Annotated in this window: 51 protein-coding genes and 1 tRNA gene (2 of these 52 only partly in view); 25 read left to right on the top strand and 27 right to left on the bottom strand. The window is 39.8% G+C overall.

Features of this window, described 5'->3' with window-relative positions; genetic code table 11:
- On the bottom strand, nt 1-454 hold the 5' portion of the coding sequence (locus tag IAG46_RS14460; RefSeq protein WP_190811101.1) for a copper homeostasis protein CutC. The gene continues 269 nt to the left of window position 1, outside the view; only the first 454 of its 723 coding nucleotides appear in the window; its start codon is at nt 452-454; the stop codon falls past the left edge of the window.
- Nucleotides 455-494: 40 nt separating this feature from the next.
- On the opposite strand from IAG46_RS14460, the gene IAG46_RS14455 reads away from it, so the two are divergent.
- The 4 genes from IAG46_RS14455 to IAG46_RS14440 all read left to right on the top strand — a co-directional run bounded on the left by IAG46_RS14455 (nt 495) and on the right by IAG46_RS14440 (nt 6,648).
- Complete coding sequence (locus IAG46_RS14455; protein ID WP_190811100.1) at nt 495-1,487, top strand: isoaspartyl peptidase/L-asparaginase family protein; 993 nt, start codon at nt 495-497, stop codon at nt 1,485-1,487.
- A 190-nt stretch (nt 1,488-1,677) separates the two neighbouring features.
- On the top strand, nt 1,678-4,512 hold the full coding sequence (gene polA / locus IAG46_RS14450; protein WP_190811099.1) for a DNA polymerase I: 2,835 nt from the start codon (nt 1,678-1,680) through the stop codon (nt 4,510-4,512).
- 47 nt (nt 4,513-4,559) lie between these two features.
- The gene (locus IAG46_RS14445; protein ID WP_190811098.1) at nt 4,560-5,681 is read left to right on the top strand and encodes an NAD-dependent epimerase/dehydratase family protein; all 1,122 of its coding nucleotides are present in this window, start codon (nt 4,560-4,562) and stop codon (nt 5,679-5,681) included.
- Nucleotides 5,682-5,766: 85 nt separating this feature from the next.
- A complete protein-coding gene (locus tag IAG46_RS14440) occupies nt 5,767-6,648 on the top strand; it encodes a DUF5694 domain-containing protein (RefSeq protein ID WP_190811097.1) in 882 nt (293 codons plus the stop codon).
- Here the strand turns inward: IAG46_RS14440 and IAG46_RS14435 are convergent.
- Nucleotides 6,645-7,088: a MarR family winged helix-turn-helix transcriptional regulator gene (locus IAG46_RS14435; protein WP_190811096.1), complete on the bottom strand. Its 444-nt coding sequence runs from the start codon at nt 7,086-7,088 to the stop codon at nt 6,645-6,647. The genes IAG46_RS14440 and IAG46_RS14435 overlap by 4 nt on opposite strands.
- 204 nt (nt 7,089-7,292) lie before the next feature.
- On the opposite strand from IAG46_RS14435, the gene hppD reads away from it, so the two are divergent.
- The 5 genes from hppD to IAG46_RS14410 all read left to right on the top strand — a co-directional run bounded on the left by hppD (nt 7,293) and on the right by IAG46_RS14410 (nt 13,091).
- The gene (gene hppD, locus IAG46_RS14430; protein ID WP_190811095.1) at nt 7,293-8,426 is read left to right on the top strand and encodes a 4-hydroxyphenylpyruvate dioxygenase; all 1,134 of its coding nucleotides are present in this window, start codon (nt 7,293-7,295) and stop codon (nt 8,424-8,426) included.
- Nucleotides 8,427-8,516: 90 nt separating this feature from the next.
- Nucleotides 8,517-9,674 carry a homogentisate 1,2-dioxygenase gene (locus IAG46_RS14425; RefSeq protein WP_190811094.1) on the top strand — a complete coding sequence of 386 codons (1,158 nt, stop codon included), beginning with the start codon at nt 8,517-8,519 and terminating at the stop codon, nt 9,672-9,674.
- A gap of 95 nt (nt 9,675-9,769) precedes the next feature.
- A complete protein-coding gene (gene fahA / locus IAG46_RS14420; RefSeq protein ID WP_190811093.1) occupies nt 9,770-10,990 on the top strand; it encodes a fumarylacetoacetase in 1,221 nt (406 codons plus the stop codon).
- Between the two features lie 98 nt (nt 10,991-11,088).
- Nucleotides 11,089-11,994 (top strand): flavin reductase family protein, encoded by a 906-nt coding sequence (locus IAG46_RS14415; RefSeq protein WP_190811092.1) that lies wholly within the window; start codon nt 11,089-11,091, stop codon nt 11,992-11,994.
- Nucleotides 11,994-13,091, top strand: coding sequence for a histidinol-phosphate transaminase (locus IAG46_RS14410; protein WP_190811091.1), 1,098 nt, complete (start codon nt 11,994-11,996; stop codon nt 13,089-13,091). The genes IAG46_RS14415 and IAG46_RS14410 overlap by 1 nt, the downstream gene beginning before the upstream one ends.
- 14 nt (nt 13,092-13,105) lie before the next feature.
- On the opposite strand, the gene IAG46_RS14405 is transcribed toward IAG46_RS14410, so the two are convergent.
- On the bottom strand, nt 13,106-15,760 hold the full coding sequence (locus tag IAG46_RS14405) for a carbohydrate binding family 9 domain-containing protein (protein WP_190811090.1): 2,655 nt from the start codon (nt 15,758-15,760) through the stop codon (nt 13,106-13,108).
- Nucleotides 15,761-16,008: 248 nt separating this feature from the next.
- On the opposite strand from IAG46_RS14405, the gene rplM reads away from it, so the two are divergent.
- From rplM to IAG46_RS14355, 10 genes are all read left to right on the top strand, one after another.
- Nucleotides 16,009-16,464 carry a 50S ribosomal protein L13 gene (gene rplM, locus IAG46_RS14400; RefSeq protein WP_190811089.1) on the top strand — a complete coding sequence of 152 codons (456 nt, stop codon included), beginning with the start codon at nt 16,009-16,011 and terminating at the stop codon, nt 16,462-16,464.
- Nucleotides 16,464-16,850 carry a 30S ribosomal protein S9 gene (gene rpsI, locus IAG46_RS14395; protein WP_190811088.1) on the top strand — a complete coding sequence of 129 codons (387 nt, stop codon included), beginning with the start codon at nt 16,464-16,466 and terminating at the stop codon, nt 16,848-16,850. Before rplM ends, rpsI begins: the two co-directional genes overlap by 1 nt.
- 240 nt (nt 16,851-17,090) lie before the next feature.
- Nucleotides 17,091-18,251 carry a 30S ribosomal protein S2 gene (gene rpsB, locus IAG46_RS14390; RefSeq protein WP_190811087.1) on the top strand — a complete coding sequence of 387 codons (1,161 nt, stop codon included), beginning with the start codon at nt 17,091-17,093 and terminating at the stop codon, nt 18,249-18,251.
- A gap of 70 nt (nt 18,252-18,321) precedes the next feature.
- On the top strand, nt 18,322-19,146 hold the full coding sequence (tsf, locus tag IAG46_RS14385) for a translation elongation factor Ts (RefSeq protein WP_190811086.1): 825 nt from the start codon (nt 18,322-18,324) through the stop codon (nt 19,144-19,146).
- Between the two features lie 141 nt (nt 19,147-19,287).
- Entirely contained in the window at nt 19,288-19,995 is a 708-nt protein-coding gene (gene pyrH / locus IAG46_RS14380) for a UMP kinase (RefSeq protein WP_190811085.1), read from the top strand.
- Between the two features lie 42 nt (nt 19,996-20,037).
- On the top strand, nt 20,038-20,592 hold the full coding sequence (frr, locus tag IAG46_RS14375) for a ribosome recycling factor (RefSeq protein ID WP_190811084.1): 555 nt from the start codon (nt 20,038-20,040) through the stop codon (nt 20,590-20,592).
- A gap of 75 nt (nt 20,593-20,667) precedes the next feature.
- Entirely contained in the window at nt 20,668-23,064 is a 2,397-nt protein-coding gene (locus IAG46_RS14370) for an RND family transporter (protein WP_190811083.1), read from the top strand.
- Nucleotides 23,065-23,154: 90 nt separating this feature from the next.
- A complete protein-coding gene (gene asnS / locus IAG46_RS14365; RefSeq protein ID WP_190811082.1) occupies nt 23,155-24,588 on the top strand; it encodes an asparagine--tRNA ligase in 1,434 nt (477 codons plus the stop codon).
- Nucleotides 24,589-24,634: 46 nt separating this feature from the next.
- Nucleotides 24,635-26,092 (top strand): RNA polymerase factor sigma-54, encoded by a 1,458-nt coding sequence (gene rpoN, locus IAG46_RS14360; RefSeq protein WP_190811081.1) that lies wholly within the window; start codon nt 24,635-24,637, stop codon nt 26,090-26,092.
- A complete protein-coding gene (locus tag IAG46_RS14355; RefSeq protein WP_190811080.1) occupies nt 26,092-26,697 on the top strand; it encodes a hypothetical protein in 606 nt (201 codons plus the stop codon). The genes rpoN and IAG46_RS14355 overlap by 1 nt, the downstream gene beginning before the upstream one ends.
- Here IAG46_RS14355 and IAG46_RS14350 read toward each other — a convergent pair.
- The 10 genes from IAG46_RS14350 to IAG46_RS14305 all read right to left on the bottom strand — a co-directional run bounded on the left by IAG46_RS14350 (nt 26,692) and on the right by IAG46_RS14305 (nt 33,063).
- Entirely contained in the window at nt 26,692-27,378 is a 687-nt protein-coding gene (locus IAG46_RS14350; protein WP_190811079.1) for a porin family protein, read from the bottom strand. The genes IAG46_RS14355 and IAG46_RS14350 overlap by 6 nt on opposite strands.
- Nucleotides 27,379-27,449: 71 nt before the next feature.
- The gene (locus IAG46_RS14345) at nt 27,450-27,929 is read right to left on the bottom strand and encodes a biopolymer transporter ExbD (RefSeq protein ID WP_190811078.1); all 480 of its coding nucleotides are present in this window, start codon (nt 27,927-27,929) and stop codon (nt 27,450-27,452) included.
- An 11-nt stretch (nt 27,930-27,940) separates the two neighbouring features.
- A complete protein-coding gene (locus tag IAG46_RS14340; RefSeq protein ID WP_190811077.1) occupies nt 27,941-28,561 on the bottom strand; it encodes a biopolymer transporter ExbD in 621 nt (206 codons plus the stop codon).
- A 155-nt stretch (nt 28,562-28,716) separates the two neighbouring features.
- A complete protein-coding gene (locus tag IAG46_RS14335) occupies nt 28,717-29,199 on the bottom strand; it encodes a biopolymer transporter ExbD (protein WP_190811076.1) in 483 nt (160 codons plus the stop codon).
- A gap of 12 nt (nt 29,200-29,211) precedes the next feature.
- Nucleotides 29,212-29,817 (bottom strand): biopolymer transporter ExbD, encoded by a 606-nt coding sequence (locus tag IAG46_RS14330; protein WP_190811075.1) that lies wholly within the window; start codon nt 29,815-29,817, stop codon nt 29,212-29,214.
- Between the two features lie 12 nt (nt 29,818-29,829).
- Nucleotides 29,830-30,267, bottom strand: a complete 438-nt coding sequence (locus IAG46_RS14325) for a hypothetical protein (RefSeq protein WP_190811074.1) — start codon at nt 30,265-30,267, stop codon at nt 29,830-29,832.
- A gap of 26 nt (nt 30,268-30,293) precedes the next feature.
- Complete coding sequence (locus IAG46_RS14320; RefSeq protein WP_190811073.1) at nt 30,294-31,028, bottom strand: MotA/TolQ/ExbB proton channel family protein; 735 nt, start codon at nt 31,026-31,028, stop codon at nt 30,294-30,296.
- Between the two features lie 78 nt (nt 31,029-31,106).
- Nucleotides 31,107-31,194, bottom strand: a tRNA-Ser gene (locus tag IAG46_RS14315).
- A 66-nt stretch (nt 31,195-31,260) separates the two neighbouring features.
- On the bottom strand, nt 31,261-32,292 hold the full coding sequence (locus IAG46_RS14310; protein ID WP_190811072.1) for an asparaginase: 1,032 nt from the start codon (nt 32,290-32,292) through the stop codon (nt 31,261-31,263).
- 3 nt (nt 32,293-32,295) lie between these two features.
- Nucleotides 32,296-33,063, bottom strand: coding sequence for a TatD family hydrolase (locus IAG46_RS14305; protein ID WP_190811071.1), 768 nt, complete (start codon nt 33,061-33,063; stop codon nt 32,296-32,298).
- A gap of 89 nt (nt 33,064-33,152) precedes the next feature.
- Here IAG46_RS14305 and IAG46_RS14300 point away from each other — a divergent pair, with 89 nt between their 5' ends.
- The gene (locus IAG46_RS14300; RefSeq protein ID WP_190811070.1) at nt 33,153-33,593 is read left to right on the top strand and encodes a retropepsin-like aspartic protease; all 441 of its coding nucleotides are present in this window, start codon (nt 33,153-33,155) and stop codon (nt 33,591-33,593) included.
- A gap of 29 nt (nt 33,594-33,622) precedes the next feature.
- Here the strand turns inward: IAG46_RS14300 and odhB are convergent, their stop codons facing one another.
- The 6 genes from odhB to IAG46_RS14270 form a co-directional block, all read right to left on the bottom strand.
- Entirely contained in the window at nt 33,623-34,837 is a 1,215-nt protein-coding gene (gene odhB, locus IAG46_RS14295; RefSeq protein WP_190811069.1) for a 2-oxoglutarate dehydrogenase complex dihydrolipoyllysine-residue succinyltransferase, read from the bottom strand.
- A gap of 27 nt (nt 34,838-34,864) precedes the next feature.
- The gene (locus tag IAG46_RS14290; RefSeq protein WP_190811068.1) at nt 34,865-37,660 is read right to left on the bottom strand and encodes a 2-oxoglutarate dehydrogenase E1 component; all 2,796 of its coding nucleotides are present in this window, start codon (nt 37,658-37,660) and stop codon (nt 34,865-34,867) included.
- Nucleotides 37,661-37,758: 98 nt separating this feature from the next.
- Nucleotides 37,759-38,115 (bottom strand): hypothetical protein, encoded by a 357-nt coding sequence (locus tag IAG46_RS14285; RefSeq protein ID WP_190811067.1) that lies wholly within the window; start codon nt 38,113-38,115, stop codon nt 37,759-37,761.
- Nucleotides 38,116-38,147: 32 nt separating this feature from the next.
- Nucleotides 38,148-39,425 (bottom strand): amidohydrolase family protein, encoded by a 1,278-nt coding sequence (locus tag IAG46_RS14280; RefSeq protein ID WP_190811066.1) that lies wholly within the window; start codon nt 39,423-39,425, stop codon nt 38,148-38,150.
- 123 nt (nt 39,426-39,548) lie between these two features.
- Nucleotides 39,549-40,565 carry a UDP-glucose 4-epimerase GalE gene (gene galE / locus IAG46_RS14275; protein ID WP_190811065.1) on the bottom strand — a complete coding sequence of 339 codons (1,017 nt, stop codon included), beginning with the start codon at nt 40,563-40,565 and terminating at the stop codon, nt 39,549-39,551.
- 2 nt (nt 40,566-40,567) lie between these two features.
- Nucleotides 40,568-41,704, bottom strand: coding sequence for a DegT/DnrJ/EryC1/StrS aminotransferase family protein (locus tag IAG46_RS14270; protein WP_190811064.1), 1,137 nt, complete (start codon nt 41,702-41,704; stop codon nt 40,568-40,570).
- A 79-nt stretch (nt 41,705-41,783) separates the two neighbouring features.
- Between IAG46_RS14270 and IAG46_RS14265 the strand changes: the two genes are divergently transcribed.
- Nucleotides 41,784-43,028, top strand: a complete 1,245-nt coding sequence (locus IAG46_RS14265) for a 3-deoxy-D-manno-octulosonic acid transferase (protein ID WP_223826719.1) — start codon at nt 41,784-41,786, stop codon at nt 43,026-43,028.
- Nucleotides 43,029-43,059: 31 nt separating this feature from the next.
- Nucleotides 43,060-44,406 carry a sugar porter family MFS transporter gene (locus IAG46_RS14260; RefSeq protein ID WP_190811062.1) on the top strand — a complete coding sequence of 449 codons (1,347 nt, stop codon included), beginning with the start codon at nt 43,060-43,062 and terminating at the stop codon, nt 44,404-44,406.
- A 265-nt stretch (nt 44,407-44,671) separates the two neighbouring features.
- Here IAG46_RS14260 and IAG46_RS14255 read toward each other — a convergent pair whose 3' ends face one another.
- The 6 genes from IAG46_RS14255 to IAG46_RS14230 form a co-directional block, all read right to left on the bottom strand.
- Nucleotides 44,672-45,298, bottom strand: a complete 627-nt coding sequence (locus IAG46_RS14255) for a hypothetical protein (RefSeq protein WP_190811061.1) — start codon at nt 45,296-45,298, stop codon at nt 44,672-44,674.
- A 48-nt stretch (nt 45,299-45,346) separates the two neighbouring features.
- Nucleotides 45,347-45,646, bottom strand: a complete 300-nt coding sequence (locus IAG46_RS14250; RefSeq protein WP_190811060.1) for an HPF/RaiA family ribosome-associated protein — start codon at nt 45,644-45,646, stop codon at nt 45,347-45,349.
- An 86-nt stretch (nt 45,647-45,732) separates the two neighbouring features.
- Entirely contained in the window at nt 45,733-47,049 is a 1,317-nt protein-coding gene (locus IAG46_RS14245) for an ATP-dependent 6-phosphofructokinase (RefSeq protein WP_190811059.1), read from the bottom strand.
- A gap of 11 nt (nt 47,050-47,060) precedes the next feature.
- Nucleotides 47,061-48,689 carry a phosphoenolpyruvate carboxykinase (ATP) gene (gene pckA / locus IAG46_RS14240; protein ID WP_190811058.1) on the bottom strand — a complete coding sequence of 543 codons (1,629 nt, stop codon included), beginning with the start codon at nt 48,687-48,689 and terminating at the stop codon, nt 47,061-47,063.
- Between the two features lie 18 nt (nt 48,690-48,707).
- The gene (locus tag IAG46_RS14235; protein WP_190811057.1) at nt 48,708-50,543 is read right to left on the bottom strand and encodes an SLC13 family permease; all 1,836 of its coding nucleotides are present in this window, start codon (nt 50,541-50,543) and stop codon (nt 48,708-48,710) included.
- 20 nt (nt 50,544-50,563) lie between these two features.
- On the bottom strand, nt 50,564-51,355 hold the full coding sequence (locus IAG46_RS14230; RefSeq protein ID WP_190811056.1) for a universal stress protein: 792 nt from the start codon (nt 51,353-51,355) through the stop codon (nt 50,564-50,566).
- A gap of 253 nt (nt 51,356-51,608) precedes the next feature.
- Here IAG46_RS14230 and IAG46_RS14225 point away from each other — a divergent pair, with 253 nt between their 5' ends.
- Nucleotides 51,609-52,334: an energy transducer TonB gene (locus IAG46_RS14225; RefSeq protein WP_190811055.1), complete on the top strand. Its 726-nt coding sequence runs from the start codon at nt 51,609-51,611 to the stop codon at nt 52,332-52,334.
- Between the two features lie 28 nt (nt 52,335-52,362).
- Here IAG46_RS14225 and IAG46_RS14220 read toward each other — a convergent pair whose 3' ends face one another.
- The gene (locus tag IAG46_RS14220) at nt 52,363-53,580 is read right to left on the bottom strand and encodes a succinylglutamate desuccinylase/aspartoacylase family protein (protein ID WP_190811054.1); all 1,218 of its coding nucleotides are present in this window, start codon (nt 53,578-53,580) and stop codon (nt 52,363-52,365) included.
- 1 nt (nt 53,581) lies between these two features.
- Complete coding sequence (locus tag IAG46_RS14215; protein ID WP_190811053.1) at nt 53,582-55,426, bottom strand: CBS domain-containing protein; 1,845 nt, start codon at nt 55,424-55,426, stop codon at nt 53,582-53,584.
- 155 nt (nt 55,427-55,581) lie between these two features.
- Between IAG46_RS14215 and hemN the strand changes: the two genes are divergently transcribed.
- Together hemN and IAG46_RS14205 are read left to right on the top strand one after the other, a co-directional pair.
- Entirely contained in the window at nt 55,582-56,940 is a 1,359-nt protein-coding gene (gene hemN / locus IAG46_RS14210; protein ID WP_190811052.1) for an oxygen-independent coproporphyrinogen III oxidase, read from the top strand.
- 17 nt (nt 56,941-56,957) lie between these two features.
- Nucleotides 56,958-57,671, top strand: the 5' portion of a protein-coding gene (locus IAG46_RS14205; protein ID WP_190811051.1) for a universal stress protein. Its footprint extends 108 nt past the window's final position; 714 of the gene's 822 nt are visible here — the first part of the coding sequence; its start codon is at nt 56,958-56,960; the stop codon falls past the right edge of the window.

Below are 57,671 nucleotides of genomic sequence, written 5' to 3'. Positions count from 1 at the left end.
ACGTTTCCTGACCAGAAGTCAAAATATAATCCACATCCAAAATTTCCAGTTGTTGCAATGTTTTCTTTGGGTCTGTAACCCAATCAAATGCCCTATGGAAAGTAAACTTAAGCGGCCTAGTGGCTTCAATCAACAACTTGGTCCGTTCCATATCCAGGTTGCAATCGTCTTGAAGGATTCCAGAGACGATTCCATCCACACCTACTTGCTTACAAAAAGCAACATTCCTGAGCATTACTTCAAACTCTAAATCGGAATAGGTAAAATGACCACTTCGCGGTCTTATCAAAACATGGATTGGAATTTTGAGTCGATTTCTCACCATCTCAATCAGTCCATGAGAAGGGGTTATTCCACCAACTCCCAACTCGCTGCAAAGTTCAATACGGTCAGCTCCAGCCTCTTGGGCAATTAGGGCAGATTCCAACGAGTTGGCACAAACTTCTACAAGCATATTGCTATCTTTAGCAGGACTAAAATTAAACATCCAAATCATGCAAAGACGCAAATTTCTAAAAAAATCGGGGCTTACTACAGCTGGACTTATGTCAGCACCTGTTTTGGCCTCGTGCAAGACGGAAAACAAGCCTGAAAATACTCCAGCAACTATTTCGGTTACAAAACCGATTGCCATTTGTACCTGGAATTTTGTGAATGCCACCGCCAAAGCATGGGAAGTCCTCGAAAATGATGGAAATGCGCTCGACGCGGTTGAACAAGGAGTTATGGTAGAAGAGGCGGATGTCAACAACGAAACTGTAGGCAAAGGTGGACGACCCGACCGAGATGGCAATGTTACTTTAGATGCCTGTATTATGGACAAAGACGGTAACTGCGGTTCTGTGGTGTACATACAGAACATTGAACATCCTGTTTCCGTGGCAAGAAAAGTGATGGAAGAAACGCCGCATATCATTCTTGCAGGTAAGGGAGCCGAGCAGTTTGCTTATGAACAGGGGTTCAAAAAAGAAGATTTGTTGACGGAAAGTACCCGAAAACAATATGAAGAATGGAAGAAAACTTCCAAATATGAGACCACCATCAACATAGAAAATCATGACACTATTGGGATGCTGGCCATAGACAAAAATGGTGATATAGCAGGTGCATGTACCACTAGCGGAATGGCCTATAAAGTTGCAGGACGCGTAGGCGATTCTCCGATTATTGGAGCTGGCCTTTATGTGGACAACGAAGTTGGTGGCGCAACCGCAACAGGTGTGGGTGAAGAAGTCATTCGCACTGTGGGCAGTTTTTTAATTGTGGAATTGATGCGACAAGGAAAAAGTCCGCAAGAAGCTTGTGAAGAAGGTGTAAAACGAATCATGAAAAAGAATGAAGGTCGTAAGGATTTCCAAATTGGTTTTTTGGCCGTCAACAAAAAAGGCGAAACTGGAGGATACTGTGTGCATCCTGGATTTACGTATCGGGAATATTCGGAAAATGGACATGAGAATAGACAAGTGCAAAGTTTTTATACGGGTTAGACATTAGTATTGAGACGTGAGTATTGAGACTGTACTTTTGATCAAATTGCACTTCTAGAAGCGAGGCGTTCTAGTTTCTCCATACCAACATCTCACATCTCAATACCAATTTCTTATCTCTTTTTTCTACTTTTAAAGACTGTACAACAAAAAGTCCGTACTTCTAACTTTACATTACTAATTTTTGACCATGTCTGACCAAAAACGACTTTTTCTTCTTGATGCCTACGCTCTAATATTTAGAGGATATTATGCCTTAATCAAAAACCCGAGAATTAATTCCAAAGGAATGGACACCTCGGCCATTATGGGGTTTGTAAATTCTCTTTTTGATGTGATCAAACGCGAAAAACCAGACCACTTGGCCGTGTGTTTTGATAAAGGGGGCAGTGTGGAGCGTACCGAACTTTTTGAAGATTACAAGGCCAATAGAGACGAAACCCCAGATGCCATCAAAATAGCCGTACCCTACATTCAAAATATTCTAAAGGCCATGCAAATTCCTGTAGTGGAATTGGCCGGATATGAAGCTGATGACATTATAGGCACCTTGGCCAAACAGGCCGAAAAAGAAGATTATAAGGTATTCATGGTCACTCCTGATAAGGATTTTGGCCAATTGGTATCTGAAAATATTTTCATGTATCGTCCAGCACGAATGGGAAATGGTATCGAAATTTGGGGAATCCCCGAAATACAAAAACGCTTTGGTGTAGAACGTCCGGAGCAGGTCATCGATTACCTTGGGATGATGGGAGATGCGAGTGACAACATACCAGGTCTTCCAGGGGTTGGCGACAAGACCGCCAAAAAATTCTTGGCCGATTTCGGCGATATGGAAGGACTTTTGGCCAACACGGAACAGCTGAAAGGGAAAATGAAGGAGAAAGTGGAACAAAATGCTGAATTGGGTCGACTTTCACGAAAATTGGCAGAAATCAAAATCGATTGTGACGTTACTTTCAATGCGGACGATTATGAAATGTCGGAGCCAGATGGCACAAAAGTGCAGCAGATTTTTGAAGAGCTTGAATTTAGACGGCTAAAAGACCAGTTTATCAAAATCTTCTCTGAGGAAACTCCTGAACCAGAAACCACTTCGGCAACCCCAAAACCGACGGAAAAACCGCAGGCCGCAGGCAGCGGACAGTTTAGCCTGTTTGGCGGGAGTCCAGCAGATGCCCCGGCCACCATTAAAGATTCAAGCAGTAGAAATACAGTTTCGGATGTCCAGCATGTATACCAGAGCATCCAACCTGGCCTTGGACTAAAGCTTTTCATCAAAAAACTGATGCAACAGCCCTCGGTTTGTTTTGATACAGAAACCACTTCCATAAATCCATTGGAAGCTGAGCTTGTTGGTATTGCTTTTAGCTGGGAAGCCAAAAAGGGATTTTATGTACCTATTCCAGAAGAAAAGGAAGCTGTCATGGAAATTTTGGAACAGCTTCGTCCTTTCTTTGAATCCACAGCCATTGAAAAAGTAGGTCAAAACTTGAAGTACGACATCAAAGTGATGAAAAATTACGGAGTCGAGGTAAAAGGAAAGCTTTTCGACACCATGTTGGCACATTACCTCATCAATCCAGATATGCGTCATAATATGGACGTATTGGCCGAAACTTATTTGAATTACACCCCTGTCTCCATTACCGAGCTTATTGGTAAAAAAGGCAAAAATCAATTGAGCATGCGCCAGGTTCCTTTAGAAAAGCAAACCGAATATGCTTCCGAAGATGCAGATATTACCCTACAATTGGCCCAACATTTTAGACCGGAGCTTGCAGCAGCCAAAACCGATGAGCTCTTTCAAAATATTGAGGTTCCCCTACTCCGAGTGCTTGCCGATATGGAAACCGAAGGCATAAATCTTAATCAGGATTTCCTAAACTCCCTTTCCGAAGATTTGAACAATGACATCAAAAATCTGGAACAAAAAATATATGAGGCTGCCGGTCAAGAATTCAATATTGCTTCACCAAAACAGTTGGGCGAAATTTTATTTGATAAATTAAAGTTGGTAGACAAGCCCAAAAAGACAAAAACGGGACAATATTCCACCGCAGAGGATGTGCTTTCTTATTTGGCCAAAGACCATGAGATTATTCAAAATGTATTGGATTTTCGAGGGCTCAGCAAACTAAAAAGCACCTACGTGGACGCTTTACCCAATGAAGTACAGCAACATAGTGGTAGGGTTCATACGGATTATATGCAAACTGTTGCGGCCACTGGTCGATTGAGTAGTAACAATCCGAATCTGCAAAATATTCCCATAAGAACCGAACGCGGGCGTCAAGTGCGAAAGGCTTTCATACCTAGAGATGAAAACTATGTTTTGCTAGCTGCGGATTATTCCCAAATTGAGCTTCGCATCATAGCCGCATTAAGCGAGGAGGACACCATGATAGAGGCTTTTAAAAATGGAGAGGACATTCACGCCTCTACTGCCTCCAAGGTTTTTAATGTACCCCTTGAAGAAGTAACCCGTGAACAACGTGGAAATGCCAAGACCGTGAATTTTGGAATCATTTATGGGGTTTCGGCCTTTGGATTGAGCAACCAGACTGATTTGAGTCGTTCCGAAGCCAAAGAACTCATTGAAACTTATTACAAAACCTATCCCAAATTGCGAAATTATATGGGGGAGCAGGTCGACTTTGCTCGCGATAATGGGTATGTACAAACGGTTTTGGGTCGAAGAAGATATCTAAAGGATATCAATGCTGGTAATCAAGTCGTACGTGGAGCAGCAGAACGTAATGCCGTAAACGCACCTATTCAAGGTAGTGCGGCAGATATCATTAAAATTGCCATGATCAATATCCATAAAAAACTTTCCGAAGGTGGATATAAGACCAAAATGTTGTTACAAGTTCATGATGAATTGGTGTTCGACGCCTACAAACCTGAATTGGAAAAAGTAAAAGAGCTCATCAAATCCGAAATGGAAAATGCTTATAAACTAACCGTGCCTTTAGACGTGGAAGTGGGTATTGGCGATAATTGGTTGGAGGCGCATTAAAAAATTAATAACACTATATGTTTTAATTCATTTTAGGTATCAAAAGAATGGAAAGACGAGAATTTTTGCATGTTACTAGTGTTGCATCGATGGCATTGGGCCTTGCATCGTTATCATCCTGTCTAAATCCCGATAAAAACCAGAGAATCTTAATCCTTGGAGGCACAAACTATCTAGGGCCTGCAATAGTAGATCGCGCCCTTGCCATGGGGCATGAGATTACTTTGTTCAACAGGGGAATCACTAATCCTGACCTATATCCAAATCTAGAAAAATTAAGAGGCAATAGAACCATTGAAGAGGAAAATTTAAGTGCCCTTGAAGGTGATCGCATTTGGGATATTGTAATAGATACTTGGACGGCAGACCCTAGAATGATCAGTAGATCAGCCGAGCTGCTAAAGAACCGTGTAAAAAAATATATTTTTGTTTCTTCTATTGCTGTTTATAAAGATAAAACAGTTGTTGGCATTACCGAAACATCACCTCTTCACGAGGTAACGGAATTCATACCAGGAATGTCCTATTATCAATCTAAGGTGCTTTGTGAGGCCGCAGTCGAAGCCGCTTTCCCTAAAAATCATGTAATTGTCCGTCCACCGGGAATATTTGGAAAACGAGATGAAAGTTGGTCGCTAGTCTATTGGCTATGGCGGATTAGAGCCGGAGGCCCAGTTCTTGCCCCAGGAGATGGAACCGATTTTGTCCAATGGATTGATGTAAGGGATGTTGCCCATTTTATTTTACATGCTCTGGAAACCAACCAAAATGGGATCTACAACACAATAGGGCCAATGAAAGAGCCTATGGTTTTCAAGGAATTCCTAGAACGTATTAATGCCCATTTTGGGAATCGAGCAAATTTGGTTTGGGTAGACAATGAGTTCATAGCTGAACACAAGCTTAGGCCTATCGTCGATATTCCTATTTGGGAGCCAAAGTCTAGGAGGGCGGGAAGACATACAATGAGTTCAGAAAAAGCCATACAAGCTGGAATGTCATTCACACCTGTTGAACAAACCTTTGATAGCGCGCTCAAATGGTACGATAATGTAAAATCCTCTTCAACTGATCCGGGCATTGATAAAAGTAGGCCCTTTAATGGAATAACAAGGGCCAGGGAACTGGAGCTTCTGGAAGCTTGGAAAGCCAAAAACCGAGATATTTAGACATTAATTTACAAGTTTCAAATTCCAAGGTGCAACAACCTGCTTTTTTTTGCATCTTTTAGCCATAGCTAATCAATTGACTCCTATGAACTCAAATTACAATTCACCTGCAATGGTAATTCTGTTGCTTTCCACACTTTTTTCATGGTCATGTGTTTCGGCCCAATTCAAACAACATCAATCACTTCAAAGGATTGAAAATAAACTAATGGATTATGATTCATTGACTACATCCAAAGTAATGGTTGTAGGTACTTTTCATTTTGACAAATCGGTCTTAACCGACCAAAACCAGAAATCCATTGAACAATTTATTAAAATCCTAAAAAACTATAAGCCTACTAAAATAGTTTTGGAGTGGGAACCTTCGGCCTCAGAACTGGCCAATAAAAACTATATGAGCTTCGTAGAAGATTCAGAATATATTACCAATAAAGAAAACGAAGTATATCAAATAGGATTTCGCTTGGCCAAAGCAATGCAACATCATAGGTTGTACTTTTTTGACAATCAAACCGAATTTATTGGGTCTCTTGAAAATTTCTCCTTTTCTAGTTTTGGGGAATATGCCAAAAATAATGATGCAGGCTTTTTTGATGCCCATGAAAAGAAAATTATCGTGACCCATAATCACAATCAAAAGCTTTTAAAAGAAATGTCTCTTTTAGATGAAATTGTCTTGCGTAATTCTCCACGGGCACAATACATAAATGCTCAAAGAATGCACAATTATGAAGTTAGGGTTGGCATTCAGAAAAACTGGATTGGTCCCGACTGGTTAGGTAGATGGTACAGAAGAAATGTTAGAATGCTTGCCAACGTAATCAAAATGAACGAACCTAACGATCGTATGCTGATAATTGTTGGGGATAATCATAAATGGACATTAGACATGTTGTTTGACAACACTCCTGAATTTGAGTTGGTCTCCAGCTGGGATTTTTTCAATACGACACTTAAAAATTAGGTGTGATAATTTTCCCAAATCTGGTCCAATACCTTTAAAAAGGTTTCAAATTCTTCATTATCCAAACCTTTGATGGCCTGTTTGCGCAATAGATTGGCATGAGGTTCAATGGCAGCAATCACTGCTTTTCCTTTGGAGGTCAACTGCAATTTAAAACGTTTCAGATCGCCGTCAAATCGTGTTTTAGAAATCCAACCTTTGCGTTCCAAACCTCCAATGACTCTTGATGTGGTAGCGCGGTTTCTAAAGTTGGATTTCACAATATCGGATTGGGAAACATTCTCACCCAACTGATAAATACGGTACAGAATCACCCACTGCTCAATGGTAAGGTCAATTTCCAATTCTTTGAACTTTTGTAAGTAAGCATCTTGCACCTTCCGAAGCACTAGGTCTAAATGCAAACCAATTCCCGATATTTCATCAATACGATTGAGCATATATTTATCCTTTTTGTCATGCTGAGCCTGTCGAAACATAAATGTCCGAATATCACACTTCGACAAACTCAGTGTGAAAAATACAAGCTTCACATAACAATTTTAACAACAATTTGTTCTTCTCCGCCCTAAAATCATTTCAAATTTACTATTTTTGTTGCATCAACAACAATAAATTATTTTACACTTAAAAATATAGAACCCATGGAAACATCCACACTTCCCAAATTACACGATGCAGCCAAAGATTTTATGCCCATAAATGGAACCGATTATTTGGAGCTCTATGTGAGCAATTCTAAACAGGCTGCTCATTTTTATAAAACAGCTTTTGGATTTCAATCCATGGCCTACGCTGGTTTGGAAACCGGTTTAAAAGATAGGGAAAGTTATGTGGTAGTTCAAGATAAGATTCGTCTGGTTTTGACTTCCCCTCTAAAGAGTGGAACCGATATCGGTCGTCATATTGATCAACATGGTGATGGAGTAAAAGTCGTAGCCCTTTGGGTCGATGACGCAACTTATGCCTACAACGCTGCCATGGAAAGAGGAGCCAAATCGTATATGGAACCTCAGACCGAAGAAGATAGTACTGGAAAAGTGGTCCGATCAGGCATTTACACCTATGGAGAGACGGTTCATATTTTTGTGGAACGAAAAGACTATAAAGGTGTTTTTATGCCCGGATTCAAAAAATGGGAAACTCCTGATTACAATCCTTCTTCCGTTGGATTGAAATTTGTAGATCATATGGTCGGCAATGTAGGTTGGAACCGCATGAATGAATGGGTGCATTTTTACGAAAACGTGATGGGTTTTGTGAACATCCTTTCTTTTGATGATGATGATATTTCAACCGAGTACACTGCTTTAATGAGTAAAGTGATGAGCAATGGCAATGGACGCATTAAATTCCCTATTAACGAACCTGCCGAAGGCAAGAAAAAATCTCAAGTAGAAGAGTACCTTGACTTTTACGAAGGCGAAGGAGTTCAACATATTGCCGTAGCAACAGATGATATTATATCTACTGTAAGACAATTAAAAAGTCGAGGAGTTGAATTCTTGAGAGTTCCTGATACCTATTATGATGCTGTTGCCGATCGTGTTGGAAAAATAGACGAAGACATTGCTCCTTTAAGAGAATTGGGCATATTGGTAGACCGTGATGATGAAGGCTATTTGCTTCAGATTTTCACCCGTCCAGTTGAGCCAAGACCGACTATGTTCTTTGAAATTATCCAAAGAAAGGGCGCACAATCATTTGGAAAAGGTAACTTTAAGGCACTGTTCGAAGCTATTGAGCGAGAGCAAGAGGTTCGAGGCACATTACACTAACAAGTTAAAAGTGTTGAGCTATGAGCGTTTAATCTTAAGATTGGGATTCTCAACTCATAACTCTAAACCCTTAACTCTAAACTAACAGATATGCCTATCTATCACAAACTCGGAAAAATTCCGCAGAAAAGACATACCCAGTTCTCAAAACCGGATGGAGGTCTCTACTACGAGCAGTTGTTCGGCACCATTGGCTTTGACGGGATGTCCTCATTACTTTATCAAAACCACAGGCCCACACAGGTCAAGGAAATTGGTGAGGCGATTGACATGAGACCCAAAATTGCAGTGGAAAAAAACATCACCTCAAGAAAGCTTATTGGGTTTGATGTGACTCCAAAAGATGATTTCCTGGAAGCTCGGGAACCACTTTTGGTGAACAGTGATGTTCATATTGGATTGGCCGCTCCTAAAAAATCATTGACATCTTATTTTTACAAAAATGCTGATGCCGATGAAATGCTCTTTGTTCATAAAGGGTCAGGAACGTTAAGAACCTTTGTGGGAAATATTCCATTTGAATATGGCGATTACCTGATCATTCCTCGCGGTATGATCTATCAAATTGAATTTGATACAGACGATAATCGAATTTTGTATTCGGAATCTTTTCGTCCAATTTATACGCCCAAACGATACAGAAATTGGTTTGGACAGCTGTTGGAACACTCACCCTTCTGTGAGCGCGACTACAAACTGCCTCAAGATTTGGAAACTTATGATGAGAAAGGTGACTTCTTAATCAAAGTAAAAAAGCAGGGGATGCTGCACAACATGGTTTACGCAACGCACCCATTTGATGTTGTGGGCTGGGATGGATACAATTATCCCTATGGATTTTCCATTCACAATTTTGAGCCGATAACCGGTCGAGTGCACCAACCGCCACCAGTGCACCAGACTTTTGAGACAGATGCTTATGTGATATGCTCTTTCTGTCCAAGGTTATACGATTATCATCCAAAGGCTATTCCGGCACCATACAATCATTCCAATATAGATTCAGACGAGGTGCTATACTATGTGGATGGAGATTTTATGAGCAGGACCAATATTGGGCCTGGGCATATTTCTTTGCATCCGGCGGGAATTCCTCATGGACCTCATCCCGGCACTTATGAAGCAAGCATCGGTAAAAAGGAAACTTTGGAGCTAGCTGTAATGATCGACACTTTTAAACCATTACAGGTAACCGAAAATGCCCTAAAAATTGATGATGGTAGTTACTATAAGTCATGGGTAGAGTAATTTTCCTCTATTTGTCATTCCTGCGAAGGCAGGAATCCATAATAAATGATTAACAGATAGATTCCCGCTTTCACGGGAATGACATAAAATTTAATATGATCATAAACATACCTGAAAAATCGGATTTTTCAATTCACAATATTCCCTTTGGAATTTTTTCAACATCAGACAGAAGTCCAAGAGCTGGAGTCGCTATTGGTGACCACATTCTGGATTTGGTCGCCGTGGCCGAATTGGATGTATTTGATTTCAATACAGCCGTCCTAGAGAAAGAAGTTCTTAATGATTTCATTTCTCTAGGCAAAGAGATTACGAATAAGGTTAGAAAAGATATTCAGCATTGGTTGCAAGATGAGGATTCTGTTTTGGCAGGAAAGCCAGGGCTTTTTGTCCTTCAATCAGCAGCTCAGATGCACATGCCAGTCTATATTGGGGACTACACCGATTTCTACTCCAGTATAGAGCACGCTACCAATGTGGGCACAATGTTTCGTGATCCTGCAAAAGCATTGATGCCTAACTGGAAGCACATCCCGGTTGGATATCATGGTAGAGCAAGTTCAATCGTGGTGAGCGGAGAAGATATTCTAAGACCAAAAGGACAAACACTCCCTAAGGATTCCGATACACCAATTTTTGGACCTTCACAACGATTGGATTTTGAACTTGAAATGGGTTTCATCACCGGAAAGAATACCAATCTTGGCGAATCCATTTCCACTGGCGATGCTGAAGACTATATTTTTGGCATGGTATTGCTTAACGATTGGTCAGCTCGTGATATCCAAAAATGGGAATATGTTCCATTAGGTCCGTTTTTAGCCAAAAACTTTGCATCACACATCTCTCCATGGATTATAACCTTGGAAGCTTTGGATCAATTCAGGGTTTCTGGTCCAGAACAAAATCCACAAGTGCTCCCCTATTTGGAGTTTAATGGTGAAAAAAATTATGACATCAATCTTGAGGTTGGCATAGCACCAGAAGGCACAGAAGAGCAGGTGGTTTGCCATTCCAATTTTAAATTTATGTATTGGAACATGACCCAACAGTTGGCGCACCATACCGTGAATGGATGCAACATCAATATTGGTGACCTATATGGTTCTGGCACCATCTCCGGAAAGGATGAAAATTCATACGGTTCTATGTTGGAATTGGCATGGATGGGAACCAAACCACTCAAAATGAAAGACGGGTCAGAACGCAAGTTTATTCAAGATGGGGATACTGTAATTATGAGGGGTTATGCTGAAAAAGATGGCAAGCGAGTTGGTTTTGGAGAGGTTTCCGCCAAAGTGCTTCCAGCAAAATAAGTTAAGTTTGTTCAAGCTGTCACATTGAGCGCAGACAATGGCATCTTGAACTTTTCTTTTATCTCGACGGCGCTCGATATGACAGAAAAAGCATATTCATGATCAAAACCATAGATCCAACGGCCATACCACAACCCGAATTGCACGGATATCTACTTTCCGCAGTAGCTCCGCGACCTATTTGCTTTGCAAGTACCATTGATGCTGAAGGCAATGTCAATTTGAGCCCTTTCAGTTTTTTTAACGTGTTCAGTTCAAACCCACCTGTCATGATTTTCTCTCCATCACGGAGCGGAAGGGATAATTCACTGAAACATTCACATCAAAACGTGAAAGAGGTTCCGGAGGTGGTCATCAACATCGTAGACTTTCCTTTGGTAGAGCAAATGTCACTTTCTAGCACTGCCTATGAAAAAGGGGTAAATGAATTTGTAAAATCCGGATTAACAGCGATTCCAAGTGAAAAAGTTCGACCTCCCCGCGTAGCGGAAGCTCCTGTTTCTTTTGAGTGTTCGGTAACCGAAGTAATCGAACTGGCAGATACTCCCGGAGCTGGTAATTTAATTTTGGCTAAAGTAGAGCTTATCCATATCAATTCAGATTTTTTGGATGGGGAAGGAAAACTGGACCCTCTAAAATTGGATTTGGTAGGCAGAATGGGTGGAAGTTGGTATACACGAGCAAGTGGAAATTCACTGTTCGAAATTCCGAAACCTATAAGAACCAAGGGTATTGGTGTAGATCAATTACCAGAGGGAATTAGAAATAGCAATGTACTTACCGGAAACAATCTTGGCCGATTGGGAAATATGGAACAGCTTCCAACCAATGGTGAAGTTGAAGAAATTGCCCAAGATGATGAAATCAGGATGCTCTCCAAAAAATTAAAGGATAGTCCCGAAAAACTTAAAAACGAACTCCATTGGGTAGCCCAACAAGTTTTGAATGAAAACGATACCAGAAAAGCGTTGGCCATCTTAATTTTTGCTGAACAATTAAGATAATGAGCAAGGAAATAGAATCCATTTTTAAGTCGCATTTACAACCCAAGAAAGCTTATGAAGGAGGCAAGGGCATCCCTTCCAATGGTGGGCAGAAAATCTACAAACTTTCTTCCAACGAAAATCCGTTGGGTCAATCTCCATTGGCTACCGAAGCATTGATAGCAGCTGCCAAAAATGTGCATATTTATCCTGATCAAACCGATATTCGATTACGAAATGCATTGGTAAAAGATTTCGATGGACAACTCACCGAAGATCAATTCATTTGCGGAAATAGTGGTTCGGAAATCATTGACATGATTTTGCGTGCTTTTATCAACGAAGGTGATGAGGTCATTTTTTCCAATCCATGTTTTCTGCCCTATTCCGTTTTCTCTAGATGGTACGGCGCAAAACAAGTAGATATTCCCTTAAGGGAACCTGATTATTCGTTGGATGTGGAAGGGATCTTGGCTTCCATAACTGACCGAACAAAAATTATTTTTCTCACCAGTCCCAATAATCCAACGGGGACATACATCCCAAGACCAGTTCTTGATGACTTTTTATCCCGAATCCCTAAAAATATAGTGGTGGTACTGGATGAGGTCTATCGTCATTTTGCAGATGCTGAGGATTATGTTTCGGGCTTGCCATATGTACAAGAAGGTCATAGCCTAATTGCCATCAACAGTTTTTCAAAAACTTATGGTTTGGCTGGTCAACGTATAGGGTATTGCTACACCACCTTAAAAATTGCGCAATACATTAGACAAATCCATAAACCCTTTTTGCTGCCACACACCTCAACAGAGGCTGCCATTGGCGCCTTAAATGATGTTGAATTTATCCAAAAAACGGTAAGAACAGTGCTGGAAGGCCGTGAGTTTCTTGCCGAAACTTTTGACAGACTTGGTATAAAGTACTGGCCCACACAAGCAAACTTCTTTTTGGTCGACCCTCCACTACCAGAATTGGAATTTGCCGATTTCTTAATGAAACATGGGGTTATGGTGAGGCCTGTCTCTCAATTTGGCGCCCCTGGAAAAGTACGAATCACTATCGGAGATCAAGAAGCCAATAAAGCTTTGGTCGCTGCACTGGAAAAACTTACTTGATTTCTTTTCAGCTTTTATAAAACAAATCGATAGGTTGCCTTTAGCAAGAAAATGTTTTGAGGTTTTTGACCAAATATATTATCTCCCAAACTGGACAACAATCCATCTGATGGGTCTCCATCTTGTGAAACATCCTGCGACCAAACCAGAAAAATCTCAGATCCCGGTATATACTCCCAACGTATGACCAAATTGGAACGGAACTGGACAAAGGAAAAATCTGGGTTATCAAAACTGAAATCTTCAGTTCCGTTTAAGTCTTCATCAATGGAATACGAATCATCTGCAAAGGTTACTTGGTCACCTGCATACGATTGGAGTCTATCGTCAAATCGTTTTGCCGTCGGATTTGCTATATGCTTAAAGTTGGAATATCGTCCTCTTGAAATAAAGGGTTGGCCCCAATATTGAATGGTTAAGTTGGGATTAATGGTATAATTCAACCGGAAAGACATGCTTAAGGTTCGCTGTTCAATCTGTCCATTAAGATATCGAGGCGACCCATTTACATCATCAAAATTATCAATGAACTGTAATTTATCATTGTTGGTACTTAAAGAGGGAAAAGCAGAAACACGTAATGCATTTATGGGTTGATAGGTCACTCCGGCCTCAATATAATAGAACCGGTACGAATTGTCAAAAGCCTTGTTCCCCCGCTGAAACATACTAAACCGCAACTTTTTTCTTCGGTCTGTACTAACACTATTCCACATATTGATTCCGGAAGACTGCCTCAGCCTTGGACCTCCTCTCAATGCAAAATTGGAATATTGTATCGGGGAATAGGTTGCCCCCAAGTTGGAAAACCAGTTGTTTTTCCAGTTTTGCCAGCTGTTGGTGTTAAACCGCAACACATTATGATTGCCGTTAAAATCCCATGCGCTCCAATGATTGTAATTGATTCCAACCCTTCTAAATGTACTATCTGGTTTCAAAGTTTGATAGCCAATCCATGTATAATGACGAATGTCGTCGGCCTGTCTTTGAAAACCAATATCGTTTAACTCCAGTTCCGGAGAACGCCAGGTAGCACCAGATTCAAACTTCCAATGCCCATTACCAACCTTTCCAATTTGAAAATTACCTCCACTCCCCGCCAAAGAAGTTCTGGTAGAATCCAGCTCTACGTGGTCGGCACCAACACGCTGAAAGAGATGTGTTATAGATTCTTGGGTATTTTTAATAGCCTCCTCGCTCCCACTCACACGGCTAAAAGTTATATTGCCACCCACGTACCAATCACGTTCGTTCCATTGATGTTTGAAATCTAATCCTCCCGTGAAGGCTGATTTGTGAAGAAATTCCAATTCTTGGGTCAAATTATCGCGATTTGTGGCCGTAAAGATTCCTCCGATATATGAATTTCGATTATTGAAATCTTTTTGAAGCCTTCCTACAAAGTAATTTGTCAAAGGTTCCACTACTTCCCTTCGCTCTTCTCCTGCTTCATTTCGTATGAGGGCATATTTTTTTGCTGTAACACTTTCCAATACACCTATCGCCCAACCATCTTTGGTTTTGCCACTAAACTTTGCCGCACCAATAATGGGTGTATTGTCTGGTTGGTCTACAAATTCATTGTCACCTGTGTCAGGTGACCCTTGCGGACTCCTTCCAATTCTTCTTGAGTAGAATATATTGTCAAAACCAAATGTATCCCCAGCTTCAGATCGAGAAACCCTGAAATCAAAAATGTTCTTGTTTTCAACAAAAAAGGGCCGCTGTTCTCTAAAGAATATCTGAAATCCATCCAAAGCAATCGCAGATGGGTCCGCTTCAACTTGCCCAAAATCGGGATTCACTGTTAGATCTAGAGTCAAATCATTAGTGATACCAATTTTGGCATCGAGTCCAACAGTGATATCATTTTCATTCCCATCCCTAAAAGGATTTCCATCTTCAGCTTCATAAGTTTCAGCACTCGTTACGGTATAAGGTTGAATTTCCAACTGGTTTTGTGGCTCTATATGTTTTAGACCATGTAGTTCTCCAAATTCACTGACCCAGCCCGGAGTATCTATGGGTTTTCGCTGCCAAAGCGAACGTTCTTCGGCCCTAAAAAATCTTCGTGTAGACTGCAGCCCCCAGACTTGTTCATCTTCTTTTCCAAATTTCAGTTGACTCAGTGGGATTCGCAATTCTGCGGTCCAGCCCTCCTCATCAACATTGGTTTTGGTATACCATATTGGATTCCAACTTTCATCCCAATTGTTTCCGTTATTGGAAACAAACTCGTCACCTTTTACGCCGGCTGCCGTAACACTAAATGAGAACGAAGTTCTCTTATCGTGATAGCTGTCTATATTAAACTCAATCCAATCGCCTTCAAAACCGTCTCTTCTTGATAATCGTTTTACAATTTTATCTGGTTCGGCATCGAAACACCTAACTCCTATATATAGATTCTTACTATCGTAAACAATTTTAAATTTGGTTTGATGGCTTGGGGGCGTATTTTCGTCAGGTTGAAATTCGATATAATCCCCCGCCCACTCCACAAGATTCCATGCCTTATCATTCAAAAGTCCATCAACCACTGGCGGCAAGGTCTGCTCAATTGATTTGGTCACATAAATCTTTTTACGAATGACCTCAGTAGAATCCTGCGCACCTGTAGTATTGTTTATAAATAAAATAAGCGTGAAGAAAATGATTAGGTTTTTCACTATATCCGTTTTTTGATTTGATTAGCCACATTAAAGACCAGCAAAAATGTGAACCGTTACACCTCCTTATAAATTTCAGCCATTTTTTAACATTAAGTGTTCAAAAAGCCGTTGCACTATTTTGGCTTAAAGGGACGAATAGAAAAAGTAAAAAAATTCCAAATCAACCATTTGTAATTCAATCTAATAATTGTACATTTGCAGCCCGTTTATCGGGATAGGTTATTTAAATCAATAATATTCTAGAAGTGGACACATTAAGTTATAAGACTATTTCTGCCAATAAATCTACCGTTGACAAACAATGGTTGTTGGTTGACGCTGAGGGACAAACGCTAGGGAGATTGGCATCGAAAGTAGCTAAGTTGCTTAGAGGAAAACATAAACCCAATTTTACTCCCCATGTTGATTGTGGCGATAATATTATCGTTATCAATGCGGAGAAAATCAATCTATCTGGCAACAAATGGGAGGATAAGGAGTATTTGAGATACACTGGGTATCCGGGTGGACAACGTTCTACTTCGGCCAAGGAATTGTTGAGCAGGCAACCTGAGCGCATTATTGAAAAATCCGTTAAGGGAATGCTTCCAAAAAACAGATTGGGAGCTGATTTGTTCAGAAACCTAAAAGTATATGCAGGTTCTGAACACGGTCAAGAAGCACAAAAACCAAAAGCAATAAACTTAAACGACTACAAATAATGGAAGTGGTTCATAAGATTGGTAGAAGAAAAACTGCTGTGGCAAGGGTATATGTTTCCGAAGGAAAAGGAAACATTACCATCAACAAAAAAGATTTAAAAGAGTACTTTACTACGGCTACATTGCAATATAAGGTTAAGCAACCTTTTGCTTTGACAGATTCTGAGGATATTTACGATGTTAAAGTAAATGTATTTGGTGGTGGAATCACTGGTCAGGCAGAAGCGGTTCGTTTAGCTTTGTCAAGGGCAATGTGTGAAATAAATGAAGAGAACAGAACTGTTCTTAAGCCTGAAGGTTTGTTAACAAGAGACCCAAGAATGGTGGAAAGAAAGAAATTCGGACAGAAGAAAGCCCGTAAGAAATTCCAGTTCTCTAAACGTTAATATCATACCGGATCTATTTTCGGTATCTATTATAAAATATCCTGAACTCGTTTTAGGATTAAGTTCATTGAAAACCCTGAAAAATTTCAGGGTTAAATTTTTAACCAAGTTGTCGTTGTTCCAAAGAGCAAAAAATCGACTTTTTGGAATTTAGTTTAGCATCTAAATGGGTAGGGCGCGCAAAGTTTGCAACCACCAATCCATTGCTAATACAACGGAACGTAAACTAATTACAAGAAAATGGCAAGTAAAATTGAAGTCAAAGACTTACTAGAAGCAGGTGTACATTTTGGACACCTAACAAGAAAGTGGAACCCGAACATGTCTCCTTACATCTACATGGAGCGTAACGGAATACACGTAATCAATCTCTACAAAACTGTAGCAAAAATTGAAGAGGCCAACGAGGCTCTCAAAAAAATTGCTGCATCTGGAAGAAAAATTCTTTTTGTAGCTACAAAAAAACAAGCAAAGGATATTGTTGCAGAAAAAGTATCCAATGTAAACATGCCCTACATCACTGAAAGATGGCCAGGTGGTATGTTGACCAACTTTGTTACCATTCGTAAAGCTGTTAAGAAAATGGCTGCTATCGATCGTATGAAAAAGGATGGTACATTCAACACCCTTTCCAAAAAAGAAAGATTGCAAGTTGATCGTTTGCGTGCCAAGTTGGAGAAAAACTTAGGTTCCATTGCAGACATGACCCGTTTGCCAGGTGCCATCTTTATCGTGGATACCATGCGCGAGCATATTGCGGTAAAAGAGGCCCAAAAATTGAAAATTCCAATTTTTGCAATGGTGGATACCAACTCTGACCCTAGACCAATTGACTATGTGATTCCTGCAAATGACGATGCTGGTAAATCCATTGAAGCCATCATGACGGAAGTTACCCAAGCTGTAGCTGAAGGCCTAGCCGAACGTAAGAGCGAAAAACAAGAAGAAAAAGCCGCTGAAACCAAAGAAGCTCCTGCAAAAGAAGCACCCGCTAAAGCAGAAGCAGCGCCGGTAGCCGAAAAGCCTACTGCTGAGGAAAAGCCAAAAACAGCTGCTAAGGAACCTGCCGCCAAGAAAGAAGCCGTTGCAGAGGTCAAGGATGAACCAAAAAAGGAAACACCTAAGCCCGCTAAAGCAAAAGCTGCCAAAGCCGATGATTTGACCAAAATTGAAGGTGCTGGACCAAAAGCTGCTGAAGCATTGGTGAACAGTGGGATAGATACTTTTGCAAAATTGGCAAAAGCTGACCCAGAAAAAATTAAAGAAACCTTGACCGAGGCGAGTTCAAGAATGGCTCATTTGGATCCTACCTCTTGGCCAAAGCAAGCTCAAATGGCTGCTGATGGAAATTGGGATGAACTAAAAGAATGGCAAGAAAACGCCAAAGGTGGAGTTGAGTAAACCAACCCTGATTTAAAACAAAACACTCTTTGGGTGTTTTACTTTATACAAATATTTAAATAGAGAAAAAATGGCAAAGATTACCGCCGCAGAAGTAAATAAATTAAGAAAGAGTACCGGAGCTGGCATGATGGATTGCAAAAATGCTTTGGTTGAGGCTGATGGTGATTTTGATAAGGCAATTGAAATCCTTAGGAAAAAGGGTCAGAAAGTAGCTGCTAAAAGAGCGGATAGAGATTCCTCTGAAGGTGCTGCTATCGCAAAAGTAAATGCTGACAATTCTACTGGAGTTATCATCTCATTGAATTGTGAAACAGATTTTGTAGCCAAAAATGAGAGCTTTATAACACTTGCGAACGATTTGGCCGAACTTGCTCTAGGCTTTGACAACAAAGATGCTTTTCTAGCCGCTTCGTTCAATGGGCTGACAGTTGCAGAAAAACTTACCGAGCAAACCGGAGTAATTGGTGAAAAAATTGAAATCGGAGGTTTTGAAAAATTGAACGCTCCTTTTGTAGGATCATATATTCACGCCGGAAACAAAATTGCCACTTTAGTTGGTTTATCAGCTGCCGTTGATGGTGCTGCCACTGTCGCTAAGGATGTTGCAATGCAAGCTGCCGCCATGAATCCGGTTGCCTTGAATGAAGAAGGTGTTGATCAATCGGTTATTGACAAAGAAATTGAGATTGCCAAAGACCAATTACGTCAAGAAGGTAAGCCAGAAGCAATGCTGGATAATATTGCCAAAGGAAAGCTAAAGCGTTTCTTTAAGGACAATACTTTGGTTAATCAAGCTTTTATCAAAGACAGCAAGCAAAATGTTACCCAATATGTGAAATCTGTGGATTCTAATCTGGAAGTTACAGGATTCTCAAGAGTTGCTTTGGGATAACAACAAGCAAATCAAAACAATAAAAAACCATCCTTTAAGGGATGGTTTTTTTTGTTCATATATTCTTCAAAATCATCTTGAATACAGGCATTCAGTCGTAAATAATTTTGATTATTTTTGTCCGGACTTCAACATATCTCAATGCAATACAAAAGAATTTTATTAAAGTTAAGTGGAGAAGCCTTAATGGGCGAACAACAATACGGAATTGACGCCCATAGACTTTCGGAATATGCCGAAGATATCAAGGCCGTAATTGAAAAAGGCATTGAGGTCGCGATTGTAATCGGAGGGGGTAATATTTTTAGAGGACTTTCCGGTGCCAGTCAAGGTATGGATCGTGTACAAGGAGATCATATGGGCATGCTGGCCACAGTAATCAATGGTCTGGCATTACAAAGTGCCTTGGAGCTACAAGGAGTTGAAACAAGATTACAATCAGCCATTAAAATCAATGAAGTTGCAGAGCCCTTTATTCGTCGAAGAGCCATTCGTCATTTGGAAAAAGGTAGAGTTGTAATTTTTGGTGGTGGTACCGGAAACCCATATTTCACAACAGATTCCGCCGCCGTACTACGAGCGATTGAAGTAAAGGCAGATGTTATCCTAAAAGGAACCCGGGTCGACGGCATATACACCTCTGACCCTGAAAAAGATAAAACAGCCACCAAATTTGACAGTATTTCCTTTAACGATGTGCTTTCAAAAGGACTTAAGGTAATGGATACCACAGCGTTTACGCTAAGTCAAGAAAACGAACTTCCCATTGTTGTTTTTGACATGAACACAAGAGGAAATCTTATGAAAATAGTTTCAGGCGAAAATATAGGAACCGTTGTCAATGTTTAAGTTGGCATATAGTTTGATTGCAGCAAATAAAGTTTTAAAATTATGGAAGAAGAAGTAAGCTTTATACTAGATAGTACCAAAGAAAGTATGGAAGGTAGTATTTCCCATCTCGAAAAGGCTTTGGTGAAAATTCGAGCAGGAAAAGCAAGTCCTGTTATGTTGTCAACCGTTATGATAGAATATTACGGTTCAGTGACTCCACTGTCTCAGGTTTCCAACATCAACACGCCAGATGCCAGAACCATTTCGGTGCAACCTTGGGAGAAAAATATCCTTCCAGATATCGAAACGGCCATCATGAATTCCAATTTAGGATTCAATCCGATGAATAATGGGGAAATGATCATCATTAATGTTCCCCCATTAACAGAAGAGCGAAGAATTCAATTGGTAAAACAAGCAAAATCGGAAGCAGAAGACGCCAAAGTAAGTATTCGAAGTGCCCGACAAGAAGCCAATAAGGATCTCAAAGCACTTGAAATATCCGAAGATCGTCAGAAGAATGCAGAAGTTGACATCCAAGAACTTACTGACACTTACAGCAATAAAGTCGATTCAATCTTAGAGGTTAAGGAAACAGAAATAATGAAGGTTTAACCTTTCAATAGATCAATTTGCTTTCCCTAGGAACACAACCGATCATTTTCTACCTTTGCGCCCAATAAAACCGGTATGGTAGCTAAGCTTACTAAAGGATTTTGGCCAAAGGTCGCTCGCATAATTTTAAGAAATAGAATTCTTATCCTACTTTGCGTTGCCGCATGTACGGTTTTTTTAGGTCTTCAATGGAAACATATGCGGTTTTCCAATACCGAGGCCAACATACTTCCTGATGATCATCCCGCCACAATTCAATACAATACATTTAAGAACATTTTTGGCGAAGAAGGCAATGCCATAGTACTTGGTGTCCGCGATTCCTCTTTGTTCACTCCCAGCAAGTTCAATCGTTGGAATAAATTGAGCAAACAGTTAGAAGCTTTTCCTGAAATAGATTTTGTGGTATCTACGGAAAACCTAAAAGTATTGGTTAAAGACGATGAGCAACAAGCTTTTGTTATGGTACCCTTTATTGATAAAGCTCCAAAGACCAAAAACGAAGTGGATCAGCTCAAGAACCACCTTTTTAATGAACTTCCGTTCTATGATAATCTTATCTATAATGCAGAAAGTGGAACCCTCCAGACCATTGCTTATATAGATAAGGATATTATGAACACCACCGTTCGAAATGAGTTTATTTTGAACGATCTTGCCGATTTGGTCAAGAACTTCGAAGAAGAGACCAATCTCGATGTCCATGTTTCCGGCATGCCCTATATTCGAACTTGGAATGCCAAGTCCATTGTAGATGAGATTGGGCTATTTGTTGGTGCGGCCCTACTGGTAACATCAATTATTTTCTTTTTCTTTTTCCGGAGCTTCAGAGCCACTCTGATTTCCATGTGCGTAGTCATAATTGGAGTGATGTGGGCCTTAGGCATTTTGGGATTGTTTCAATTTGAAATTACCATTCTAACAGCTTTGATTCCACCTTTGATTATTGTAATTGGAATTCCCAACTGTGTTTTCTTGATCAACAAATATCAACAAGAGGTCAAAAAACATGGAAACCAAGCCCTTTCATTGCAGCGAGTCATTTCTAAAATTGGAAATGCCACATTAATGACCAATATTACTACGGCCTCAGGATTCGCAACATTTATAATTTTGGATAGCGACCTCCTACGAGAGTTTGGTATTGTAGCCTCGGTCAACATCTTGTGCATTTTTATTCTATCATTATTGATAATTCCTATTCTCTACAGTTTTATGCCGCTTCCAAAAACGAAGCATCTAAAACATTTGAACAAAAAATGGATCGACCTTTTTGTGAATTGGATGGAACGTATGGTAAGACACCATAGAATCGGAGTTTATATTACTTCTGTAGTAATTCTGATTTTAAGTATTATAGGCATCTATCAAATCGAAATTACAGGAAGTCGGATTGAAGACCTGCCCAAAAACACCCATTATTTTAAGGATATCCGCTTTTTTGAGGAGGAATTCGATGGTATAATGCCCATGGAAATTGTGGTTGACACCAAACGTAAAAATGGTGCTTCAAAACCTGCCACCTTGAAAAAAATGGATCGTTTGGGCGCAATAATCGAGGAGACACCAGAGCTCTCAAAACCCGTATCATTGGTCAATCTGGTCAAATATTCCAAACAAGCCTTTTACAACGGGATTCCTAAATATTATCAACTGCCCACTTCCCAAGAGAACACCTTTATTATGGATGTTGTTCGAAAATCGGAAAATGATGGTGATCTTTTGGAAAGTTTTGTTGACAGCACTGGCCAAACTGCCCGGGTAACTACTTTTATGCGCGATGTAAAGATTGACCGTATGGAAGAAATTGAACAGGACATGCAACAGGCCATTGCAAAAATTTTCCCTTCCGAAAGATTTAATGTATTTATGACCGGCAAGGCCCTGCTTTTCCTAAAAGGAACCAAGTATTTAGTAAAAAATCTGATGCTCTCACTCGCACTGGCCATTGGTTTGATTTCCTTATTTATGGCCTATCTGTTCCGTTCGTTCCGAATGATCATCATTTCACTTGTGCCCAACCTTTTACCCTTGGTAATCACTGCCGGGTTAATGGGATATTTGGGAGTTCCCATAAAACCTTCCACTATCCTGGTATTTAGTATCGCCTTTGGCATCTCTGTGGATGACACCATACACTTTTTAGCGAAATACAGGCAAGAACTGGCCACACATAAATGGCATATTAAAAGATCGGTTTATGCCGCACTCCGTGAAACAGGGGTGAGCATGTTCTATACTTCCATTGTGCTTTTCTTTGGATTCTCGGTTTTTATCATTTCAAGTTTTGGTGGCACCAAAGCTTTGGGAGGATTGGTCTCTGCAACATTACTTTTTGCAATGTTGGCAAATTTAATTTTGTTGCCTTCCCTGCTCCTTTCATTGGAACGCAATATTGCCAACAAACAAGTCCTCAAAAAACCACAAATCGATATTTTACCCAAAGAAGAGGACAATATCAAAGACAAATAGTACTTTGATCAGGTATAAATATACCCTTGGTATTGCCTTCATATTTCATCAAAAAGCTATCTTTACCGCTTAATTTCAGGACAAATTAAAATGAGCTCTTATTCCATAAAAGAATTGCTTAAAAAGCAACCAGTAGGAGAAAATGTAGAAGTGAACGGATGGGTGAAAACCTTCCGAAGCAATAGATTTATTGCGTTGAATGACGGTTCTACCATTCACAATTTGCAATGCGTTGTCGATTTTGAAAATTTTGATGAAGATTTGCTAAAGCAAGTATCAACCGGAGCAGCTTTGAAAGTTACCGGCACACTGGTAGAAAGTCAAGGAAGAGGACAGAACATTGAAATTCAAGCTACTGACGTTTTTGTTCATGGAGCCGCAGATCCGGAAACCTATCCAATTCAACCCAAAAAACACTCTTTGGAGTTTTTGCGGGAAAAAGCACACCTTAGAGTACGCACCAATACCTTTTCAGCAGTGATGCGGGTCCGGTCCACTTTGGCTTTTGCCATACACAACTATTTTCAGCAAAACGGATTCTATTATATGCATGCCCCAATTGTAACGGGTTCCGATGCAGAAGGCGCAGGCGAAATGTTCAGAGTAAGCACTTTGGACCCAAAGAGTCCTACGTTGAATGCCAATAACGAAGTAGATTATACCGAAGATTTCTTTGGAAAAGAAACCAATCTAACCGTTTCAGGGCAATTGGAAGCAGAGACCTATGCCATGGGATTAGGTAAAGTGTATACATTTGGCCCCACATTTAGGGCAGAGAACTCCAATACCTCCAGACATCTAGCCGAATTTTGGATGGTAGAACCTGAAGTGGCCTTTAATGATCTTGATGCCAACATGGATTTGGCAGAAGATTTCATTAAATCGATAGCTCAATATGTTTTGGACCATTGTGAAGATGATCTTCAATTTCTAGAAAAACGTCTTTTGGATGAGGAAAAAACCAAACCCCAAAATGAGCGTTCGGACATGTCCCTTATTGAAAAGTTGAAATTTGTGGTTGACAATAATTTTAAACGGGTCTCCTACACCGAAGCTATCGATATATTAAAGAACAGTAAGCCCAATAAAAAGAAGAAATTCCAGTTTCTTATTAACGAATGGGGAGCCGACCTACAAAGTGAACATGAACGCTTTTTAGTGGAGAAACATTTTAAATGTCCCGTAATTCTTTTTGATTATCCAGCGAATATCAAAGCATTTTATATGCGATTGAACGAAGATGGAAAAACGGTTAGGGCCATGGACGTATTGTTTCCCGGAATTGGTGAAATCGCTGGTGGATCTCAGCGTGAAGAACGGTTAGAAGTGTTGCAACAGAAAATCAAGGACCTGGATATCGATGAAAAGGAACTATGGTGGTATTTAGATCTTCGTCGATTTGGAACCGCTGTCCATAGTGGATTTGGACTCGGATTTGAGCGTATGGTACAGTTTGCCACCGGAATGGGTAATATAAGAGATGTAATACCATACCCAAGAACTCCGCAGAACGCAGAGTTTTAAATTGAATTCTTAAATTTATAAGAAGGAAGATTGCAAATCAATCCTCATGCTAAAACAACATTTACAGTTTAAGCTTTCCCAAAAACTGTCTCCACAGCAGATTCAGTTGATGAAGTTGATTCAATTGCCCACACAGGCTTTTGAACAGCGACTGAAACAGGAGTTGGAGGAAAACCCCGCATTGGAAAGTGGGAAGGCCGAAAATGATACCATTGAGGATGGGTATGAAGACGATTATGATGATGCCGCAGATAGCGAAAGTATTTCCGCTGAGGAAATCAACATTGATGACTATCTGAGTGACGATGAGATTCCTGATTACAGAACCCAAACGAGCAACTATAGCCCAGATGATGATGAAAAAAGTATTCCCTATGCGGCTGGGATGTCTTTTAACCAATATTTGATCAATCAGCTCAATACCGTTTATTTGGATGATGAGGAATGGGCCATTGCAGAGTTTTTGGTGGGCAGTGTGGATGAAAGTGGTTACATACGCAGGCCATTGACCGACATCATGGACGATCTTGCCTTTACCCAGAATATTTATGTAGAGGAAGCCAAAATAAAGGATGTTCTCAAAACCGTTCAGGCTTTAGATCCCCCAGGGGTTGCCACTCGTTCTTTGGATGAGTGTTTAATACTTCAATTGAAACGAAAAGAGAAAACGCCTTCTATAGAACTGGCCATTGCGATATTGGAAAAATCCTTTGATCAATTCACCAAAAAGCATTATTCCAAATTATTGCAGAAGCACCATATTGGCGAAGAAGAGCTAAAAGATGCCATTTCAGAGATTGAAAGGTTAAATCCCAAACCCGGTGGTTCTTACGCTGGAAACACAAGAATTATTGAGCATATTGTGCCCGATTTCTCCATTAGAATTGTTGAGGGCGAACTGGAACTCACCCTAAACGGAAGAAATGCACCCGAGCTCCATGTTTCCAAGGAATACAATAATATGTTGCAAGGCTATAAAAGTTCCAAGGAGAAATCAAAGTCCCAAAAAGATACTGTTTTGTTCATTAAACAGAAGCTGGATGCGGCAAAATGGTTTATAGATGCCATTAAACAACGGCAGCAGACCTTATTCATTACCATGAACGCTATTATGAACTACCAAAAAGATTATTTTTTGAGTGGTGATGAGCGAATGCTTCGGCCCATGATCTTAAAAGATATTGCCGACCAGATTCATATGGACGTTTCAACAGTTTCAAGGGTTGCCAACAGCAAATATGTGGATACTCCCTACGGCACCAAACTCATTAAGGAATACTTCTCGGAGTCCATGAAAAATGAGCAGGGAGAGGATGTTTCGACCAAGGAAATTAAAAAAATATTGGAAAATGTTATCGGTGAGGAAGAAAAGAAAAAACCACTTACTGATGATAAATTGGCCAAGATACTAAAAGAACGTGGATACCCTATTGCCCGTCGTACTGTGGCCAAGTATAGGGAACAATTGGGAATACCAGTTGCCAGGCTTAGAAAGCAAATCTAATGCGCCACTTCCTTAACATCATCTCTTATATTTTTCACCCTTTGTTTATTCCCATTGGAGGAACGGTATTTTATTTTTTGGTAACTCCAAAGGCAAGCTCGCTAGAGATTCAGAGCGGCAATGTTCTTCCCATCTTTATTCTTACGGTAATTATTCCCATCATTTTTTTTCTGATTCTTAAAAACCTTGGTGTTATCAGTTCTATTTTTTTACCTACTATAAAAGAACGAAAATATCCTCTGTATATCAGTTGTGTCTTATTGTTGATGATTCTGTACAAAGTGATTCCTAACAATTACGTGCACGAATTATTTTACTTTTTCACAGGTTTATTGACCGCAACAGGGGCTGCTTTAATTCTCTTATTCATAAAATTTAAGACCAGTATTCATCTTATGGGAATGGGAAGCTTGTTGATGTTCATGATTGGTTTGAGCATCCATTTTGAAATCAATATTACCTTGGCCATAAGCATTTTTACCCTACTCACCGGACTTGTGGCCACTTCCAGATTGTATCTTAAGGCTCATAGTAGGGTTGAGTTGTTGATAGGGTTTTTAATAGGGTTTTGTTCTCAGTTGATTACCCTAAAATACTGGCTATAAAATATAGAAAATCACTCCTATTCGGAGCACACGTAGATCAATGGACTCTCCACCATTAATCATAACATCATCTTTTAGCAACGGATTTAAGCTGTAATAAGCATGTACATTCCAGGTATTATATCCAAAACTCAACATTAATCCATATTGTAGTTTCTCGATGTCATCGTTTGAAAATCCTGATTTATCCAATTCGGTCAACAATCTAGATTCTCCAGCAAACACATAGCCAAATTTTGCACCAGTATATATGCGCCAAAATTTATAGTCACTTGCATTGGATGTCCGCCACCGAAGTTCAAAAGGTAGTTCGATTGCGTGTGTTTCAAATTTACTTCTTCTGAAATCTTCTACACCACCAACTTGATAGGCAATGGTATTGTTTGCCTGGGTGGCCACAATATTGCTATAATATGAATTGGTCGCGTACCCAAAACCAACGCCAATACCAAAATTACGCTTTGCGTTAAAGGGTATATCCTTTATGAAACCGGTTTGTAGATTATACGATAAACTGGTTTGAGCGACATCTGTTGGCTTGTTCATCAAAAGATTAAATCCTAGACCAATATAAAATTGGTCTTCCAAGTATTTATCTCCATATTGTTTGGTAGGTGGATTTTCTTGGGAATGGCCCAAAAAAAAGAGCAGCAATACAATGGAAACGCAGTAATGTTTCATGTAGAAATACGTTGATACTAAAAACAATCCAAATTACACATTTGGATTGTTTTTACACCCACCCTGTTTATTTATTGTGAAATTCTTTCCGGACTACCTTCATATGTGGTATAATTTACCTTGAGCACATTCACCTTTCGAAGCTCCTGTTTGATATCGGAAACTATTCCCACATTAACATTTTTGTCAACCTTTAATGAAACGGTAACCAAATTTCGGATTGCATCTGGTTTTTTGGCCAACTCAGACAGCACATAAGGGCCAACATCCTTTACATGAGCCAATCTATCGTCCAGTTGTATTTTTGGTTCGGCACCTAAGATGGTTGCTAATTCTGGCGACGGTTTTCCGACAAAAATCTCTATTATCCTATCCTTTTTGGTCAATTCTTTTACCTTATCCGCACTAGGGAGATTGTTGTCCACGAGCAATGTATTGTCCTTTATAGTCGTAACTGTCATAAAAAAGAACAAAAGCATAAATACAATATCGGGCAAGGACGCTGTTGAAACTGCTGGGAGTCTATTTGTAGTTTTCTTTGAAATTTTCATAAATGGCACGGTTACAGGTTAAACTTTGTTTCGGCTTCGGATAACTTCATGGGATACATATTCCGTATTTGGCTTATTTCTGTTTTAAGCTTTTTCTTCGTTTGGACAGATGTTTTGACATCAAAATAAATTTCCTCCATATCCACAAAATCCATATTGAACATTCTTTGGGCTTCTCGGTTTCTTAATGCCGTATATGCCGCCGTGAGCTCATTTTGTACTCTTATATACATTCCATAGCTGGCTTCACGGTCACTGTTAAAGGCAATTATTGCCTCTTGTGGGTTATCCGAAGAATCAACTCTGTGTTCCCCTTTGCAATAGTTGCAGTGATTGGCATCCTCTTTTGAGCTTCCTCCATTATCCAAGAAGGTTATGGCTGAGGTTTTCAATTGGTCAATGGATAATACATCACCTTCTACAAAGAGTTCATCATTCTTGTTTAGACTTACCCTGAAAATGTTTCGTTCGTTAATCGGAAGTGGAGGGGTAGTTTCTTGGGGTGGTAATTTTCTGTCGATACCGACATCGGTCTGAATGGTCGTGGTTACCAGAAAGAAGATTAACAATAGAAAGGCAATGTCGGCCATTGACCCTGCATTCACTTCTGGAATCTCATTATTTCTAGCCATAATAAAATGTTTAGTTGGATTAATGATTCGATTTTATCCCTTAAAGGGTATTTAGGTATCACAACAATTATTCCAAAACAAACCTCACACTATGGCATAAAAAAACGCTCCAAGTATTGAACTTGGAGCGTTTTTCACTAAATCTAAGTTATAGCTTACTGCAAATTATTAAAAGCATCGCCTTCATAGGTCGTATAGTTGACCTTTAGGGCATTTACTTCTCTTAACTGTTGTTTAATATCTGCGATAAGACCCATATTGGCATCCTTATCAACTTTCAACGCAGTAGTTAAAACATTCTGTATTTCTTGTGGTTTTTTGGCACGCTCAGCCAAAATATAAGAACCGACTTCTTCTACACTTGCAAACTTATCATTCAATTGAATTTTTGGTTCTGTACCAAAAACTTTTTGATATTCTTGCGTAGGCCTACCTACATAAATATAGATTACCCGGTCTTTTTTCTCCAACTTCTTAATTTCAGTTGCGTTTGGAAGCGTATTCTCAACCAACAAAGAACTATCTTTCATCGTAGTTACCGTCATGAAAAAGAACAATAACATAAATACGATATCTGGCAACGATGCGGTAGAAACCGCAGGCAAATCGCCATCTTTCTTTTTTGCAAACTTTGCCATATGTTATTTACTTTAGTTACTTGTTGTTTCTGCTTCCGACAATTTCTGAGGAAACATATCTTGAATTCGCTTTACTTTGTCTTTAAGGTCATCCCTAATACTTGATGCGGTTTCCGGATTTAGATACTCTTTTTCCATATCCGTAAAATCTCGACCAAAAATTCGTTGGGACTCCCTATCTCTTAAATCGTTGTAAGCACCAACCAATTCATTTTGTACCGTGATATAGGTACTGTACTTGGTTTCGCGATCATTCTTTAAAGAGATAATAGCCTTAGTGGGATTATCTGACGAACCTGGGTCTCTTCTACCTTTACAGTAGTTGCAAGATCCATCAGCTCCGTTTTCAAGAAAAGCGATAGCCGCATTTCTTAAACCTTTAAGCTGCATCAACTCATCCTCGACCAACAATTGACCATTTTTATTGATGTTTACCGTAAAAATGTTCTTTTGTTTAATTACCACGTCTTCCTCGGGCGGTTCCATAGGAGGCAACATACGATCCAGTCCGGCATCAGTTTCTATGGTTGTGGTAACCAAGAAAAAGATAAGTAACAGGAAAGCTATGTCTGCCATGGAACCAGCATTAACTTCTGGTGCTCCTTTTCTTCTAGGCATAACTTTAGGTTTTTACTTAACAAACATTTTCTTCAATCCTGGCAACACCATAAGTGCAACTGCTACAGCTGTAAGGATAAAGAATACATTTAATCCCATACCAATATTCTTAACTGTACTTTCGGTTGCTCCCTTATCAGCCATTGCGTCGGCTACTGCTTTTGCTTCATCTCCAGAAGAAAGTCCGTAAGAAATAGCAACAACTATTGCTAAACCACCAATGCCAAACAATGCCTTTTTAAGGCTGCCTGGAGTGGAGAGCAATTTTTTAAGTCCAAAAAACACTGTTGAGACCACAGCAATGGCCAACAGCAGATACATGATTATGAACATGAAGTTCATAGAACCACTGTTTATCGCATCTGGATCATCACTTGATGGCATACCAAACCATAAAACGGTGGCTACCAGTCCAATGACAATCAGTACTATTTTAATTATTTTATTCATGATTCCCGATAGTTTAAATTTCGTAATTATTTCTTGTGCGCCGCCAACATATCTATTAAAGATATAGAGGAGTCTTCCATGTCGTTTACGATACTATCGATTTTAGCAATGATATAGTTGTAGAAAATCTGAAGGATAATTGCAGTGATCAAACCAAATACGGTTGTTAATAATGCTACCTGAATATCTCCAGCGATCAAAGATGCACTCAAGTTACCCACAGCTGCAATTTTCTGGAAGGCCGCGATCATACCGATTACCGTACCCATGAACCCAAGCATCGGTGCAATGGCGATAAATAGGGATAACCATGAAACGTTCTTTTCCAACTGTCCCATTTGTACACCTCCGTAGGCAACGACAGCTTTCTCTGCAGATTCCAGTCCTTCGCCTGCTCTATCCAATCCTTGGTAGAAAATAGAAGCAACAGGTCCTTTTGTGTTTCTGCATACTTCTTTGGCAGCTTCGACACCACCAGATGCCAATGCATCTTCCACTTGTTGCTTAAGCTTAGCTGAATTAGTGCTAGCTAGATTCAAATAAATAATTCTTTCAATTGCGACCGCCAATCCCAAGATTAGACATAATAGTACAATTCCCATGAAGGCAGGACCCCCTTGAATGAACTGTTCTTTTAATACTTGAGTGAAACCTTTGCTGGCTTCGGCCGCAGCTTCGTCTTGTAGTATAGCCGCTGATGCATTTGTAGTTCCCAAAACAAACATTCCGGCAGCAGCCAGAGTAAAGGATATTTTTTTCATTTCTTTCAAACTTAAATTTAGTTAGTTAATAATGTTAAAGATATAAAAATTTTATAATTGCAAAATTAAAATACCTAGCAGAGAGGAAGGGATTCGAACCCTCGATACACTTTTGGTGTATACACACTTTCCAGGCGTGCGCCTTCGACCACTCGGCCACCTCTCTATTGTTATAGTTAGGCCGACCAATAAACAAAAAAATAATTAGTTAATAAAATTTAAGCAGTTAATTTTAGTGCATTTCACCACGAAGCGATGTCTCAAAAATTGTCTTAAAGAGTTTCCCTGAAATTTTACTGCCCAATAAGTACATTGCTTTGGTTATTGCAGCCTCGGTCGTAATATCCTTTCCGTTAACCAATTGCATCTCTTTTAGCTTCGCGCTGGTCTCATAGTGGCCCATGGCCACACCACCACCGGAACACTGGGTAACATTAATAATATGCAATCCGCTTAAGGCAGCCTTTTTCAGTTCTTTCAAAAACCATTCATCCATTGGAGCGTTGCCTGCACCATAGGTTTCAAGAATCAATGCCTTGAGCCCCGGAATTCCCAATATTGATTTCAAAACCGATTCATTAAGTCCAGGAAACAGCTTAAGCACAGCTATATTATCATCCATGGTTTTATGCACCTGTAATGTTTTTTTTTGGCCTGGTATTCTTAAAAGATTGGTGTAATGTATATTCAAATGCACCCCGGACTCAATCAATGGTGGATGATTTGGTGAAGTAAATGCCTCAAAGTGCTCGGCATTTATTTTGGTGGTTCTATTGGCCCTGTACAACTTGTATTCAAAATACAATCCGACCTCTTGAACAACGGGCTTACCCTTTTCTTTTAAAGCAGCTATTTGAATAGAAGTAATCAGATTTTCTTTGGCATCGGTGCGTAAATCTCCAATGGGAAGTTGTGACCCCGTAAAGATCACCGGTTTGGACAAGTTCTCCAACATGAAGCTCAAGGCCGATGCAGAATAACTCATGGTATCGCTTCCATGAAGTACCACAAACCCGTCATACTGGTCATAGTTATCCTCAATCATTGTGGCAATAGTGGCCCAATGCTTGGGATTCATATTGGATGAATCAATGGGTTCTTCAAAGGAAATTCCTTTTAATCTACAATCAAGTTGGTTCAACTCGGGAATGTTGGATATCAGTTCCTTAAAATCAAAAGCTTTTAACGCTCCCGTTTTGTAATCCTTCACCATACCTATGGTTCCTCCGGTATAAATGAGCAGAATATTGGTCTTGTCCTTCATATGTTATATGCCAAATATTTCTTTGGAGTTCTCTGTGGTTATAAGTGCTATTTCATCCATGGATAAGCCATAAATTGAGGATAGCTTTTCCAATACCTTAATTATATAGGCACTTTCGTTTCGTTTTCCACGATATGGAACAGGGGCCAAATAGGGCGAATCTGTTTCAAGAACTATATGTTTTAAATCAATTTCGTTTAGAAATTGGTCAATTTTCCCATTTTTAAATGTGGCCACGCCACCTATGCCCAATTTCATATTATAAGATATGGCCTTCTGCGCCTGCTCCAAGTTTCCCGTAAAGCAATGAAAGATTCCATAGAGCTCATCACTTTTCTCCTGTTCCAAAATTTCAAAAATCTCATTAAAGGATTCCCTACTGTGAATCACAATAGGAAGTTTATGCTGTTTGGCCAATCGGATTTGATATACAAATGCCTCTTGCTGCTGTTTTAAAAAGGTTTTGTCCCAATATAGGTCAATGCCTATTTCACCTACGGCATAAAAACTTCTTTCGGAAAACAACTGTTCCACATGGGCCAGTTCATCTTTGTAATTTTCTTTTACATGGGTAGGATGCAATCCCATCATCAAAAAGATATTTTCGGGATATCTGTTTTCCAAATCCAACATCGCACTCGTATAGGTGGAATCAATTGCCGGGATAAAGAAGCGTTGCACTCCAGCATCCAAAGCATTTTGAATCATGGTGGCTCTATCTTCATCAAAGGCCTCGCTATATAAGTGGGTGTGGGTGTCCGTTATTATCATAAAGCAAAAATAGGTTTATCTTTAAATGTTTGAATGAATTGGCAAGAATAAAAACATCTAAAAAGCCTCCTTATGGGGACAATTAAAATATGAAATCCCTTAAAAAGTATTTGAAAGCCAAAAGTTATGTTAACATTCCTTTAGTGCTTACCGAAACCAACCACTTTGAGATATCGGCAAAAATCAATGGAATCTCAGGAAGGTTTATTTTGGACACAGGCGCTTCCAACACTTGCGTTGATATGGACAAAATTAATCTTTTTAAAATGGTCTCGGAAGTTTCTGAAATCAAGGCTGCCGGAGCCGGAGCCACTGAAATGGAAACCTTGGTCTCCGCTAAAAACAAAATCCAGATTGGAGATTGGAAAAAGAAAAAACAGAAAATTGTCTTGTTTGATTTAGTTCATGTGAACCAAGCCTTGACTTCACATAATTCTCTTCCTGTGGATGGCATTATTGGTGCCGATGTGCTCAAAAAAGGGCAGGCTGTTATTGATTATGACAAAAAAAGCCTCTACTTGAAAAAGTAAAGGCTGTTATTATGTTAGTTGAATGCTTTTTAAAGCTCCAATGCTTTTTTTACATTGCCTTCCATCAACAATTCTTCTGGACTTTCCAATGCTTCTTTTACAGCCACCAAGAATCCTACGGATTCTTTTCCATCAATAATTCTATGATCATAAGAAAGTGCCACATACATGATAGGCGCAATGACCACTTGACCATCTTTGGCAATGGGTCGTTCCACAATATTGTGCATTCCTAAAATAGCGCTTTGTGGTGGGTTGATAATAGGTGTTGACAGCATTGAACCAAATACACCTCCATTAGTTATGGTGAAGGTTCCTCCGGTCATTTCATCCACGGTAATCTCGCCTTCCCTAGCTCGAATTGCCAAACGTTTTACTTCAGCTTCGACGCCCCTAAAGGTTAGATTTTCCGCATTTCGGATTACAGGGACCATCAATCCTTTTGGACCAGAAACTGCTATACTGATATCACAAAAATCATAGGACAGCATTTCTTTGCCATCGATCATGGAATTTACGGCAGGATACATTTCCAAAGCACGCACAACCGCTTTGGTGAAGAAGGACATGAATCCCAAGCTTACCCCATGCTTTTCTTTGAAAGTTTCTTTGTATTGTTTACGCAGCGCAAAAATAGGCGACATATCCACTTCGTTGAAGGTGGTCAACATCGCGGTTTCATTTTTGGCAGCAACCAAACGTTCGGCCACCTTTCTGCGCAGCATTGATAATTTGGAACGGGATTCTCCCCTATTTCCACCGGTCGGAGTTCCCATAGATGGCACGGCTTTTACCGCATCATCTTTGGTAATACGACCATCTCTTCCGGTTCCAGAAACTGAAGCAGCATCAATGCCTTTCTCATCCAAAATCTTTTTGGCTGCTGGAGATGGTGTTCCTGATGCATAGGTTTCTTTTTTTGCCTCAGCTGGTTTCGGAGCTTCAGCTTTGGTTGGTTCTTCCTTGGTTTCCTTTGCAACGGGCGCCGCGTCACCCTCGGGTTTGGCAGCACTGGTGTCGATTAAGCAAACCACCTCACCTACGGCAACGGCATCACCCTCTTCAGCCTTTAGGGTTATAATTCCACTTTCCTCAGCTGGAAGTTCTAAAGTTGCTTTATCTGAATCAACTTCGGCTATTGCCTGATCTTTCTCTACATAATCCCCGTCTTGCACCAACCATTCTGCAATTTCCACTTCGGTAATCGATTCCCCTGGAGAGGGAACTTTCATTTCTAAAACCATCTTATTCTAGTTTTATGCTTTTGTAATTTATCTTCTTACCATGTTGTCCTTGGTCTTATCAAAGACATATTCTATAACTTGGGCATGCCTTCTTTGAGATCGGACCGCACTACCTGCAGCCGGTGCCCCATAAAATCTTCGGGATGCCACTCTAAATTGTTTTGCTTCATCAAAATGCATCAATAAATGTCCCCAAGCTCCCATATTTCTAGGCTCTTCTTGTGCCCAGACCACATCATCTGCATTTTTATATTTTTTCAGGATGCTCTGCATCTCTTTAGCCGGTACAGGAAACAATTGTTCCACTCGTACCAAGGCCACATCATCCCGCTTTAATTCCTCTTTTTTAGCCAATAGATCGTAGTAGAACTTACCGGTACAGAATACCACTGTTTTTGCCTTGGAGGCTGGAGCTGCCGTATCATCAATGACCATTTGGAAACTTCCTTTGGCCATTTCTTCTTTTGTTGACAATACTTTAGGGTGCCTCAGCAAACTTTTAGGAGTAAAGACTACCAACGGCTTTCTAAAATCAGCTTTCATTTGCCTACGCAACAAATGGAACATGTTTGCCGGTGTGGTCACATCTGCAACATACATATTGTCTTTTGCACATAGTTGCAAATAGCGCTCCATCCGGGCAGAAGAGTGTTCCGCGCCTTGGCCTTCATAGCCATGTGGCAACAAAAGCACCAATCCGTTTTGTAATTTCCATTTGTCCTCCGCTGAGGAAAGATATTGATCTATGATAATCTGCGCTCCATTACTGAAATCTCCAAATTGTGCTTCCCAAATGGTCAACGTTTTTGGACTTGCCATGGCGTACCCATAATCAAAGCCCATTACGGCATATTCGGATAGTAAGGAGTTATAGATATGGAATTTTCCATTTTGATTGACTCCCAGTTCATTCAACAAGGTGACTTCTTCCTCATGCATTTCGGTTTTAATCACCGCATGACGATGCGAGAATGTTCCTCGTTCTACATCTTGCCCGGTCATGCGTACATCATAACCTTCTTCAATCAACGAACCATAGGCCAATAATTCTCCCATGGCCCAATCGAGCTGGTTATCTTCAAAATACATCTTGTTCCGTGCGCCTACCAATCGCTCCAATTTTCGTAGAAATTTCTTTCCTTCTGGAAGTGCTGTTATGCTCTTGGCAATGGCATCTAATTTTTTCTGCGGGTACGAAGTTTTTATTTCCCCCAACATTGCGTCTTCTACTACCTGACCAAAGCCTTCCCATTCATCTTGCATGAACGGAGTAATTCGAGTCTTTTCAACCTTACGGGAATCTAATAAGTTTTCTTCAAGGTTTTTCTTGTACTCCGCCTCAAGGCTTTTTACATAATCCTTATCAATGACACCTTCTGCAATCAAACGTTCTGCATAAATATCTCTCGGATTCTTATGCTTGGATATGGATTTGTATAGCAGCGGTTGGGTAAATTTTGGCTCATCTCCTTCGTTATGTCCGTATTTACGGTATCCCAATAAATCCAAAAAGACGTCTCTTTTGTAGCGCATACGATACTCCAACGCGAAAGTTGCTGCGTGAACCACAGCTTCGGCATCATCTGCATTTACATGAAGTACTGGTGATAATGTGACCTTGCCAACATCTGTACAATAGGTAGATGATCTGGCATCTAAATAATTGGTGGTAAACCCAATTTGGTTGTTGACCACTATATGAATGGTTCCGCCAGTATGGTATCCATCCAAGCGGGCCATTTGAATAATTTCATAGGCAATTCCCTGCCCGGCAAAAGCAGCATCGCCGTGTACCAAAATTGGTAGTACTTCGGATACATTTTCTTGGTGATAACGATCTTGTTTGGCCCGGGAGATTCCTTCGACAATGGAGTTGACGGTTTCTAAATGTGAGGGATTTGGTGCAATGTTCATATTGACCACTTTCCCAGAATCGGTTTCACGCCTGGATGTCCAACCTAAATGATACTTCACATCTCCATCAAAGATGGTTTCTTCATAGTCTTTGCCATCGAACTCACTGAAAATATCTTTTGGCGATTTCCCAAAGATGTTCGTTAATACGTTCAGACGTCCACGGTGAGCCATCCCCATTACAAATTGCTTGACCCCTGCATCTGCCGCTTTTTCGATAATAACATCCAAAGCTGGAATCAATGATTCGCCACCTTCCAAAGAAAAGCGTTTTTGGCCTACATACTTTGTATGTAAAAAGCCTTCGAAGGAAACTGCTTCATTAAGTTTTCTAAGAATATTTTTCTTTTCTTCTGGAGAAAAATTTGGATGATTGTCGTTGACATTTAGCCAATCTTGAATCCATTGAATACGTTCTGGGGTACGAATATACATGTACTCCACCCCAATGGCGTCACAATAAATGTGTTCTAAATGGGCGATTATTTCCCGAAGGGCACTTGGTCCTTTTCCAATAACTTTTCCGGCATCGAATACCGTATCCAAATCTGAATCTAAAAGTCCAAAATTGGACAGGTCCAAAGTGGGATCATACTTTCTTCGCTCGCGAACGGGATTTGTTTGGGTAAATAGATGCCCGCGGGTTCGATAGCCATCAATCAGTTTTATGACTTGAAATTCTTTTTGAAGCGATTGAGGGATTTCGATTTCTTGACCGTTGGCCAATGACAACGTTCCGTTCGCCCCAGTCAAATCAAGTTCATCCAATGAGCTTTCAAGACCGAAATCGAATCCTTGAAAAAAAGCCCTCCAACTGGGCTCAAGGCTATCGGGGCTTGTTAGGTATTTATCGTACAGCTCCGCAAAAAATGAGGTATGCGCAGCATTTAAAAATGAATATTTATCCATTGACAGTTTTTAGCTAAAACCTATCCAAAAATTTAATCAAAAATACAACAAATACTAAAGTTAGGTCAACAAACTTGGGCATATTTGACAAAATCCGCCTAGGTGTTATATTTGTTTTTAAACCAAACCTTCTGCCATTCCCTTTTCAGTATTAAAAAACACACTTCCGAAGATGCATCCACAGCATCAAGCGAACGAATTTTCTTCAATTCCTTTTCGGGAATATCAATTATATACAGCAGATTTAGATATTGTTGAAACTTTTCCAATAACAAAAAGTAGATTTTCTCATGAAGAACATCTTTGAGCTGGGTTGGTTCCATTCCATCGAAAAGCTTCAACTCTACATTGGCTAAAGTGAAATCTTTTTTAATCTGTTGCAACAATTTATTGTACAGCAATTCCTCTCGTGCCGATTGCAGTATTTCCAAACTTGTATTGAAATTGGAATTCATATCGTATTTACGTCCAATTCCTGCTTAAGGACTTACTCAGATTTGTGAATTTTTCCTTCTTTCATTACAAAGACAACATTTTCCAGCGTCTTGACATTATTTAGAGGGTTATCATCAACAGCAACAATATCTGCGATAAAACCCTTTTTTAGTTGCCCTAGTTCATTTTTCATACCTAGGAGTTCTGCATTGGTTATCGTAGCGGAACGCAATGCATCAATCACTGGCATACCTGCTTCATACATATAAGTAAATTCTTTTCCATTGTCACCATGGGGTGATACACCAGCATCAGTACCGAAAGCAATGGGCACTCCTTTTTCATATGCTTTTTTGAAATTTTTCTCACTTACCGGACCTATCTCTCTAGCTTTTATAGCAACAATTGGAGGTAAAAAGCCTGCAATTTCCGCCATTTGTGCAGCAGCTTTACCTGCAGAGATAGTCGGCACTAGGTAGGTGTTGTGTTTTACCATCAAATCCATAGTGGGCTCCTTCATTAAGGTACCATGCTCAATTGTTTTTATACCTGCTTGGATAGCTCTACGCATACCTTCATCACCATGGGCATGAGCAGCTGTTAGCATTCCATAATCTTTCGCTGTTTCAACGATAGCCTTAATTTCTTCAACAGTAAATTGAGGATTCTGTCCACTTTTGGCTACACTCAAAACCCCTCCAGTAGCTGTTATTTTAATAACATCTGCCCCATCTTTATAGCGCTGTCTAACCGCTTTTCGAGCATCTTCTGGGGAGTTGACCACACCTTCTTTTGGTCCTGGATCACTCATCAAGGACTTTTTCATTCCATTGGTTGGGTCAGCATGTCCTCCAGTAGTTCCAATTGCCTTGCCAGCGGTAAAAATTCGTGGCCCTACTACCAAGCCTTTTGCTATGGCCTTACGAAGAGCAATATTTACTCCGGAACCGCCTAAATCCCTAACAGTAGTAAAGCCAGCCAATAAAGTTCGTTTTGCATAAATTGTTGACTGAAATGCCACATCAGCCTCATTTTTAGTGAAACGATCTAAGTAGCGAGTTGGGCTTGACTCGCCTTCAATATGGACATGCATATCTATGAATCCTGGGAGGACGGTCTTGTTTTTTAAGTCAACAACGATGTCATCCGTATCACCCGTTTGATACCCATTTTGAATGGACTTAATAGTTTTTCCAGAAACAACAATGGTTTTTTCGGAGAGTACTTTACCAGAATTTACATCAACAATATTTCCACAATGTAAATAGGTGTCCTGAGCAAATATTATAGAACAGCACAGTGAAAAAGAAAATAGAAGAAAGTTTTTCATTTTATTTGAGTTAGCTAATTATGGTTTTAAATGTAAGGATAGATTTTGTGAAAACCATAATCCGAATAACCGACACCTCAAATAATAAAAAAGCCCATCTTTTGGATGGGCTTTAATTTATTTCTAGTTGCGAATTTTTCGTTCCCAATCCCATGCGGATTTCATGGAGTCGTCCAAAGTGGAGTGTGCTTTCCATCCTAATTCATTATTGGCTTTTTGTGTATCGGCATAAGCTTGGATTACATCACCAGCTCTGCGATCTACAATTTTGTAGTTCAACTTTTCTCCAGAAACTTTTTCAAAACTCTTAATCACTTCCAAAACTGAACTTCCTTTACCTGTTCCCAAGTTGAAAACTTCATAATTGGATTCATTCTTTTTATTCAACAAACGCTGCAATGCCACCACATGTGCTTTGGCCACATCAACTACATGAATATAATCTCGAATACAGGTACCATCGTTTGTTGGATAGTCATCTCCAAACACGGAAAGTTGTTCTCTTAACCCAACTCCTGTTTGTGTGATAAAAGGCACTAGATTCTGGGGTACTCCAATAGGTAATTCCCCGATTTCAACTGTTGGATGGGCACCCACAGGATTAAAATAACGAAGTGCTATTGCTGATAAATCTGGATTTACGTTACAGGTATCCCTGATAATTTCCTCACCTACCTGTTTGGTGTTGCCATAAGGTGATTCTGCTGGTTTAACAGGTGCATCTTCTGTTATGGGTAATTTATCTGCCTGTCCGTAAACTGTGCATGAGGAACTAAATATAAAGTTGCCCTTATCTTTTTTGGTAAGCTCTTGAAGCATATATACCAAAACCCCAAGATTGTTTTCATAATATAACAAGGGTTCTTCGACACTTTCACCCACTGCTTTGGATGCGGCAAAATGAATAACTCCTTCTATATCGTGATGTCTTGCAAAGAAATCTTGTACTTTGGATTTTTCTCTAAGGTCAAACTTTTCAAAAACAGGTTGCTGCCCGGTAATTGCAACAATTCCATCCAGAACATCCTCTGAAGAATTAGAAAGATTATCGATAATAACAACTTCAAAACCTTCATTTTGAAGTTCCACAACAGTGTGGGAACCTATAAATCCCAGGCCTCCTGTTACAAGTATTTTCATGGTTAATTATTTATAAAGTCAATGATCAGGTTGGTGATAAATTCAATTTGCTCGTCATCCAGTTCCGTATGCATTGGAAGCGAAATTACCTCTTTGATCAACTGATTGGTCACCGGAAAATCAGCCTCATCATATCGCTCATCCGTGTAAGCCTTTTGCAGGTGCAGCGGAATTGGATAATATACTCCACATGGAACGCCGTTATCATTTAAATGTTGCACAAGATTGTCTCTTTTTTCGTTCAAAATACAAAGGGTATACTGATGAAACACGTGACCCTCCGGACCCTCTTGCAGTATTTTTGGGACAACAATATTGGGCTGTCCTTCAAAAGCTTTGGAATATTTTTTGGCTGCCTCTCTTCGCTTTTTATTGTAGCTATCCAAATTGGGTAACTTTGCCCTTAACACACCTGCCTGAATAGAATCCAATCGGGAGTTTACCCCTACAACATCATGGTGATATCTTGTATACATTCCATGATTTACTATTCCACGAATGGTATGTGCCAAATCATCATCATTGGTGAAAATTGCGCCACCATCTCCATAACATCCCAAATTCTTGGATGGGAAAAAAGAGGTTGATGCGACATGCCCTATGGTTCCGGCTTTTTGTTTTTTCCCATTTTGAAATGTATGGGTTGCTCCTATTGCTTGGGCATTATCTTCAATTACAAAAAGATTATGTTTTTCGGCCAGTTCCATAATCGCATCCATATTCGCACATTGGCCAAATAAATGCACAGGAACTATTGCCTTTGTCTTTGGCGTAATGGCTTTTTCAATTGCTTTTGGGTCAATATTGAAGGTATCAGGCTCAACATCCACCAAAACAGGGGTCAGGTTCAGCAGCGCTATTACCTCCACGGTTGCAGCAAATGTGAAGTCGGCCGTAATAACCTCATCGCCTGGCTCCAAACCAAGTCCCATCATACAAATTTGAAGTGCATCTGTTCCGTTGGCGCATGGAATTACATGTTTCACCCCCAAATAATCTTCCAGTTCTTTTTGAAAAGAATGAACGTGTGGACCATTGATAAAAGCTGAGGAATCGAGGACTTCGGCAATGGAGGTATTTACCTGTTCTTTTATGCCCTCATATTGACCTTTAAGGTCAACCATTTGAATTTTCTTCATCCGAAAAATATGTGAGTAAACAAAATTAAGAAATAAAGCGGCGATGGCCTATTGCTGAAAGAATGTATTTTAGCGGAAAATGATTTCAGTGCGTTCACTTTATAACATTCTACTGCACTTTACTTGGATCGTATTGCACCTAATTGCAATCTTTAACACAAAAATCAGCCTTTTTGTTAAAGGCAGAAAACGAACGCGAGCGATTTTAAGTGCAAAACACTTGACCAATGAAAAGGTCATTTGGATGCATGTTGCTTCATTGGGAGAATATGAACAAGGGCTGCCCATTTTAGAGAAACTCAGAGTCCACTATTCATCATATAAAATTGTACTAACTTTTTTTTCCCCATCGGGGTATGAAATCAAAAAGGACTCCCCCATTGCAGATGCTGTTGTTTATCTACCATTGGACACAAAATTCAACGCAAAGCGGTTTTTGGAAATGGTAAATCCTGAAGTGGCAATTTTTGTGAAATATGAAATTTGGCCAAATTATTTACATGAACTGAAGCAAAGAAACATTCCAACCTTTTTGATTTCGGCCATATTTTCAAAAAAACAGATTTTCTTTAAGTGGTATGGCGGTTTTATGCGAAAAACTCTAGGCGCTTTTTCACATTTCTTTGTCCAAGACAAAACTTCCGAAGCACTGTTGAAATCAATCGGGTATGATAATGTTACCATCAGTGGTGATACGCGTTTTGATAGGGTTTCAAAAATAATGGGGCAAGACAACCATCTTGACTTTATGGAGAAATTTAAAAACAACCATTTTTGCATGGTAGCGGGCAGCAGTTGGCCTGAAGATGAGAAATTACTTGTCGAGTATATAAATTCAACAGATGCCCCAACAAAGTTTGTAATCGCTCCCCATAACATAAAACAAGGACATATTGATGGTTTGAAAAACATCATCCATAAAAAATCCATTTGTTTTTCCGAGATAGAAGATAAAAGTCTTGCTGATTTTGAAGTGCTGATTGTTGACACCATTGGACTACTGACCAAAATTTACAGTTATGCCAATGTCGCCTATGTCGGAGGAGCCTTCGCTACAGGATTACATAACACCCTTGAGCCCGCAACTTTTGGCATTCCCATAGTAATTGGCCCTAAGTACGAAGGTTTTAAAGAGGCAGAGGATTTAGTGGACAATAAAGGGATTTTGGTGATCACCAATCCGTCGGAGTTCAAAAGTCTTATGGATCGTTTTATAACCGATGTTGATTTTATGCGGAAAACCGGAACAATAAACGCGTCTTATGTTAATGAAAATAGAGGGGCCACCAACTTGATCCTAGATCATATCAAAACTTTTCTCTAACTTCCGCAGGCCAATACGAACCGACTTTTATATGAAAAATCGCATTTTTAGAATTTCACTCACCGCTGCTTTAGCGGGTTTTTTATTTGGTTTTGATACCGTTGTCATCAGCGGGGCCAACCTGCCTATTAAAGAACTTTGGAACACAAGTCCATTATTTCATGGCACATTTATCATGAGCATGGCGTTATGGGGAACGGTTCTCGGAGCTTTGCTTGGAGGAATCCCCACAAAAATATTGGGCAGGAAAAGAACCTTGTTTTGGGTAGGAGTGTTCTTTTTCATTTCCGCTCTGGGATGTGCCTTTTCACCTGAACCATATCTATTTTCCTTCTTTCGTTTTATTGGCGGTATTGGGGTCGGCGTATCGTCTGTTGCTGCCCCTATTTACATTTCTGAAATTACTACGAGCAGTAACCGTGGAAAATTGGGAGGATTATACCAATTTTGGCTTGTTTTCGGAATTTTAATCGCCTTTATATCAAATTGGGCGCTCAAAGGTTTTGATGGAGCGAACGACTGGCGTTGGATGCTTGGAATTGAAGCTATTCCTGCCTTACTGTACACCCTCATGGTATTGAAGATACCAAACAGTCCAAGGTGGTTGATCTCACAAAAAAAAGATACCAAAGCAGCCCTGGAAGTATTCAATAGAATTTATTCTCCAGAAGAGGCTGAAAACCAAATTCGGGAAATCGAATCCAATCTCGATCAATCTACCACCAATGACGGCCTATTTCAAAAAAAATACTCGAACATCTTATGGTTGGGGTTTTTCATTGCATTTTTCAATCAATTATCAGGAATAAACTTTGTCCTGTATTATGCTCCCGAAATATTGGAACAAGCAGGACTGGGAGGAAAAGAATCGCTTTTCAACTCTATAGCCATAGGCATTGTAAACTTGGTTTTTACCATTATTGGAGTGAGATTGCTTGATAAATTAGGCCGCCGTCAGTTGATCATTATTGGATCCATAGGATATATCTTCAGTTTGATTATGGTGGGTATTTGTTTTCAACAGCAATTGGCCCCTTCATTTACCATCCTATTTATATGTTTGTTCGTGGCTTCGCATGCCATAGGGCAAGGTGCGGTAATATGGGTGTTTATCTCCGAAATATTCCCAAATCGTGTTCGTGCCTATGGACAGTCTTGGGGCACAAGCACACATTGGGTCTTTGCCGCATTGATTACCTTGGTGACTCCACTATTTCTTGATGGCCAAGAAGGTTACATGAAGGACTCTGTATGGTACATATATTACTTTTTTGCCGGTATGATGGTACTACAACTCTTATGGGCAATCTTTAAAATGCCAGAAACAAAAGGAGTTTCTTTAGAGGAATTAGCCAAAAAATTGATTAAAAAAGAGTAGATCATAACAGGACATACTTAAAAATTGTCCTTTAATCGAATAACGGTAAAAAATTTATAATCGATAATTGAATAATTCCGTACATTGAAGGAAATTACACTATTATGACTGATGAAGTTTCCTTTGGCAGCAAGATGCTTGTTGGCTTTTTACGACTAATGGTATTTGTGCTTGTACTTATTTTGGTTGCAATCCCAATATGCATTTTATTGGATTTTATTGGCCTTTTATAAATGCCCAACACCCATTTGCTCATGAAAAAAGCCTAAAAGAGCACCTCTTGCTCTTTCATTTTTTCCGCGATAAGTTTGATGTATGAATCAATGGTCTTATCCATATTAACCGGTTCAGAAACATCAATGTTTCCCCTCCAAATCAATTCCCTTTCCTTGTCCACACAAATACAGTACAAGGACGTCTCAGTTTGATAAATATTGAAAGTTTCATAATACCCAGAATCGTAATAAATATCCTGATGTTCCAAATAGTCGTTGCTAAAATCGGTGTACATATTGTTCAAATTCCGCATTCGTTCACGAAATGTTCTTTTATTCTCTGTGCCTACCACCTTTGTAAACAAAATGGCATCAAAACCTTTGTCCAAAAGCTGCTGTTCAACCTCTGATAATTCTTTCTCCGATTTTTCTGAAGAAGTAAATTGCACATCAAAAAGATCTATGCTCCGCATAGCTTCAACTCCTTTTTTGTTCAACCTTTCTTTTAAACGAGTCTCAAATTCAATACGAACGTTCTCATCTTGGGCCATTCCAACAACTAGCACTTTGTACGCATCAAATAATACAATATCCGGGTTTTTCCATGTACTTACCAACTTGGTGGAAGAGCATCCCGATAAAATCAAAATACTAAGGATTAACAATTTAGTTTTCATTGTAAAAGGTTTTGATTCGCTCCAAATCAAGCTCTGAAGCACTCATCGTTAATGGGCAATAAACATCCCTTGTCTTTTCTCCAACTGTCGTTTAAGATCATCCACGGTTTCGGACATGGATTTTTCAAAATCGTTAGATTTCGACTTCGCAAAAAGGCGTGGTCCAGGAGCACTCAATTCAATCTCGCAAACCTTGTCTTCACCAGCTCTGTCATTTTCAATTTTAAAAAGTACGTTGGCCTTGATCAACCAGCTGTAATTTTTTCCAAGCCTGTCGAGCTTTTTCAACAAGAGTTTGTTCAACGATTCACTTGTTTGCATTTTCTGATATTGAATGTTTACTACCATGACAATTTGCATTAATGTTTACACCAAATTACCGACTTGGGCAAGGGAAAAAAATGACATTTGTCACAGTTTGAAAATTGGGTGGGCTATTTAAGAGAGAAGGGTTGACCGGTACTCTGCAAAACCGAAAACCAGAATTCGCTTTCGAGTTCAATCTTTTTTCGCTTTTTGGTCACCTCAGAAATGGGGATGTAAACATACTTGTTATTGACCTTGCTTACCACAAATCTTGTTTTGCCAGCCATTGCTCCGTGAACAGCATGGTAAGCTAGCCTTCCGCAGTAAACACTATCACTGGAGTTTGCAGGAGCGCTTCGAACAATATAACTAGGGTCAATGTACTTTATAGTGACAGGAATATCTGTAAAATATTCTTTAATTTTTTCTTTTAAGAAAAGACCGATATCGGCATGTTTTACATTTCCTGATGCATCTTTGACTTCACTTTTTTGTTGGAACAAATGTTGTCCTGCTCCTTCTGCCACAACAATAACGGCATGTTTTTTATGTTCAAGTCGTTTTCGCAGGGCCTCCAAAAAACCGTTTTCACCCTCCAATGCAAAGTCCATTTCGGGAACCAATACAAAATTCACCACAGGCATGGCAAGTGAAGCCGAAGCAGCAATAAATCCGCTGTCCCTTCCCATCAATTTTACAATGGAAATTCCGTTGTAAGCTCCAGCCGCTTCATTATGGGCATCTCTTAATATGGGACTTGCCACATCGAAAGCAGTTTCAAAACCAAAAGATTTATCAATTAAGTCGATATCATTATCTATGGTTTTTGGAATTCCAACCACACTGATTTTTGCATTTCTTTTCTCGATTTCCTCACCAATGGCATCTACACCCTTTAGGGTGCCATCTCCACCAATGGCAAAAAGGATATCAACCTTATTCTGAATTAAAGTATCTACCATTACCGAAACACTTTGACCTCCTCGGGAAGATCCTAAAAAGGTTCCTCCAAATTGATGAATGTCTTTAACTTTATCAGGGTTCAATTCAATCAATTCATGACCAAATGCCGGGTTTAGGCCTTCATAACCATACGGAACTCCCAAAGTTCGTTTTATACCATAAAAGTAATGAAGTGCCATTACCACACCGCGAATGACATTATTGATCCCTGGACATAGTCCACCGCAAGTCACAATTGCAGCAGTAGTTTTAGCGGGGTCAAAAAATATCTGCTGTCGCGGGCCTGCTTTTTCAAGACATAAGGGTTCGTCTTGATTGGAAACACATTGTTGATAATGCTCCATAGAAAGGTCAAAAACCATTCTGTCCTTCTCATCAACAAAATTAAAAATACTATCTCCCCTAACAGTGCTTAACTGAAGGGGAGATTTGTATTTGGTTTCTCCCAAACTATGAATATCAAATGCTATTTTGTCTTCCAATCTTTTATATCTTAAAAATGGTCCTCCAAAGCATGGTGGGAATCGATAAGTGGCCCTCCATTGAGTATTTCTTCAGATGCTTCACTAGCAAACTTATCAAAATTTATATGGAATGAGTGTGCCAATTGTATTGCTTTGCTAACATATGCACCTTTTTGCAGCCAAGTATTCATCGGATCCAATATCTCCGTAGGCACTCCTGGGCAGTATTTTGGCATATGCAAACCAAAAATTGGGTGTACTTCCAGCTCAACTTCATCCAATTTACCTTCCAAGATAGCAGAAATCATGGCTCTGGTGTACTTCAATTTTATCCTTGAGCCCACACCATAGGGACCCCCACTCCATCCTGTATTAATCAACCAAACGTTTACACCCGCCTCAGTCATTTTTTTGCTCAACATTTCGGCATAAACTGTTGGATGCAAGGGCATAAAGGGCTCTCCAAAACAAGCCGAAAAAGAAGGCACTGGCTCATTTATTCCAGCCTCTGTACCCGCAACTTTTGCCGTATATCCAGAAATGAAATGGTAGGCAGCTTGTCCTGGGGTCAATTTTGATACCGGAGGCAATACCCCAAATGCATCACAGGTCAAGAAAAAAATATTCTTGGGGTTTGAAGCGTATGAAGGTACTTGAATATTATCGATATGTTCGATGGGGTAGCTCACCCTGGTGTTCTGCGTGATACTACTGTCAAAAAAGTCCACCTCTTTTGTTCCTTCCTTAAACACTACATTTTCCAACAATGCCCCTGGTCTAATGGCCCGATAAATGTCCGGTTCTTTTTCTTCGGTCAAATCTATGACTTTTGCGTAGCAACCTCCTTCAAAATTAAAGATGGTATTATCAGCGGTCCAACCGTGCTCATCGTCACCGATTAGTTTTCGGTCTGGGTCTGCTGACAAAGTTGTTTTACCTGTTCCAGACAATCCAAAATAGATTGCGGTATCTCCTTTTACCCCTACATTGGCAGAACAGTGCATCGGTAAGACATTTTTATCCACAGGAAGAATCATGTTCAGCGCAGTAAAAATGCCTTTTTTCATTTCTCCAGGATATTCAGACCCACCCACAAGGGCCACTTTTCTGGTATAGTTAAGAATGGAGAAGTTCCCGGCAATGATTCCAAATTCTTTTGGATTTGGGCATTCATAACCAGGGGCACAAAGCACCAGCCAATCTTCATCAAAATCTTTCAACTCTTCTTCTGAAAGTCTTAGAAACATATTCTTGATAAAGTAATTGGACCAAGGGAACTCCGTAACGGTTCGTACGTTTGTTCTATATTTTGGGTCGGCACAAACGGCTGCATCCCTTATATAAATTTCCTTTCCTGAAAGATAATTCACCACTTCATCATAAAGTTTGTCAAAATTTTCAGGAGAAATTGGTTTGTTAATTCGGCCCCACCAAATTCTGTCTTTGGTATAGTCATCTTTTACCAAAAAACGATCTTTTGGGGAACGACCGGTAAATTTTCCCGTGTTAATAGCGAGGGTACCGTTTTCAGATTCCACTCCCATTCCCTTTTCAAGGGTAATTCGTTGTAAGTCCTCGGCACTAAGATTCCAAAGTGCCTTGACATTCTTTAAGCCATATTTGCTTAAATCTTTTGTTTTTTCTGCTATTTCGCTCATAATCCAAATTTTAAAAAGTTAAAAGCTCCATATTATAGGAACTAGTATCAATGTTGTTAAGAAGAATAGGAGAAGTAAGGGCCCTCCCACTTTTACATAGTCGATAAATCTATATCCTCCAGAGGAAAGTACCATGGCATTCGTGGTAGTTCCCACTGGAGTTAAAAATGCTGTTGATGCGCTGATTGCCACTCCTATCATAAAGGGTTTAGGTGATACCCCGAGTGTTGTTGAGGCCATAATTGCAATGGGTGCCATGAGCACCGCTGTAGCTGAATTGTTGATGGTTTGACTAAATGTTGTAGTTAGCAGAAATATACCTGCCAACAACGCGGTAGGGTGAATGTTTCCTAATGCCCCAACCAAACTATTTGCAGCCAATTGGGCAGCACCTGTTTTTTGAAGCGCCAGACCCATTGGTATCATTGCCGCTATCATGATCACACTTGTCCAACTAATACCCTTATATGCTTTGGTAATGGGTACACAACCGGTTAACATCATAATTCCAGCACAAACGAGTGCTGCAATTGCCCCTGGCAGCAGCTTCAGCACCAAGAGCAATACCATTAAGATTAAAGTGGCCAGGGCAATATAGCTTTTAGGCGTAAGCACATCCACATTTTTGGAGAGTGCTTCGGGACTTCCTGAAATCACCAAATTTTCATATACCGATTTTAATGCTTCAATATTTTCCCATTGCCCTCGAATTACAAATGCATCGCCGGCTTTTATCTTTATTTTTCCTTTTAACGGCGCATTATTTCTTGATGCTGCCAAAAGTTGCACCCCGGTCTGTTTTAAATAATGTCCCAAAGGAACTGTCTTACCAACAAAAACCGATTTTGGTGTGATGATCATTTCGGCCATACCCACTTCTTGATTGATCAATTCTTGCACAAGGGTATCTCGCTCGGGTTTTAACGGAATCACCCCCAGATGGAACTCTAAAATGAACTTGTCCACATCACCGACGTCACCTTTCACCGTAATAATATCATGATAGCGCATTTCAGTATCGTCGTCGGGCAATTCTACAAACTCATGTACCCTTTGCAACGGATTGGGGTGTCTGCGCTTTAAACGCATCAACGAAATATTGTATGTTTTTTCAAAATCCCATTCTCCAACTTTGGTATTTATCAATGGCGACATTGATCTAATGCGCAAACGATACAAATTATCGCCAATACTGTAATTCTCCATCCATTTGTGCATTTCCTGATCAATGGCCATGGGTTTGTTTTTTGTACTATGACTCGGTAACAATCGATACCCTACATAACGGAAATACAGTATGGAAATCAGCAGCAATGGCAATCCTATGAGTGCAAACTCGAAGAATGAGAATCCTTCAAGACCATTTTCCACCAAGGCATTGCTTGCAATTATATTTGGAGGTGTTCCTGTCAGTGTGAGCAAACCGCCTGTATTGGAACCAAAAGCAACGGGCATCAACAATTTGGAGGGCAAGGTGCCCGCACTCCATGCTGCTGTAACGGTAACTGGCAATAAAGCCGCCACTGTACCTGTGTTACTCACAAAACCCGACAACAAACTGGAGCCCAAGGTTACAATAACCAACAATCTTGGAACGCTTTTTTTGGCCCATTTTACAAAGTAACGTCCTGCAATAGCGGTCCATCCGGTTCTAGATAGTCCTTCTCCAATTATAAACAAGGCGGCAATCATTATTACCGTCGTGTTACTAAACCCAGAGAGTGTCTCCGTGATATCCAATATACCTGAAAGGTAAAGCGATAGCATGGACATAAGGGCCACGACATCGGGTGGAAATTTACCCCATATGAACAAGGTGATTGTAATACCGAGTATTACCAATAATGTAATCATAACTTAATTGCTATGGTGAATCAATCCAAGGTCAAAACAGGAATTTCTGAGTGCAGGGTCAACAGCTTTGTCAACCTTCCTTCAGAAGGAGTACTCATCCTGGCATGATTTCGAGGTAAAATGGCAAGCATATCTATATTTTTCTTGTTGATGTAGTCCAAAATACCTTCCTCAACATCCTGGTTTTTGGTAAAAGCATGTTCTTCATAAAAATGCTCGAGATAGTACTCCAATAAATGTTCAGTGCTTTCCACCACAGATTCCTCTGCATAAACGGACTCTTTATATATGGTTAGCACATGTACTCTTGAATCAAATGTTCGGGCAATGTCCAACAGTGTTCTAAGCACCTTCTTGTCATCAATCTCTTCTTTTCCCATAACCAAGGCTATATCTTTTGGTTCTTTTAGATTGCAACCGAAAGGAATAGATATTACCGGACAATTAGCTTCGAGTACCAATCTTGAGGTATTGGTTATAGCCTCATCCGTTACTTGATCACCCATGGTTCCCATAATAATCAAATCGGCATAATATTCTTCCCGGGCAGATAGGATTGATTCTATGACTTCACCTGTTTTACTGATGATTACCGGTGCTTTTTTTACCTTTTTTTTAAAGGAGTCTATTGTTTTCTTAAAATCCGTTTTAAGTGAATCCATATCTGATTTTGCAATGGGCATTGTGGACACATAAAGCGCATAAACATCAACCTCTCTATTTGGGCCGACAAAGTTTACCACATATTCCAAAGCGTTGATGGAGGCTTCTGAAAAATCAAAGGGAACCAAAATTTTATCTATACTACTCATACCATATATATTTAATTGAACAAAATCATCAGTTCAAAAGTAACGTCGGCCCCAGATTTAAAATATGATGGAAATCATGTTTTGCCGTTGCCGAAAGAAAGGGCCAATACAAAGGCAGCGTCCTACTACATTATTAGGTATTGAAATCCTATGGTGCACAAAGGAGTTCTGAATTCCAACGATTTAGCTGATTATTATCATATTTTTTGGTTTTAGAGGTATCTATTTTTATATCAATTAAATAAGATGAGTCATGAAACCGAAAAAGAATCCAAATGCAGATATTGGTCGCAATAGCAGCCTTTATTTTATGATTGGTCTTACCTCAGTGCTTTTCGTCACTTGGCAATCGTTGGAGGTGAAGACCTACGAAAAAGAATCCGTGGCTTTAAATACCATAGAGGTAACGGATGACCTCAAAGAGGATGTTCCCATCACAGAAATTCTTAGAACCACGCCGCCACCGCCACCGCCTGCTGCCCCCGATATTATTGAAATTGTAGAGGATGTGGACGATGTGGAGGAAACGGTTATTGAAAGTACTGAAAGTAGCCAAGAAGTGTATATCGAAGATGCCGTGGTGAACATAGATGATGTAGAGGTTGGTGAAGTTGAGGAAGATGTTGTTGTTCCCTTCGCCGTTGTGGAGTATGTCCCCGTATTTCCTGGATGTGAAATTTATGAAACTCAGGAAGAACGCAAGGAATGCTTCAACCAAATGGTGCAGAAACACATTATCAAAAATTTTAAATATCCTCAGACCGCTTTAGAAATGCGCATTTCAGGTAAGGTCTTTGTGCAGTTCGATATCAATTCAAAAGGAGAGGTCAGTAATATCCAGAAACGAGGCCCGGACAGACTTTTGGAAAAAGAAGCTGTACGTATAATTGCTTCTTTGCCCAAGGTAAAACCTGGAATACAACGGGGGAAACCTACCAAGGTAAGGTATGCCATACCTATAAATTTTGCAATAAAATAGAACAATACAAGGTTTGATTGAGGCCCAATTAATATGGGCCTCTTTTTTTGCCCCTAAACCAACTTGCGTTCTCATATTCTTTGGTTTTTGAGGCAGCTTCCCTACTTTTCACCACTAGATGCGCGCTATCGTATTGCCTAGCGCGATAACCCAATAAATGAAAAAACGATTTAGCCATAAACCTGGCTACTTTTTGATCCACCATCATGGTCCCATTTTCTTTGGACTTCCAATCAATACCTGGCAATTTCACTAAAAAATGGTCTACCTTAAATCGTCTGAGACCTTTTGATAACCAGAGAAGTGCTCTAGGAATGGGCCGTATAAAATAAAATCCCTCACTCCCTTGATCTTGATACAATGGCATAAAAATTTGTCTTTTGCGATCCGTTTGCATAACCGTTCCATTACAGTGGGCAATGGCTATTCCTTTAGCGATTTGTTGAAAATTGACAAACCCTGGAAGCATTTTAAAATCATGTTTGGATTCTATACGGTATTGGTAATAAATTTCATAAAAAATGGGCAAGGATTTGTGCTGAGTAAAGATTTCGTTCTCCAAAAAAGTCTTTTTACCTTGATCAAAACCTACTGAATCAGCAATCTTCAATGTGTAGCGAATAAACTCTTCACAATTTACCACAGCTTTTGGGTCATCATGTTGTCCGCTCTCATAGCCTAACGAAACATAACCCATATCGTTTATAAAACTCAAAAGCGCCCCTTTAAGATATTCCTCAATCCCAAGAATAATCGGTAGCGTATAATTTGAGGCAAATTTTCTGTTGAGCAAGCTATCATTCAACACAACAAAAGGCATGGTATCACTAGAAGTCGTATGTAGGTCGATAAAGTAAAATGGTGGTTTTCCCTTTTTTAGAATATTGAAAAGTAATTCATGTAAATGAAGTAACTCTATCTCCTCTTCACTACATTCTCCATTTTTTGATAGGATGGTCTGAATCCTATCCGGGATCCAAATTCTATTTAAATCTTCGGTTTGGAACCTAACTTTTTTATCAAGCGCTTGAAGGTTTCCGGCTATGGCATATATTTCGCCATTTATACCGCTTTTATGTTGTTCCAGGTTTTGAAAAACACGGTTCAATGCCAACACACCTGCTTGCTCATTACCATGGATACCGGCAAAGAACACAACTGTTGGGCCTTTATTCTTCCCTTGTAAATGACCAATGATCCGCTTGACCAAAACGTGTTGCTTAACTGGATTTTGGACTGCTGGCATACTAAATATCAACTTTGCTGATTATACCTACCAAACTAGACCCAGAACACACGGGCAAGCATCCAATTTGATAGTCTTCCATAAGTTTTTTTGCTGTTTCAATCTTTGTTCTTGGTCTTACGGTCACCACTTTTTTTATCATAATATCTGAAACTCTGGCATGGTTATCCTGCATATTCCCAAACTTCTCTATATGGCTCCAAGTTAAAAGACCCACCAAATCTCCTTTGCCATTTTCAATGGGTAGATGGTGTATGTTGTTCCATTGCATTATTGATATGGCCAAATTCGCAAAATCGTCTTCGTAGAGCTTCATGAGCTTGGTTGACATGATCTGCTCCACCCATTTAAAAGGTTTTTTGGCTTGATCAACATTTTCAATATTTGGCCACTGGTGCACTGGCAAATTATTTTGCTGATTGGTATAGATGGCTCTGGTCATTTCAACCAAGGCAGTGTCAGTTTTCATTTGCTTCCCCAATCTTCGAAAATTTCTTACTTGCCATTCAGCACCCGTACTTCCCTTGGTTCTTGCCTCAATAATGCCCAAAAGGTAATTGATGTCTTTATCCGCAACATTATATTTTTTTAAGCCCTCATAAGCTATTGGCAAAAGCTTTTCTCGAATCAGTTTTTTTAAGGTCATAGGTTTGCCTAACCAAGAAAGTATGGTTTGCCTACCATTGGTTGCCGATTTCATGAAATTTAACTTGGCCTCCCTAAAATCCATTATTTCGGAAATGTTATCATATTTTTCGGGTCTACCAACCATCAAACCTACCCAAAATGCAAAATTTGCCATTTGGTCGATTACGGAGGGGCCCGAAGGAATGTACCTATTCTCGATTCGGAGATGGGGTTTTCCGTTTCCAACTCCATAACACGGCCTGTTCCATCTGTACACAGTTCCATTGAAAAGATTTAGGGCTTCCAATTTTGGAATAGCCCCATTTTCAAGCAATAAAAGTGAATTTTGTTTTATGGGTTTGGTCAAAAGGATACGATGTGTCGAAATGTCTTCTTTGAATATTTCTACCACCGAATCTTTTTGCCAATGTTCACCAAAACTTACCCGAGCAACTTGTTCTTTGGGCAAATGACTCCATTTTCGGGTATCCAAACTTTGTTGAAAAAGGGCAATACGGGTCTCTTTCCAAAGCTCCCTGCCCATAAGTAAAGGTGAATTGCATGAAATGCCAAGAACCGGCCCCGCAATTGCCTGCGACCAATTATAGCTTTTTATAAAATCATCGGATGAAACCTGAAGATGCAACTGAAAACTTGTGTTGCACGCCTCAAACAAAACAGAATCATGGTGCAATGACAATTCATCCACACCTTTTATTTTTAGGGTAAAGTGATCTCCCCGCCATGCCGTTAAAACATCGTTTATTTTATAATATCGTGGAATGGGGGTCATAAAATCAATCCCAAGTTCATTTTTGCTAATTGTTGGCAGAATGCCCGTCAGCACCACCTTTGTGTCCATTTTATTTGCTTCGGCCTCTGCTTTTCCCAACAACTCCCTTAATTGTTTTTCGACTTTTGAAAAGCAATTTTTATCTAAAGTAAAAGGATCAAGGTTAGCTTCCAGATTGTAACTGGCCAACTCTGTAGTAAAGTGTGCGTCATCTATTTTTTCAATAAGATCAAGTGATATTGCAGAAGGTCTATAATCTGTATTGACCAGACACATTTCTTGCTCGGCACCAATTCTTACTATATCGTTTTCAATCATCCCTTGCTGCACCATGATCTCCATGGCCTTGATATCATCAATAAGGTGTTGGACAAACGCTTTTCGTTCCGCTTGGTCAAATTTACTTTGTACTATATGTTCACCCATATCAGTTGTTAATTCTGATTTGACATGGACTAAACTACAAAGCCCGCATGCATTAAAATATGATACTTGTCATGCGAAAGATTGCATAAGACTGACAATTATCATGTTTTTTGTTTGGTTCCGAAACTACTTTTGAACTGTAACAGAAACCAATTATGTGTCAACTTGTTCAAAAATATAATGTGCCGGGTCCCCGCTATACGAGTTACCCAACAGTTCCTTATTGGGATTTGGAGAATTTCTCCGGTAAATTATGGAAATCCAGCGTGCTAAAAGCATTCCAAGAAGACCCCGAAGGTGGAGTAAGTCTATATATCCATCTTCCTTATTGTGAGAGCATGTGTACATTTTGTGGTTGTCACAAACGTATTACAAAACGGCATGAACTGGAACTGCCCTATATAAAAACAGTACTCAAAGAGTGGAAACTCTATCGAGATCTCTTGGGTACAAAACCACTCATAAAAGAATTGCACCTTGGAGGAGGCACTCCAACATTTTTCTCTCCTGAGAATTTGAAATTTCTTGTTGTGGGGATTCTCCGCCATGTAAAAAAAGCCCCTGATGCGCAATTTAGCTTTGAGGGACATCCGAACAACACAACCAAAGAACACCTTCAGGCCCTTTTCGATGTAGGGTTCAAAAGGGTCTGTTTAGGTGTGCAAGATTACAGCCCGGTGGTACAAAAGGCGATAAATAGGGTACAACCTTTCGAAAATGTCAAAAATGTGACCGCGTGGGCACGTGAAATCGGATATACATCTGTAGGGCATGATATTATATATGGACTGCCTTTCCAAACTTTGGAAGATGTGAAACAAACTATTGCAAAAACCAATGTCCTTAATCCTGACCGAATAGCTTTTTACAGTTATGCGCATGTCCCATGGTTAAAAGGAAATGGACAACGGGGCTTTAAGGAAGAAAACCTTCCTTCTTCGTCAGAAAAGAAAAAACAATACGAATTGGGCAAAAAAATGCTGACCGATTCAGGATACAAGGACGTAGGTATGGATCATTTTGCCTTACCTACCGACAATTTGTATTCAGCTTTGTTGAATGGAACATTGCATAGAAACTTTATGGGTTATACCCCTTCGAAAACCAAGTTAATGATAGGATTGGGAGTGTCCAGCATAGGGGACAGTTGGTATGGATTCGCCCAAAATGTAAAAAGCATTGAGGAATACGAGCACTTGGTTGAACATGGGGTATTGCCCATTTTTAGAGGACATATCTTAACCCTTGAGGATCAACTGGTAAGAAAACATATTCTTAATCTAATGTGTCAGTTTAAAACTGAATTGATTCCAGATGAAAAAGAAATTATTGATTTCGATAAAATAATCGAGAATCTTTCTGAACTCAAGTCGGATGGCTTGGTAACCATTGAGGCCAATACCATTGAAGTTACCAAAAAAGGGAGACCTTTCATTCGAAACATCAGCATGGCCTTTGACCTGAAATTGCATCGAAAAAAGCCTGAGACCAGGCTATTTTCCATGACCGTTTAATCTTAAAACTAAGACAAATGAAAAGCATCATCGTACCCGTAGATTTTTCAGAACAATCAGAAAAAGCACTAAAAGTTGCGGCCAATCTGGCAAAAGAACATGATGCTGAACTATTGGTGCTCCATATGCTCGAGCTCTCTCCAGCAATCATGAGCGAGTCGGGATATGTTTCCCAAGAACAAGTAGTCCATCTAATTAGAATTGGCGAAAAACGATTCGCCAAATTCTTGGACAAACCATATATGAAAGGAGTGGCGGTCACCCCCGTAATTAAACATTATAAAGTTTTCAGTGAGGTCAATGAACTGGCCCAAAATCACAATGCCGATCTTATTGTTATGGGCTCCCATGGCACCGATGGATTGAAGGAGATTTTTATTGGGTCCAATACAGAACGTGTGGTTCGTACTTCGGATGTTCCAGTTCTAGTCATCAAAGATGATAACGACAAGTTTAAAGTGGAACGCTTTGTTTTTGCCTGTGATTTTAAGGACGAGAACATTGAAGCACTTAAAAAAGCCGCTGAAATAGCCAAGTTGTTCAAATCCAAGCTTTACCTGGTTTATGTCAACACCCCTGGAGATGAATTTTTAAGTACAGAAGATGCCTATTCCAGAATTACAAAATTGTTGAATATTGCCACACTGGGATTGGAGGTTGAAATTTATAACGACTACAGCGTTGAAAAAGGGATTTTGAATTATAGTGAATCTGTTGCTGCGGACCTTATT

The organism is Flagellimonas sp. S3867, assembly GCF_014698935.1.
Classification (GTDB): Bacteria; Bacteroidota; Bacteroidia; order Flavobacteriales; family Flavobacteriaceae; genus Flagellimonas.
The sequence above is the reverse complement of the archived record's forward strand: the minus strand, read 5'-3'. Positions and strand labels throughout refer to the sequence as shown.

Excerpts from the sequence above, each read along its gene's own strand:
- IAG46_RS14235 (WP_190811057.1), bottom strand. The coding sequence starts at position 50,543 with ATGATTACATTATTGGTAATACTCGGTATTACAATCACCTTGTTCATA.
- IAG46_RS14350 (WP_190811079.1), bottom strand. The coding sequence starts at position 27,378 with ATGAAACATTACTGCGTTTCCATTGTATTGCTGCTCTTTTTTTTGGGC.
- IAG46_RS14370 (WP_190811083.1), top strand. The coding sequence starts at position 20,668 with ATGGTAGCTAAGCTTACTAAAGGATTTTGGCCAAAGGTCGCTCGCATA.
- IAG46_RS14440 (WP_190811097.1), top strand. The coding sequence starts at position 5,767 with ATGAACTCAAATTACAATTCACCTGCAATGGTAATTCTGTTGCTTTCC.
- IAG46_RS14265 (WP_223826719.1), top strand. The coding sequence starts at position 41,784 with ATGATTTCAGTGCGTTCACTTTATAACATTCTACTGCACTTTACTTGG.
- IAG46_RS14445 (WP_190811098.1), top strand. The coding sequence starts at position 4,560 with ATGGAAAGACGAGAATTTTTGCATGTTACTAGTGTTGCATCGATGGCA.
- IAG46_RS14260 (WP_190811062.1), top strand. The coding sequence starts at position 43,060 with ATGAAAAATCGCATTTTTAGAATTTCACTCACCGCTGCTTTAGCGGGT.
- IAG46_RS14220 (WP_190811054.1), bottom strand. The coding sequence starts at position 53,580 with ATGCCAGCAGTCCAAAATCCAGTTAAGCAACACGTTTTGGTCAAGCGG.
- IAG46_RS14225 (WP_190811055.1), top strand. The coding sequence starts at position 51,609 with ATGAAACCGAAAAAGAATCCAAATGCAGATATTGGTCGCAATAGCAGC.
- IAG46_RS14425 (WP_190811094.1), top strand. The coding sequence starts at position 8,517 with ATGCCTATCTATCACAAACTCGGAAAAATTCCGCAGAAAAGACATACC.
- IAG46_RS14340 (WP_190811077.1), bottom strand. The coding sequence starts at position 28,561 with ATGGCTAGAAATAATGAGATTCCAGAAGTGAATGCAGGGTCAATGGCC.
- IAG46_RS14230 (WP_190811056.1), bottom strand. The coding sequence starts at position 51,355 with ATGAGTAGTATAGATAAAATTTTGGTTCCCTTTGATTTTTCAGAAGCC.
- IAG46_RS14250 (WP_190811060.1), bottom strand. The coding sequence starts at position 45,646 with ATGGTAGTAAACATTCAATATCAGAAAATGCAAACAAGTGAATCGTTG.
- IAG46_RS14290 (WP_190811068.1), bottom strand. The coding sequence starts at position 37,660 with ATGGATAAATATTCATTTTTAAATGCTGCGCATACCTCATTTTTTGCG.
- asnS (WP_190811082.1), top strand. The coding sequence starts at position 23,155 with ATGAGCTCTTATTCCATAAAAGAATTGCTTAAAAAGCAACCAGTAGGA.
- IAG46_RS14455 (WP_190811100.1), top strand. The coding sequence starts at position 495 with ATGCAAAGACGCAAATTTCTAAAAAAATCGGGGCTTACTACAGCTGGA.
- IAG46_RS14285 (WP_190811067.1), bottom strand. The coding sequence starts at position 38,115 with ATGAATTCCAATTTCAATACAAGTTTGGAAATACTGCAATCGGCACGA.
- pyrH (WP_190811085.1), top strand. The coding sequence starts at position 19,288 with ATGCAATACAAAAGAATTTTATTAAAGTTAAGTGGAGAAGCCTTAATG.
- IAG46_RS14215 (WP_190811053.1), bottom strand. The coding sequence starts at position 55,426 with ATGGGTGAACATATAGTACAAAGTAAATTTGACCAAGCGGAACGAAAA.
- galE (WP_190811065.1), bottom strand. The coding sequence starts at position 40,565 with ATGAAAATACTTGTAACAGGAGGCCTGGGATTTATAGGTTCCCACACT.
- rpsB (WP_190811087.1), top strand. The coding sequence starts at position 17,091 with ATGGCAAGTAAAATTGAAGTCAAAGACTTACTAGAAGCAGGTGTACAT.
- IAG46_RS14280 (WP_190811066.1), bottom strand. The coding sequence starts at position 39,425 with ATGAAAAACTTTCTTCTATTTTCTTTTTCACTGTGCTGTTCTATAATA.
- IAG46_RS14435 (WP_190811096.1), bottom strand. The coding sequence starts at position 7,088 with ATGCTCAATCGTATTGATGAAATATCGGGAATTGGTTTGCATTTAGAC.
- hemN (WP_190811052.1), top strand. The coding sequence starts at position 55,582 with ATGTGTCAACTTGTTCAAAAATATAATGTGCCGGGTCCCCGCTATACG.
- IAG46_RS14270 (WP_190811064.1), bottom strand. The coding sequence starts at position 41,704 with ATGAAGAAAATTCAAATGGTTGACCTTAAAGGTCAATATGAGGGCATA.
- IAG46_RS14330 (WP_190811075.1), bottom strand. The coding sequence starts at position 29,817 with ATGCCTAGAAGAAAAGGAGCACCAGAAGTTAATGCTGGTTCCATGGCA.
- odhB (WP_190811069.1), bottom strand. The coding sequence starts at position 34,837 with ATGGTTTTAGAAATGAAAGTTCCCTCTCCAGGGGAATCGATTACCGAA.
- rpsI (WP_190811088.1), top strand. The coding sequence starts at position 16,464 with ATGGAAGTGGTTCATAAGATTGGTAGAAGAAAAACTGCTGTGGCAAGG.
- IAG46_RS14335 (WP_190811076.1), bottom strand. The coding sequence starts at position 29,199 with ATGGCAAAGTTTGCAAAAAAGAAAGATGGCGATTTGCCTGCGGTTTCT.
- IAG46_RS14255 (WP_190811061.1), bottom strand. The coding sequence starts at position 45,298 with ATGAAAACTAAATTGTTAATCCTTAGTATTTTGATTTTATCGGGATGC.
- rpoN (WP_190811081.1), top strand. The coding sequence starts at position 24,635 with ATGCTAAAACAACATTTACAGTTTAAGCTTTCCCAAAAACTGTCTCCA.
- tsf (WP_190811086.1), top strand. The coding sequence starts at position 18,322 with ATGGCAAAGATTACCGCCGCAGAAGTAAATAAATTAAGAAAGAGTACC.
- pckA (WP_190811058.1), bottom strand. The coding sequence starts at position 48,689 with ATGAGCGAAATAGCAGAAAAAACAAAAGATTTAAGCAAATATGGCTTA.
- IAG46_RS14310 (WP_190811072.1), bottom strand. The coding sequence starts at position 32,292 with ATGAAGGACAAGACCAATATTCTGCTCATTTATACCGGAGGAACCATA.
- polA (WP_190811099.1), top strand. The coding sequence starts at position 1,678 with ATGTCTGACCAAAAACGACTTTTTCTTCTTGATGCCTACGCTCTAATA.
- IAG46_RS14415 (WP_190811092.1), top strand. The coding sequence starts at position 11,089 with ATGATCAAAACCATAGATCCAACGGCCATACCACAACCCGAATTGCAC.
- IAG46_RS14345 (WP_190811078.1), bottom strand. The coding sequence starts at position 27,929 with ATGAAAATTTCAAAGAAAACTACAAATAGACTCCCAGCAGTTTCAACA.
- hppD (WP_190811095.1), top strand. The coding sequence starts at position 7,293 with ATGGAAACATCCACACTTCCCAAATTACACGATGCAGCCAAAGATTTT.
- IAG46_RS14300 (WP_190811070.1), top strand. The coding sequence starts at position 33,153 with ATGAAATCCCTTAAAAAGTATTTGAAAGCCAAAAGTTATGTTAACATT.
- IAG46_RS14355 (WP_190811080.1), top strand. The coding sequence starts at position 26,092 with ATGCGCCACTTCCTTAACATCATCTCTTATATTTTTCACCCTTTGTTT.
- IAG46_RS14320 (WP_190811073.1), bottom strand. The coding sequence starts at position 31,028 with ATGAAAAAAATATCCTTTACTCTGGCTGCTGCCGGAATGTTTGTTTTG.
- IAG46_RS14410 (WP_190811091.1), top strand. The coding sequence starts at position 11,994 with ATGAGCAAGGAAATAGAATCCATTTTTAAGTCGCATTTACAACCCAAG.
- IAG46_RS14325 (WP_190811074.1), bottom strand. The coding sequence starts at position 30,267 with ATGAATAAAATAATTAAAATAGTACTGATTGTCATTGGACTGGTAGCC.
- frr (WP_190811084.1), top strand. The coding sequence starts at position 20,038 with ATGGAAGAAGAAGTAAGCTTTATACTAGATAGTACCAAAGAAAGTATG.
- fahA (WP_190811093.1), top strand. The coding sequence starts at position 9,770 with ATGATCATAAACATACCTGAAAAATCGGATTTTTCAATTCACAATATT.
- IAG46_RS14305 (WP_190811071.1), bottom strand. The coding sequence starts at position 33,063 with ATGATAATAACGGACACCCACACCCACTTATATAGCGAGGCCTTTGAT.